At 70.1% G+C, this 56,376-nt stretch carries 60 protein-coding genes (1 of these 60 only partly in view); 18 read left to right on the top strand and 42 right to left on the bottom strand.

Annotation, left to right across the window (positions count from 1 at the left end):
- The 4 genes in view from L6E10_RS10955 to L6E10_RS10940 are tightly spaced (at most 37 nt apart) and all read left to right on the top strand, a layout consistent with a single transcriptional unit that may run on beyond the window.
- Window positions 1-672, top strand: partial view of a ParA family protein gene (locus tag L6E10_RS10955; protein WP_086665779.1) — the 3' portion only. It extends 174 nt beyond the left edge of the window; only the last 672 of its 846 coding nucleotides appear in the window; its start codon lies off the left edge, out of view; the stop codon is at window positions 670-672.
- Entirely contained in the window at window positions 665-1,426 is a 762-nt protein-coding gene (locus tag L6E10_RS10950) for a DNA-formamidopyrimidine glycosylase family protein (RefSeq protein ID WP_236219353.1), read from the top strand. Before L6E10_RS10955 ends, L6E10_RS10950 begins: the two co-directional genes overlap by 8 nt.
- 32 nt (window positions 1,427-1,458) lie before the next feature.
- Entirely contained in the window at window positions 1,459-2,697 is a 1,239-nt protein-coding gene (locus tag L6E10_RS10945; protein ID WP_236219351.1) for a cytochrome P450, read from the top strand.
- 37 nt (window positions 2,698-2,734) lie between these two features.
- Entirely contained in the window at window positions 2,735-3,712 is a 978-nt protein-coding gene (locus tag L6E10_RS10940; RefSeq protein ID WP_236219349.1) for a quinone-dependent dihydroorotate dehydrogenase, read from the top strand.
- A gap of 20 nt (window positions 3,713-3,732) precedes the next feature.
- Here L6E10_RS10940 and L6E10_RS10935 read toward each other — a convergent pair whose 3' ends face one another.
- The 9 genes from L6E10_RS10935 to L6E10_RS10895 form a co-directional block, all read right to left on the bottom strand.
- On the bottom strand, window positions 3,733-4,917 hold the full coding sequence (locus L6E10_RS10935; RefSeq protein WP_308102771.1) for a solute carrier family 23 protein: 1,185 nt from the start codon (window positions 4,915-4,917) through the stop codon (window positions 3,733-3,735).
- Between the two features lie 235 nt (window positions 4,918-5,152).
- Window positions 5,153-5,974 (bottom strand): hypothetical protein, encoded by an 822-nt coding sequence (locus tag L6E10_RS10930; protein WP_236219345.1) that lies wholly within the window; start codon window positions 5,972-5,974, stop codon window positions 5,153-5,155.
- A gap of 31 nt (window positions 5,975-6,005) precedes the next feature.
- Window positions 6,006-6,857, bottom strand: coding sequence for a PspA/IM30 family protein (locus L6E10_RS10925; RefSeq protein ID WP_236219343.1), 852 nt, complete (start codon window positions 6,855-6,857; stop codon window positions 6,006-6,008).
- 357 nt (window positions 6,858-7,214) lie between these two features.
- A complete protein-coding gene (locus L6E10_RS10920; RefSeq protein WP_090095592.1) occupies window positions 7,215-7,637 on the bottom strand; it encodes a helix-turn-helix domain-containing protein in 423 nt (140 codons plus the stop codon).
- Window positions 7,638-7,742: 105 nt separating this feature from the next.
- The gene (locus tag L6E10_RS10915; RefSeq protein WP_236219341.1) at window positions 7,743-8,219 is read right to left on the bottom strand and encodes a CinA family protein; all 477 of its coding nucleotides are present in this window, start codon (window positions 8,217-8,219) and stop codon (window positions 7,743-7,745) included.
- The gene (gene pgsA, locus L6E10_RS10910) at window positions 8,216-8,794 is read right to left on the bottom strand and encodes a CDP-diacylglycerol--glycerol-3-phosphate 3-phosphatidyltransferase (protein ID WP_236219339.1); all 579 of its coding nucleotides are present in this window, start codon (window positions 8,792-8,794) and stop codon (window positions 8,216-8,218) included. Before pgsA ends, L6E10_RS10915 begins: the two co-directional genes overlap by 4 nt.
- The gene (gene rimO / locus L6E10_RS10905; RefSeq protein WP_236219337.1) at window positions 8,791-10,194 is read right to left on the bottom strand and encodes a 30S ribosomal protein S12 methylthiotransferase RimO; all 1,404 of its coding nucleotides are present in this window, start codon (window positions 10,192-10,194) and stop codon (window positions 8,791-8,793) included. The genes pgsA and rimO overlap by 4 nt, the downstream gene beginning before the upstream one ends.
- Window positions 10,195-10,220: 26 nt before the next feature.
- Complete coding sequence (locus tag L6E10_RS10900) at window positions 10,221-10,778, bottom strand: RloB domain-containing protein (RefSeq protein ID WP_236219335.1); 558 nt, start codon at window positions 10,776-10,778, stop codon at window positions 10,221-10,223.
- Window positions 10,765-11,946, bottom strand: a complete 1,182-nt coding sequence (locus L6E10_RS10895; RefSeq protein ID WP_236219333.1) for an ATP/GTP-binding protein — start codon at window positions 11,944-11,946, stop codon at window positions 10,765-10,767. Before L6E10_RS10895 ends, L6E10_RS10900 begins: the two co-directional genes overlap by 14 nt.
- 146 nt (window positions 11,947-12,092) lie before the next feature.
- Here L6E10_RS10895 and L6E10_RS10890 point away from each other — a divergent pair, with 146 nt between their 5' ends.
- The 7 genes from L6E10_RS10890 to L6E10_RS10860 all read left to right on the top strand — a co-directional run bounded on the left by L6E10_RS10890 (window position 12,093) and on the right by L6E10_RS10860 (window position 17,150).
- The gene (locus L6E10_RS10890; RefSeq protein WP_308102770.1) at window positions 12,093-12,593 is read left to right on the top strand and encodes an amino-acid N-acetyltransferase; all 501 of its coding nucleotides are present in this window, start codon (window positions 12,093-12,095) and stop codon (window positions 12,591-12,593) included.
- Between the two features lie 63 nt (window positions 12,594-12,656).
- Window positions 12,657-13,508: a MerR family transcriptional regulator gene (locus L6E10_RS10885; RefSeq protein WP_236219331.1), complete on the top strand. Its 852-nt coding sequence runs from the start codon at window positions 12,657-12,659 to the stop codon at window positions 13,506-13,508.
- Window positions 13,492-14,286 carry a hypothetical protein gene (locus L6E10_RS10880; protein WP_236219330.1) on the top strand — a complete coding sequence of 265 codons (795 nt, stop codon included), beginning with the start codon at window positions 13,492-13,494 and terminating at the stop codon, window positions 14,284-14,286. Before L6E10_RS10885 ends, L6E10_RS10880 begins: the two co-directional genes overlap by 17 nt.
- A gap of 94 nt (window positions 14,287-14,380) precedes the next feature.
- Window positions 14,381-14,791, top strand: a complete 411-nt coding sequence (locus L6E10_RS10875; protein ID WP_236219328.1) for a hypothetical protein — start codon at window positions 14,381-14,383, stop codon at window positions 14,789-14,791.
- Window positions 14,788-15,939, top strand: coding sequence for a YcaO-like family protein (locus L6E10_RS10870; protein WP_236219326.1), 1,152 nt, complete (start codon window positions 14,788-14,790; stop codon window positions 15,937-15,939). The genes L6E10_RS10875 and L6E10_RS10870 overlap by 4 nt, the downstream gene beginning before the upstream one ends.
- Before the next feature lie 4 nt (window positions 15,940-15,943).
- The gene (locus L6E10_RS10865; RefSeq protein ID WP_236219324.1) at window positions 15,944-16,597 is read left to right on the top strand and encodes a nitroreductase family protein; all 654 of its coding nucleotides are present in this window, start codon (window positions 15,944-15,946) and stop codon (window positions 16,595-16,597) included.
- Between the two features lie 82 nt (window positions 16,598-16,679).
- Window positions 16,680-17,150: a phospholipase gene (locus tag L6E10_RS10860; protein ID WP_236219322.1), complete on the top strand. Its 471-nt coding sequence runs from the start codon at window positions 16,680-16,682 to the stop codon at window positions 17,148-17,150.
- 1 nt (window position 17,151) lies between these two features.
- Here L6E10_RS10860 and L6E10_RS10855 read toward each other — a convergent pair whose 3' ends face one another.
- A complete protein-coding gene (locus L6E10_RS10855; protein WP_236219320.1) occupies window positions 17,152-19,542 on the bottom strand; it encodes a DNA translocase FtsK in 2,391 nt (796 codons plus the stop codon).
- A gap of 119 nt (window positions 19,543-19,661) precedes the next feature.
- On the opposite strand from L6E10_RS10855, the gene L6E10_RS10850 reads away from it, so the two are divergent.
- Window positions 19,662-20,435, top strand: coding sequence for a 1-acyl-sn-glycerol-3-phosphate acyltransferase (locus tag L6E10_RS10850; RefSeq protein WP_236219318.1), 774 nt, complete (start codon window positions 19,662-19,664; stop codon window positions 20,433-20,435).
- Here the strand turns inward: L6E10_RS10850 and L6E10_RS10845 are convergent.
- Window positions 20,332-21,012, bottom strand: a complete 681-nt coding sequence (locus tag L6E10_RS10845) for a hypothetical protein (protein WP_236219316.1) — start codon at window positions 21,010-21,012, stop codon at window positions 20,332-20,334. The two genes, L6E10_RS10850 and L6E10_RS10845, sit on opposite strands and share 104 nt — an antisense overlap.
- A 48-nt stretch (window positions 21,013-21,060) precedes the next feature.
- A complete protein-coding gene (locus L6E10_RS10840) occupies window positions 21,061-23,844 on the bottom strand; it encodes a BTAD domain-containing putative transcriptional regulator (protein WP_236219315.1) in 2,784 nt (927 codons plus the stop codon).
- 126 nt (window positions 23,845-23,970) lie between these two features.
- On the opposite strand from L6E10_RS10840, the gene L6E10_RS10835 reads away from it, so the two are divergent.
- Window positions 23,971-24,585, top strand: coding sequence for a class I SAM-dependent methyltransferase (locus tag L6E10_RS10835; protein WP_236219313.1), 615 nt, complete (start codon window positions 23,971-23,973; stop codon window positions 24,583-24,585).
- A gap of 19 nt (window positions 24,586-24,604) precedes the next feature.
- On the opposite strand, the gene atpB is transcribed toward L6E10_RS10835, so the two are convergent.
- The 8 genes from atpB to thyX all read right to left on the bottom strand — a co-directional run bounded on the left by atpB (window position 24,605) and on the right by thyX (window position 31,772).
- Window positions 24,605-25,402 carry a F0F1 ATP synthase subunit A gene (gene atpB, locus L6E10_RS10830; protein ID WP_236219311.1) on the bottom strand — a complete coding sequence of 266 codons (798 nt, stop codon included), beginning with the start codon at window positions 25,400-25,402 and terminating at the stop codon, window positions 24,605-24,607.
- 102 nt (window positions 25,403-25,504) lie between these two features.
- A complete protein-coding gene (locus tag L6E10_RS10825) occupies window positions 25,505-27,184 on the bottom strand; it encodes a ribonuclease J (RefSeq protein ID WP_374236318.1) in 1,680 nt (559 codons plus the stop codon).
- Window positions 27,181-28,077, bottom strand: coding sequence for a 4-hydroxy-tetrahydrodipicolinate synthase (dapA, locus tag L6E10_RS10820; RefSeq protein ID WP_236219310.1), 897 nt, complete (start codon window positions 28,075-28,077; stop codon window positions 27,181-27,183). The genes L6E10_RS10825 and dapA overlap by 4 nt, the downstream gene beginning before the upstream one ends.
- 19 nt (window positions 28,078-28,096) lie before the next feature.
- Entirely contained in the window at window positions 28,097-28,708 is a 612-nt protein-coding gene (locus tag L6E10_RS10815) for a TIGR03085 family metal-binding protein (RefSeq protein ID WP_236219308.1), read from the bottom strand.
- Between the two features lie 25 nt (window positions 28,709-28,733).
- Window positions 28,734-29,147 carry a hypothetical protein gene (locus L6E10_RS10810; RefSeq protein ID WP_236219306.1) on the bottom strand — a complete coding sequence of 138 codons (414 nt, stop codon included), beginning with the start codon at window positions 29,145-29,147 and terminating at the stop codon, window positions 28,734-28,736.
- Window positions 29,148-29,149: 2 nt separating this feature from the next.
- Window positions 29,150-30,589 (bottom strand): serine/threonine-protein kinase, encoded by a 1,440-nt coding sequence (locus L6E10_RS10805; protein WP_236219304.1) that lies wholly within the window; start codon window positions 30,587-30,589, stop codon window positions 29,150-29,152.
- Window positions 30,590-30,660: 71 nt separating this feature from the next.
- Window positions 30,661-31,062: an ACT domain-containing protein gene (locus L6E10_RS10800; RefSeq protein ID WP_236219302.1), complete on the bottom strand. Its 402-nt coding sequence runs from the start codon at window positions 31,060-31,062 to the stop codon at window positions 30,661-30,663.
- A 5-nt stretch (window positions 31,063-31,067) separates the two neighbouring features.
- The gene (gene thyX, locus L6E10_RS10795) at window positions 31,068-31,772 is read right to left on the bottom strand and encodes an FAD-dependent thymidylate synthase (RefSeq protein ID WP_236219300.1); all 705 of its coding nucleotides are present in this window, start codon (window positions 31,770-31,772) and stop codon (window positions 31,068-31,070) included.
- A gap of 67 nt (window positions 31,773-31,839) precedes the next feature.
- Between thyX and L6E10_RS10790 the strand changes: the two genes are divergently transcribed.
- Together L6E10_RS10790 and L6E10_RS10785 are read left to right on the top strand one after the other, a co-directional pair.
- Window positions 31,840-32,352, top strand: a complete 513-nt coding sequence (locus L6E10_RS10790; protein WP_090095564.1) for a toxin-antitoxin system HicB family antitoxin — start codon at window positions 31,840-31,842, stop codon at window positions 32,350-32,352.
- Window positions 32,353-32,357: 5 nt separating this feature from the next.
- Window positions 32,358-33,254 carry a DUF4097 family beta strand repeat-containing protein gene (locus L6E10_RS10785; protein WP_236219298.1) on the top strand — a complete coding sequence of 299 codons (897 nt, stop codon included), beginning with the start codon at window positions 32,358-32,360 and terminating at the stop codon, window positions 33,252-33,254.
- A gap of 32 nt (window positions 33,255-33,286) precedes the next feature.
- Here the strand turns inward: L6E10_RS10785 and L6E10_RS10780 are convergent, their stop codons facing one another.
- Genes L6E10_RS10780 through L6E10_RS10770 form a run of 3 tightly spaced genes read right to left on the bottom strand, consistent with a single transcriptional unit; the run spans window position 33,287 to window position 35,399 of the window.
- Complete coding sequence (locus L6E10_RS10780) at window positions 33,287-33,781, bottom strand: hypothetical protein (protein ID WP_236219296.1); 495 nt, start codon at window positions 33,779-33,781, stop codon at window positions 33,287-33,289.
- 18 nt (window positions 33,782-33,799) lie between these two features.
- The gene (locus tag L6E10_RS10775; RefSeq protein WP_236219294.1) at window positions 33,800-34,408 is read right to left on the bottom strand and encodes a TetR family transcriptional regulator; all 609 of its coding nucleotides are present in this window, start codon (window positions 34,406-34,408) and stop codon (window positions 33,800-33,802) included.
- A 7-nt stretch (window positions 34,409-34,415) separates the two neighbouring features.
- The gene (locus L6E10_RS10770; protein ID WP_236219292.1) at window positions 34,416-35,399 is read right to left on the bottom strand and encodes an aldo/keto reductase; all 984 of its coding nucleotides are present in this window, start codon (window positions 35,397-35,399) and stop codon (window positions 34,416-34,418) included.
- 127 nt (window positions 35,400-35,526) lie between these two features.
- On the opposite strand from L6E10_RS10770, the gene L6E10_RS10765 reads away from it, so the two are divergent.
- Together L6E10_RS10765 and L6E10_RS10760 are read left to right on the top strand one after the other, a co-directional pair.
- Window positions 35,527-36,069 carry a helix-turn-helix domain-containing protein gene (locus L6E10_RS10765; RefSeq protein ID WP_236219290.1) on the top strand — a complete coding sequence of 181 codons (543 nt, stop codon included), beginning with the start codon at window positions 35,527-35,529 and terminating at the stop codon, window positions 36,067-36,069.
- The gene (locus L6E10_RS10760; protein ID WP_236219288.1) at window positions 36,066-36,941 is read left to right on the top strand and encodes an SRPBCC family protein; all 876 of its coding nucleotides are present in this window, start codon (window positions 36,066-36,068) and stop codon (window positions 36,939-36,941) included. Before L6E10_RS10765 ends, L6E10_RS10760 begins: the two co-directional genes overlap by 4 nt.
- A 171-nt stretch (window positions 36,942-37,112) precedes the next feature.
- On the opposite strand, the gene L6E10_RS10755 is transcribed toward L6E10_RS10760, so the two are convergent.
- Together L6E10_RS10755 and L6E10_RS10750 are read right to left on the bottom strand one after the other, a co-directional pair.
- Window positions 37,113-37,610: a hypothetical protein gene (locus tag L6E10_RS10755; protein ID WP_236219402.1), complete on the bottom strand. Its 498-nt coding sequence runs from the start codon at window positions 37,608-37,610 to the stop codon at window positions 37,113-37,115.
- 30 nt (window positions 37,611-37,640) lie between these two features.
- Window positions 37,641-38,183, bottom strand: coding sequence for a GNAT family N-acetyltransferase (locus L6E10_RS10750; RefSeq protein ID WP_236219286.1), 543 nt, complete (start codon window positions 38,181-38,183; stop codon window positions 37,641-37,643).
- 63 nt (window positions 38,184-38,246) lie between these two features.
- Here L6E10_RS10750 and L6E10_RS10745 point away from each other — a divergent pair, with 63 nt between their 5' ends.
- Complete coding sequence (locus L6E10_RS10745; protein WP_236219400.1) at window positions 38,247-39,452, top strand: winged helix-turn-helix domain-containing protein; 1,206 nt, start codon at window positions 38,247-38,249, stop codon at window positions 39,450-39,452.
- 1 nt (window position 39,453) lies between these two features.
- Here the strand turns inward: L6E10_RS10745 and L6E10_RS10740 are convergent, their stop codons facing one another.
- From L6E10_RS10740 to infB, 17 genes are all read right to left on the bottom strand, one after another.
- Entirely contained in the window at window positions 39,454-39,795 is a 342-nt protein-coding gene (locus L6E10_RS10740; RefSeq protein WP_236219284.1) for an HIT domain-containing protein, read from the bottom strand.
- Between the two features lie 255 nt (window positions 39,796-40,050).
- A complete protein-coding gene (locus tag L6E10_RS10735; RefSeq protein WP_236219282.1) occupies window positions 40,051-40,488 on the bottom strand; it encodes a hypothetical protein in 438 nt (145 codons plus the stop codon).
- On the bottom strand, window positions 40,485-41,222 hold the full coding sequence (dapB, locus tag L6E10_RS10730) for a 4-hydroxy-tetrahydrodipicolinate reductase (RefSeq protein WP_236219280.1): 738 nt from the start codon (window positions 41,220-41,222) through the stop codon (window positions 40,485-40,487). The genes L6E10_RS10735 and dapB overlap by 4 nt, the downstream gene beginning before the upstream one ends.
- A complete protein-coding gene (locus L6E10_RS10725; protein ID WP_236219278.1) occupies window positions 41,219-42,601 on the bottom strand; it encodes a pitrilysin family protein in 1,383 nt (460 codons plus the stop codon). Before L6E10_RS10725 ends, dapB begins: the two co-directional genes overlap by 4 nt.
- Before the next feature lie 17 nt (window positions 42,602-42,618).
- Window positions 42,619-44,859: a polyribonucleotide nucleotidyltransferase gene (locus L6E10_RS10720; RefSeq protein ID WP_236219276.1), complete on the bottom strand. Its 2,241-nt coding sequence runs from the start codon at window positions 44,857-44,859 to the stop codon at window positions 42,619-42,621.
- Window positions 44,860-45,091: 232 nt separating this feature from the next.
- The gene (gene rpsO / locus L6E10_RS10715; protein WP_045318466.1) at window positions 45,092-45,361 is read right to left on the bottom strand and encodes a 30S ribosomal protein S15; all 270 of its coding nucleotides are present in this window, start codon (window positions 45,359-45,361) and stop codon (window positions 45,092-45,094) included.
- Window positions 45,362-45,488: 127 nt separating this feature from the next.
- On the bottom strand, window positions 45,489-45,935 hold the full coding sequence (locus tag L6E10_RS10710; RefSeq protein WP_236219274.1) for a 2'-5' RNA ligase family protein: 447 nt from the start codon (window positions 45,933-45,935) through the stop codon (window positions 45,489-45,491).
- Window positions 45,932-46,411 (bottom strand): helix-turn-helix domain-containing protein, encoded by a 480-nt coding sequence (locus L6E10_RS10705; protein WP_090095551.1) that lies wholly within the window; start codon window positions 46,409-46,411, stop codon window positions 45,932-45,934. Before L6E10_RS10705 ends, L6E10_RS10710 begins: the two co-directional genes overlap by 4 nt.
- A gap of 84 nt (window positions 46,412-46,495) precedes the next feature.
- Window positions 46,496-47,428 (bottom strand): bifunctional riboflavin kinase/FAD synthetase, encoded by a 933-nt coding sequence (locus L6E10_RS10700; protein WP_236219272.1) that lies wholly within the window; start codon window positions 47,426-47,428, stop codon window positions 46,496-46,498.
- Between the two features lie 72 nt (window positions 47,429-47,500).
- A complete protein-coding gene (gene truB, locus L6E10_RS10695) occupies window positions 47,501-48,388 on the bottom strand; it encodes a tRNA pseudouridine(55) synthase TruB (protein ID WP_308102769.1) in 888 nt (295 codons plus the stop codon).
- 11 nt (window positions 48,389-48,399) lie between these two features.
- Complete coding sequence (locus L6E10_RS10690) at window positions 48,400-49,725, bottom strand: nitrate/nitrite transporter (RefSeq protein WP_236219271.1); 1,326 nt, start codon at window positions 49,723-49,725, stop codon at window positions 48,400-48,402.
- A 128-nt stretch (window positions 49,726-49,853) separates the two neighbouring features.
- Window positions 49,854-51,161 carry an MATE family efflux transporter gene (locus L6E10_RS10685; RefSeq protein ID WP_236219269.1) on the bottom strand — a complete coding sequence of 436 codons (1,308 nt, stop codon included), beginning with the start codon at window positions 51,159-51,161 and terminating at the stop codon, window positions 49,854-49,856.
- A gap of 50 nt (window positions 51,162-51,211) precedes the next feature.
- Complete coding sequence (locus L6E10_RS10680) at window positions 51,212-52,345, bottom strand: ROK family transcriptional regulator (RefSeq protein ID WP_236219267.1); 1,134 nt, start codon at window positions 52,343-52,345, stop codon at window positions 51,212-51,214.
- Entirely contained in the window at window positions 52,342-53,328 is a 987-nt protein-coding gene (locus L6E10_RS10675) for a bifunctional oligoribonuclease/PAP phosphatase NrnA (RefSeq protein WP_236219265.1), read from the bottom strand. Before L6E10_RS10675 ends, L6E10_RS10680 begins: the two co-directional genes overlap by 4 nt.
- 168 nt (window positions 53,329-53,496) lie before the next feature.
- Window positions 53,497-53,949 carry a 30S ribosome-binding factor RbfA gene (rbfA, locus tag L6E10_RS10670; protein WP_236219263.1) on the bottom strand — a complete coding sequence of 151 codons (453 nt, stop codon included), beginning with the start codon at window positions 53,947-53,949 and terminating at the stop codon, window positions 53,497-53,499.
- 13 nt (window positions 53,950-53,962) lie between these two features.
- Window positions 53,963-54,259 carry a DUF503 domain-containing protein gene (locus L6E10_RS10665; RefSeq protein ID WP_236219261.1) on the bottom strand — a complete coding sequence of 99 codons (297 nt, stop codon included), beginning with the start codon at window positions 54,257-54,259 and terminating at the stop codon, window positions 53,963-53,965.
- A 72-nt stretch (window positions 54,260-54,331) separates the two neighbouring features.
- Window positions 54,332-56,376, bottom strand: a 2,045-nt coding sequence (infB, locus tag L6E10_RS10660) for a translation initiation factor IF-2 (RefSeq protein ID WP_236219259.1), incomplete at its 5' end; no start/stop codon positions are given.

Genomic DNA, 56,376 nt, shown 5'->3' with positions numbered 1-56,376 from the left:
GACGTCCTGCAGGACCCGTCCGAGGAGAACCTGGAACAGGCGATCCGCCCCAGCAGGTGGGGTGACGGCATCGACGTGCTGTCCGGGTCCGAGGACGCCGAGCTGCTCAACCACCCGGATCCGAACGAGTCGCGCCTGCACCGTCTGAAAGACGCGTTGCGCACGTTGCGGGACATGTACGACGAGTTCCCGTACCACCTCGTGCTGCTCGACTGCCCGCCGTCGCTGGGCCAGCTGACCCGCTCGGCGCTCGTGGCGGCCGACCGCGCCCTGCTGGTCACCGAACCGACGATGTTCGCCGTCGCGGGCGTGCAGCGGGCGTTCGAGGCGGTGCAGAACGAACGCGAGAGCAACAACGCCGACCTGCAACCGCTGGGCGTCGTCGTGAACCGCGTGCGGCCGCGTTCGCACGAACACCAGTTCCGCATCGAAGAGCTGCGGGACATCTTCGGCCCGTTGGTCATGCCGGTGGCGTTACCGGACCGTCTGGCCGTGCAACAGGCGCAGGGCGCATGCATGCCGATCCACGAGTGGGGTACTCCGGGTGCCCGTGAGGTCGCGCTGGCGTTCAACCTGCTGCTCGCCCGCATCCAGCGCATCTCGCGGAGCCGGCGCCGCGCCGTGCACCAAGACTTCGACGACGACGAGATCCAGGAAGCGGTGGATGCCTGAAGGGGACACGGTCTTCCTCGCGGGCCACCGCATGCACCAGGCGCTGGCCGGGAAGACGCTGATCCGCGGTGAGCTTCGCCACCCCAGGCTGGCCGCGGTCGACCTGGCCGGACTGGACGTCCTCGGCGTGCGGACGTACGGCAAGCACATGTTCACGCACTTCTCCGACGGCAACAGCCTGCGCAGCCACTTCCGCATGGACGGCTCATGGCACCTCTACCGCCCCGGTGAGCGCTGGCGCCGTCCCGCGCACCAGGCCCGCGCGGTGTTCGAGGTCGACGACCGGCAGGCCATCGGGTTCGCGCTGCACGACATGGAGTTCGTCCCGACCTCCCGCGAGGACGAGTTGATCTCGCACCTCGGCCCTGATCTCCTGGCCGACGACTTCGACGCCGACGAGGCCGTCCGGCGGTTGACCGCGGACCCCTCGCGGCCGGTCGGGCTCGCACTGCTGGACCAGCGCGTGATGGCCGGTGTCGGCAACCTCTACCGCGCGGAAGTGTGTTTCCTGCTGCGCGTCCTGCCGACGGCACCCGTGTCGTCCGTCGACGCCTCACGAGCGGTTGCGTTGTCGCGCAAGCTCTTGCAGGCGAACCAGTGGCGTCCGGAGCAGAGCACCACCGGTGACCTCCGGGTGCAGCACTACGTGTTCGAGCGGACGGGAAAACCCTGTTTGCGTTGCCGCACAAGGGTCCGATCGGACGAGATCGACGGCAGATTCGTGTACTTCTGCCCAAAATGCCAGTCCGGTTGAACCGAGGCGCTCTCCTGGCCGTGTGCCCCAATATGGCGGTAGATCTGGATGCGTTGCGCCCCGGCTTCACCGACGACCCCTACGCGGTGCTGAAGAGCCTGCGCGACGCCGGCCCCGTGCACCGGGTCGAGACGTTCGGCGTGCCGATGTGGCTCGTGACCCGCTACCCCGACGTGCGTGCCGCGTTGGGCAACCCGCTGCTGTCCTCCCACGGCTCGGCGCTCGCCGAACCCCTGCGCCGCCATCCGCACTTCGCGTCGTGGTGGTTCGGCGACCTGTCCGACCACATGATGAACAGCGACGAGCCTGATCACACGCGCCTGCGCCGGGCCGTGTCGAGCCAGCTCACGCCGCGCCGCATCGCCGGCCTGCGCCCCCGGATCGAGCAGGTGGCCGCCCAGCTGGCCGACTCGTTCGCCGATTCCGGGCGCTGCGACCTGATCGCGGACTTCGCCGCCCCGCTGCCCATCACCGTGATCATGGAGCTCCTGGGCGTCCCCGCCGTCGACCAGGAGAACTTCCGCTACTGGGCCGACGTGGTGACCGGCCTGGCCGACGGTGACGCGGCCTCGGCCCGCGAGGAGACCTCCGGCTACCTGCGCGACCTGGTGACCCACAAGCGCACCTCCGGCGACGACGACCTCATCGGCGGCTTGGCCAGGGCGAAGGGCGAGGCCGCGCTCACGGACGGCGAACTGGCCTCGCTCGCGTTCCTGCTGCTGGTGGCCGGCTACACGACCGCCGTGGACCTGGTCGGCAACGGCGCGCTGGCGTTGCTGCGCCATCCCGAGCAGCTCGAACTGCTGCAGCGCTCGTCGTCCCTGCTTCCCGGCGCCATCGAGGAGTTCTTGCGCTTCGACGGCCCGGCCTCGCACGTGCTGCGGTTCGCCACGCGGCCGCTGACGATCGGCGGCGTGCAGATCCCGGCCGGCGACGTCGTGCTGCTGTCCCTCGCTTCCGCCGAGCACGACCCGAACCGCTACCCGCGCGCCGACCAGCTCAACATCGAGCGGGCGGACCGCCAGCACCTGGCGTTCGGCCACGGCATCCACTTCTGCCTGGGCGCGCCGCTGGCCCGCCTGGAGGGCGAGATCGCGTTCCGGACGCTGCTGGAGCGGTGCGCGGGGCTGACCCTCGACACGGCGCGGCCGCTCGGGTGGCGGGTGTCGCTCGGGAGCCGGGGCCTGCGGGAGCTGCCGGTGACGTTCCTCGCGAAGCCCCGGATGCCGCTGGACGAGCAGGCGACGGTCAAGGTACCCAGACCGATGTGACGACGGCTACCCTGAGCTGGCGTTATAGGGTATGCGTGTGGTCTACAAGCAGGTGGTTCGCAGGGCGTTGTTCGGAATGCACGGCGGCGACGCGGAGCGGGTCCACGAGACCACGCTCGGCGTCATGGCCCGGCTGAGCCCGCTGGCGAGGTTCGCCCGCAACCAGGACAACCCGCGCACCGTCTTCGGCGTCCGGTTCCCGAACCCCGTGGGACTCGCGGCGGGCCTCGACAAGGACGGACGCGCGCTGCCGGCGTGGGCCGCGCTGGGGTTCGGGTTCGTCGAGGTCGGCACCGTCACGTGGCACGCGCAGCCCGGCAACCCGAAGCCGCGCCTGTTCCGCCTGCGCGAGGACGAGGCGATCATCAACCGGATGGGCTTCAACAACGCGGGGGCGCAAGCGCTCGCCGCGAAGCTCGACCGGACGCCCCTCAAGGCGCCGCTGGGCATCAGCCTCGGCAAGTCCAAGGTCACGCCGGTCGAAGACGCCGTGCAGGACTACCTCAACTCGCTGAACGCCCTGAAGGACCACGGCGACTACTACGCCGTCAACGTCAGTTCGCCGAACACGCCCGGCCTGCGCAGCCTGCAGGACAAGGGCGCGCTGACCGAACTCGTCCAGGCCCTCACCGCGGCCACCTCGAAGCCGATGCTGGTCAAGATCGCACCCGACCTCACCGAGGACGCCATCGCCGAGGTCATCCAGGTGTGCGTCGACAACGGCATCAAGGGCCTCATCGCCACGAACACCACCCTCAGCCGTGAGGGCCTCAAGAGCGCGCACGCGTCCGAGACCGGCGGTCTCAGCGGCAAGCCCCTCACGCAGCGCGCGAACGACGTGGTCCGGTTCATCACCAAGAACAGCGACCTGCCGGTCATCGGCGTCGGCGGCATCGCGACCCCCGACAACGCCAAGCGCATGGTCGACGCCGGCGCGAGCCTCGTGCAGATCTACACCGGGTTCATCTACGAGGGCCCCGGCCTCGTGTCGAGGATCAACCGGGCACTGAGGTAGAGCGCTCCCAGGGCCGGTCGTCAGGTGCGGCGCGCGGCCCTGAGCCAGCGCATCACCGGGTGCAGGATCACCACGAGCAGCGAACCCCAGACCATGCCGCCCATCTCCAGGTCGCCGATCTCGACGGTCAGGTCGCCGACCCCGGCGACCAGCGCGGCGCCGCCGACCATCGCGTTCACCGGGTTCGCGAGGTCCACGCCGCGGTCCATCCAGATCCGCACGCCGATCAGCACGATCAGGCCGTAGAGCACGAGCGTGCAGCCGCCGAGCACGCCCGGCGGGATCGTGCCGAAGAGGGCGATGGCCTTCGGGGAGAACGCCAGCGCCGCGGCGAACACCCCGGCGAACGCGAACGCCGCCGTCGTCTGGACGCGGGTCACGGCCATCACGCCGATGTTCTCGGAGTACGTCGTCGTGCCCGCACCACCGCCCAGACCGGACAGCGCGGTCGACAGCCCGTTCGCGATGATCGCGTCACCCGCGCTGCCGTCGAGGTTGCGGCCGGTCAGCGCCGCGACCGCCTTCACGTGGCCGACGACCTCCGCCACGAGCACGATCACCACGGGCAGCATCAGCAGCACCACGGACGGCCGCAGCTCGGGCTGGTAGAGCCGCGGCAGGCCCACCCACGCCGCGTCGCGCAGCGCGGCGAGCCGTTCGGACGGGACGGCGCCGAACGCGAGGCCGCCCATCCAGACGGCCACGAAGCCGATGAGGATCGAGAACCGGAACACCAGGCCGCGGCCGAGCACGCCGGCCAGCAGGATCACCGCGGTCGTGAGCGCCGCGAGCAGGGGCTGCTCGCCGAAGTTCGAGGTGGCCTGGTGCGAGAGGTTCAGGCCGATGATGATCACGACGGCGCCGGTGACGACCGGCGGCATGACCGACTCCAGCAGCCGCACGCCGAGCGCCTTGACCGCGATGCCCACCACGATCACGAGCAGACCGGCCGCGACGACACCGCCGAGCTGCGCGGCGATGCCCTGTTCGCGCGCGGCCACGAGCGGTGCCACGAAGGCGAAGGACGAGCCCAGGTAGCTCGGGACGCGGTTCTTGGTGATCACCAGGAACAGCAGCGTGCCCAGGCCCGAGAACAGCAGCGTGGTGGCGACGGGAAGACCGGTGGCGGTGGGGACGATCACCGTGGCGCCGAACATGGCCACGAGGTGCTGCACCCCGAACCCGAGGGTGAGCGGCCAGCTCACCCGTTCCTGGGGTGCGACGGTTTCACTGTCGGTGATCCGACCGTCCCCGTGCACGGTCCACAACGCCAACGCACTGCCTCCCGGCAATTCAGCCGGACTTCCCGCAGACCGGCCCCGGAATCCTGCCACGCCATGTAGCGGCTACGGCTAGATAACAGTCCGATAATCACACGATTGCCCTAAAGATCCCAGGGACACTCGCCGAATAGCCGTACGCAACTACATAGCGTGACAATCAGTACGCTGAATAGCCTGACACGTCGCGCATCGCGGACGCCAAGCCCGCCATGTGGTCCGTCGCGTCGTCCAGGACCTCGCCGGGGTTCTGGAACTGCGTGCTGGCGGCCAGCGCCTTGCCGGCCTCCGCCACCAACGCGCAATAGCGGTCCACGCCGTCCGCCAGCTGGATCCTGAGCACCCGGACGCCCTCGACCAGCGCCGTGCGCTCCAGCGGCGGAGCGGTGTCACGGGCGCGTTCGACGGCCTGCAGCTGCGCCGACACCGCGCGGATGGCCGTGGCGGCCTCCTGGGCGGTCTGGCGGGCGTGCTGGACGGACTCCGTGGGCATCGACGTGAGCGCGGGCGAGTCGAGCTGCACCAGCAGCTGCGTCATCGCGTCCTCGGCGCTGTGCAGCTTCTCCATCGGCACGCGCGCGGCGGAGATGTGCGCGGGCAGCGGCGGACGGGGCGGGGGCGGCGGAGACAGCGCGAGCCGCTGCCGGGCTGCGCCCAGCTCCTTCAGCTTGAACCCGCTGCGGACGGCGAGGAGCCCGGGCAGGGCCGCGCCGATCGTGCCGCCGACGGTGGCCCACGTGCCGAGCACGCCGGTGAACCCGAAGACGGCGAGCGTGCCGAAGATCGTGATCAGCGCCAGCCAGAACGTCAGCACCGCGTTGGTGCGCTTGCGCTTGCGTTCGAGCTTGGCGACGGGGTCGTTCCACTTCTGCAGTCGGTAGCGCGCCTGCTCGGCCAGCGGGTGGCCCTGGAGCGACGCACCCAACTCGCCGACGACCTTGCGGACGATCTCGTTGTTGGGACGGTTTCTCCAGGGCTCCATGATCACCTGCTGACTCCTCCTGCCCCGTGGCTCAGTTCTGAGCCGGCGGAACCTGCTGCTGCGTGGTCTTCTGCTCCTGCTGGACGCGCTGCGCGATCTCGGCCTGGATCTGCGCGGCGGCGCTGTTGCCCGCGGTCACCTGCTGCGGCGTGCTCGCCTGCCCGCCGTGCATGGACGCGCGGATCTGCTCGAGCCGCGACGACCCGGCGAGCTGGGTGGTCGAGGCCTGCACCTCGAGCATCCGGCCCTGCACCGAGTTCTGCGCGAGCTCGGCGGACCCGATCGCGGTCGCGTAGCGCTTCTCGATCTTGTCGCGGACCTCTTCGAGCGACGGCACGTTGCCCGGTGCGGCGAGCTCGCTCATCTGCGTCAGCGAGGCGGAGACCTGCTCCTGCATCTTCGCCTGCTCGAGCTGGCTGAGGAGCTTGGTGCGCTCGGCCAGTCTCTGCTGCAGCATCATCGAGTTGCGCTCGACGGCCTGCTTGGCCTGCGCCGCGGCCTGCAGCGACTGGTCGTGCAACGTCTTGAGGTCCTCGATGCCCTGCTCGGCGGTGACGAGCTGGGTGGCGAAGCCCTGCGCGGCGTTCTCGAACTGCGCGGCCTTCTGCTCGTCGCCCTTGGAGCGCGCCTCGTCGGCGAGGACGAGCGCCTGGCGAGCGGAGGCCTGCAGCTTCTCGACGTCGCCGAGCTGCCTGTTGAGCTTCATCTCCAGCTGCCGCTGGTTGCCGATGACGGCCGCGGCCTGCTGAGAGAGCGCCTGGTGCTGACGCTGCGCCTCCTCGATGGCCTGCTGGATCTGCACCTTCGGGTCAGCGTGCTCGTCGATCTTCGACGAGAACGATGCCATCAGGTACTTCCAGAACTTCACGAACGGACTGGCCATCTCCTACGCCTGCCTTCTCGGTGCCGGTGTTGGATCCATCGTCTCAATTGTGCGTCGGGGTATCCACCGACACGGGGAGATATCCGGGAACACCCTGACCCACCCCGGGACTTAGGAGAACACGCCTGACGACGTGCCAATCCTGCCCGCACCCGCGTCCGGGGACGCGGTGACCCAGCGTGCTGATGCCAAGCCGTTGCCTGTAGTGCAGCACGCTGTCGTCGTTGTCAGTTGAACGCACGAGGACGCGTTCTTGTTGCACACCGTCACGTGGCCCGGGCCACAAACGATGACGTGTCACCTGAATGCAGGCGGCCCCGCCCGCCAGGTGGCGGACGGGGCCGGGAGGACGAGGGGTCAAGCCGCGACGACCGCCTTGGGCGTCTCGCCGATCTTGCTCGTGAGCCGGTGGCTCAGCATGGGCTGCAGGCGCAGGTCGGACAGGTCGTCCGAGAGCGTGGACGGCAGCACGCGGCCACCCTCCAGCTTGCCCCTGTCCGAACGTCCGTCCGGGACGGTGTCCGGCACCGTGTCCGGCGTCTGCTGGACGGCGCCGATGTCGGAGGCGACGTGGTGCAGCAGTTCGGACAGCGGCAGTTCCAATGCTTCGCAGATGGCCGCGAGGAGCTCGCTGGACGCCTCTTTGCGGCCGCGCTCCACCTCGGACAGGTACCCCAGGCTCACGCGGGCGGTCCGAGAGACCTCGCGCAGCGTGCGGCGTTGGTTGGTGCGGGCATGGCGAAGCCGATCACCGATCGCTTCGCGCAGCAGCACGGTCATCGCGCGCCTCCTTCCGGCCGGCCGTGTCCCTACGTTACCGATCGACACCGACAACGGGCACTGACTTCCGAACACGTCCGCCAAGGGCGAACGAACGCGGAGTCATCATTTGTTCCCTTCCACGGCGTCCAGCAGGCAGTCCGACAGCAGGACCAGGGCTTTTTCCACAGCACCGGAACGGACCGCCGCGCGATCACCACGCACAGTGATTGTCCGCACTGTGGACACTCCAGGCCCGCTCAAGCCGATGTGGACCGTCCCCGGAGCGACCCCGTCCTGGGGGTCGGGTCCGGCGACTCCCGTCAGCCCGATCCCCCAGTCCGATCCGCACCTCGTCCGGGCACCTTCGGCCAGCTGAACCGCGACGTCGGGGTGCACCGCACCGTGCTCGTCGAGCAACCGCTGGTCCACGCCCGCGAGCACGTGCTTGAGCTCGGTGGCGTAGACGATCAACCCACCGCGGACCACGGCACTCGCCCCCGGTGTGTCGACGATCGTCGCGCACAACAGTCCGGCGGTCAGCGACTCCGCGGTGGCGACGGTCTGCCCGAGCGCCTTCAGCAGTGCGACGACGTCGGTCACGCCACCGCCCTGCCCGCGCGGGCTTTCAACTTGAACGCTCGGACGACGTAGTCGATTCCCGTCACGACGGTGAGGACGAGGGCGACCACCATGATCACCCAGGCGATCAGCTGCAGCACGTCGTTCTGCGGGAGCACGAACAGCCCGATCGCGATGACCTGGGCCAGCGTCTTGGCCTTGCCGCCGCGGCTCGCCGGGATCACGCCGTAGCGGATCACCCAGAACCGCAGCAGCGTGATGCCGACCTCGCGCACGGCGATGGTGATCGTGATCCACCACGGCAGCACGTCGAGGATGCTCAGGCCGACCAGCGCCGACCCCGTCAGCGCCTTGTCCGCGATCGGGTCGGCGATCTTGCCGAAGTCGGTGATCAGCCCGTGCTTGCGCGCGAGCGTGCCGTCGATGTGGTCGGTGAAGCTCGCGATCGCGAAGATCGCGAACGCGATGAGGCGCCACGTGGTGTCGAAGCCACCCGCCTCGAACAGGGAGAACAGGAAGACCGGAACGAGCGCCAGCCGCGCCATCGTGAGGATGTTCGCGACGTTGAGCAGCGGGACCTTCCGGGCTTCCGTCATGTCGGGATTACCTCGACGATCAGGTCCACGCCCTCGGAGTCGACCACGCGGCAGCGCACGAGGTCACCGCGCCTGAGCCCTTCGGCCTCCAGCACGATGCACTCGCCGTCGACCTCGGGCGCCTGGTGCTCGGCGCGGCCGACGCAGTCGTTCTCGTCGTCCTCCTCGGTCTCGACCAGCACCGTGACCTCGGTGCCGACCCGGTCCTCCGCGCGCTGGCTGGTGAGCTCCTCGACGAGGTTGCCGACGCGCTGGACGCGCTCCGCGATGGTGTCCGCGTCGAGCTTGCCGTCGAGCCCCTCGGCCTCGGTGCCGTCCTCGTCGGAGTAGCCGAAGATGCCGACCGCGTCGAGGCGCGCCTCGGTGAGGAACCGCTCCAGCTCGGCCAGGTCCTCCTCGGTCTCGCCGGGGAAGCCCACGATGAAGTTGCTGCGGATGCCGGCCTCGGGCGCGTGCTCGCGGATCTGCCACACGAGCTTGAGGAAGCTGTCCGTGTCACCGAACCGGCGCATGCGCCGCAGCACGTTCTCGCTGGAGTGCTGGAACGACATGTCGAAGTAGTTCGCGACCTTGTCGGTCTTCGCGATGGCGGCGACGAGGCTCGGCTTGGTCTCGGCCGGCTGCAGGTAGCTCACCCGCACGCGCTCGACGCCGGGGATGCTCGCCAGACGCGGCAGCAGCTGCTCCAGCGCACCCTGCTCGCGCGGCAGGTCCTTGCCGTAGCTCGTGGAATTCTCGCTGACGAGGAACAGCTCCTTGACGCCGTTCTCGGCGAGCCACACGGCCTCGGCCACGACCTCGTCCGGGTGCCGCGACACGAACGCGCCGCGGAAGCTCGGGATGGCGCAGAAGCTGCACCGCCGGTCGCACCCGGACGCGATCTTCAACGGCGCCACGGGGGCGTCGTCGAGGCGCTTGCGGGGCGTCTTGGTGGGCCCCCAGCCGTGGCCGGGCACCTGCACGGCGTCCTTGGCCTCCTGGCGCTTGACCGGCGTGATGGGCAGCAGCGTGCGGCGGTCGACCGGCACGTGCGACTCGACGGGCTTGCCGTGCAGCACGTCCTGCAACCGCTCGGCGAGGTCGTTGTACTGGTCGAAGCCGAGGACCGCGGCCGCCTCGGGGAGGCTGTCCGCGAGCTCCTTGCCGTAGCGCTCCGCCATGCACCCGACCGCGACGACCTTGGCGCCGGTGTCGGACGCGGCGAGCAGCGTGTCGACCGAGTCCTTCTTCGCCTGCTCGACGAAGCCGCACGTGTTGACGACGACGACGTCCGCGCCCTCGTCCACCAGCTCCCAGCCGCCTTCGCCGAGACGTCCGGCGAGCTCTTCGGAGTCGACCTCGTTGCGGGCGCAGCCCAGGGTCAGCAGCGACACGCGTCGCGGAGTGGTGGGAGAAGACACGGCGCTCAGGGTAACCGCCCCAGGTGTCAGGGCTTGAATTCAGGCTTCAGGACGGCCTTGACAAGCCTCCAGACCCCGGTCGCGGGGTTGCCCTCCCCTAGTGCCTCGGCACGCTCGACCGCCGTCTCGACACCTGCGTCGAAGACCGGGTAGTCGAGCTTCTTCGCGTACCCCGGTACGTGCTTCGCCAGCAGCGCGCAGGCGGCCTTGCCGTTGGCGATGTGCGCTCGGTGGTCGGCGAAGTGCAGCAACAGCCACAGCTCGAAGCAGGGTTCGGACACCGCGAGTCCGACTTCCGCACGCGCCGCCGCGACTCGCGCCGTGTCGATGTCGAACTCATCGGCGTCCACCACGCACCACACCCCTTCGTACTCGTCCGGGGTGAAGACCGCGGCCGCGTACCTGACGAGGTTCTCCGGTGAGTCGACCTTGGACTTGACCTTGAGCCGTGCACCACGCGCCCGTGCCAGCCCCTTGAAGTAGTCGGGCTCGGTGCGTTGCCCACCGCACACGACGAGGACGTGACCAGGCCGGAGAGCGCGTTCACGGCCTCGCCGCGACTGCGTGTTTTCACGCCTCGCCACGGCCACTCCGCACCGCCTGGGTGAAGCTGTCCTGGGACAGCTCGGGTACCGCGCCGTAACGGCCTGCCAGGTAGCGCCGTTCCAAGTTGTCCTCGGTGCGCGGCTTGAAGTCGCTGAGCGGGTACAACGAACTCGCGCCGCTCTCCCGGTCCTTCTCGACGAACCAGATCTCGTCGCGCGCCAGCACTTCCTCGCCCAACGGCGGATGGAGCAAGGTCGCGTCGTGGGTGGTGAAGATCAGTTGCGCACCTGCGGTGTTGACCTCCACGTCGTGGAACAGCCCGATGAGACGAGCCGCCAGCAACGGGTGGAGGCTGGCGTCGATCTCGTCGATCACCAGGACGCCTCCGCCGCGCAGCACCGTCAGGACCGTCGGCAACAGGCCCAGCCATGACTGCGTGCCGGCGGACTCGTCGCGCAGCAGGAACAACGTCTTCCCCACGCCGTGCTCCACTCGGACACGGCGGGGCTTGGCGCCCGCGCCGTCCGTCGTGAACAACCTCGTGATCCCCAGGTCGGCAGCCCGCAGCAGATCGACCACCTGGTCACGGTCGGACGAGCCGGCATCGAGGAAGTCGATGATCTCGCCCTCGTCGACCTCACCGCAGTTGAACCGGAAGCGGAGCGCCTCGAGGAACCAGGCGCGGATCGGCAGCACATGGCTGATGTCCGACTGCGCGGCAAGGCTCAGGAACAGCGCATTCCGCCTGAGAAGGTCGCTCAGCAGCTCGAGTTTCGGCCTGTCACCGACAGTGCTGCCGAACCTGACACCCTGCGCGTCACGCTCGAAGACGACGCGCTTGCGGCCCTCCGGGTAGGAGTAGAGCCATTCTTCGAGCACTTGGAACGTGTCGACCTCGAATCCGTAGGTGTAGCGCACGCCCTCGAGCACCAGTTCGACCACGAACACCGACGGCCGTTCGGTGTCGTCCAGCACGAACTCGCGACGGGGCACCCCCAGGGTCGGGTCCCAGACGGCGAACGAGTCGCGAACCGCCTCGGCCATGAACCGCAGGCCGGTGAGGAGGTTGGACTTCCCGGAAGCGTTGGCACCATAGACAGCCGCGACGGGCAGGACCTCGCGGTCCTTCGAATAGGCCGGCATGAGCAGCAACTCCTGCTCGTCCCGGAACGAGCGGTGGTTACCGAGCCGAAAGCTGCGCAACATCGCCTATACATCCCCTACGACTCTCTACAGGCACTTCCATGCAAGTAAACCGCACAGATCGACCTGTAGCTCGCTTCATACCCGATTTCAGCCATAGACCGCTCTGCCCGCGAGGGCCTCACCGGCGCGGCCCATACTTGACGGTTGTGACCAGTGGGGTAGTCGTGCGGCGCGCCCGCACCAGCGACGTGCGCGCCATGAAGACGTTGATCGACGGGTACGCGGGCAAGGTCCTGCTGGCCAAACCCCTGGTCACGCTGTACGAGGCGGTCCAGGAGTTCTGGGTGGCCGAGGAGGACGGCGAGCTGCTCGGCGTCGGCGCCCTGCACGTGATGTGGGAGGACCTGGCCGAGATCCGCAGCGTGGCGGTGTCCCCGCTGGCGCTCGGCCGGGGTGTGGGTCACCGGATCGTGGCGCAGCTCATCGCGACGGCCAAGGAGCTGCAGCTCACGCGCATCTTCGTGCTGACGTTCGAGACCAAGTTCTTCGCCAAGCACGGGTTCGTGGAGATCGAGGGCACGCCGGTGAGCCCCGAGGTCTACGAGGAGATCATGCGGTCGGTGGACGAGGGTGTCGCCGAGTTCCTCGACCTGAGCTACGTGAAGCCGAACACGCTCGGCAACAGCCGGATGCTCCTGGAGTTGTAACTATTCGAGTGATCACTCGAATAGTCTTGACTCACATAACGCTGGCGCGCCAGGATCGGTGACGTGCCCGAATCGCTCACCGTCGACGAGCTCGCCGCCCGGATCGGCCTGCCCAGCAGCACCATTCGCATGTACCAGACGAAGGGTGTGCTGCACGCGCCGAGACGGCAGGGGCGCGTGGCGTACTACGACGCCTCGCACGTCGAGCGGCTGACGTTGGTGCAGCGGTTGCAGCAGCGGGGGTTCTCGCTGCCCGCGATCGCCGAGCTGATCGCGGCACGGGAGAAGGGCGAGTCGGTCGCCGCGGTGCTCGGCATGGGCGAGGCCGAGGGACCCGACGACTGGGTTCGGATCAAGGTGCGCGACATCCGGCACCTCGTTCCGATGGGAGACGTCCAACCGCGACTCCTCCTCCGGGCTATGCGGTTGGGCTTGGTGCGGTGGAAGTACGGCTGGCCGCACGCGCGTCGCTGGGCACTCGAGGCGGGCGGCAGGCTCGCCGGTCTGCGGGTGCCCAGCGATGACGTCATGGACAGCTTCACGCGCCTGCGCACGGCGACCGACGCGGTGGCGGCGGACTTCGTGCGGTTGTTCGAGCGGCAGTTCTGGCCGGAGCTCGCGCGCAAGGCCGGTGACGAGAACCAGCTGGAGAACGTGCGGGCGTTGCTGGTCGAGCTCACCTACACGGCGGAGACCGCGGTGGTGGGGACGCTGCGGGAGTCGATCCGGGACGCCGCCGAGGAGTTCGCGTCGCGGCACGGGCTGCTGCCCAGCGACGACTACCAGCCGGCGTGGGCGGAGCAGCCGCTGCCGCCGATCGCCGAGAACCTCATGGACCCGGCGGGCGACCTGCCGAGCGAGCAGGAGATCGAGAACTTCCTGAGGCGGGGGGACGAGGATGAGCCTGGTCGCTGACCCCGCCTGGCAGGCCCAGGTCCGGGACGAAGGCCTCGTCGTGTACGCGGGTGCGGACCTCGCGTACCTCATCCCGGACCTGCCCGGGGCGGTGGCCGTGGCGCTGGCGGGACTGTTCGAGCCGGTGCCGGGGGGAGTGGCCCGGACGGTCGACGAGAGCCGGTTGGGGGAACCGGCTCGCCCGTACCTGGCCCAGCTGAGGACCCTGGGCGCTCTCCGCCCGGCCGGGTTGCCGGTTGACGGCGTGGACGGGCCGGTGGGGGTCGGCACGCGCGTCGTCGGACGGGCACCCGCCGGGCTGGCGGAGCGGTTGCCGAGCCACGAGAACCCGGACCTCCTGCTCGTCGTGCGGACGACCGGCACGTTGCTCGATCTCGTCGAGGTGGCGCGTGAGACGAAGGTCCCGCACCTCCTGCTGGACCTCGCGTACCACCACACCGCCGCCATCGGACCGTTCGTGGTGCCCGGTGCCGGCGCGTGCCTGGCGTGCCTCGCCGTGCGGGCGGGACGGCGGTGGGGGGATCCGCCCCCTCCCCCGCACCCGGCGGCGCTGCGGCACGAGTTCCCGATTTCGCTTGCGGAGCAGGCGATCCGGAACATCCGCAACGGCTCGTTGGCGCTGCTCGACACGGTCGTCACCGTGAACCTGGACGAGTTCACGACCACGCGTGAGAGCGTGCTGCCCGCGGCCGGCTGCGAGGTCTGCCCGACGGTGGAGCCCGGGCGCGTGACACTTCCTTGGGGGGACCATGAACGCGACGGCAGTCCGGTTACCTGACCAGTTCTCACCCGGTGCGGCCGCCGCGAGCGCCGCGACGCCCACCTGTTGCTGTTGTTGTTGCTGCTGCGCGTTTTCCTCGGTCGGCGCGGCCGTGCACATCCCCGCCGCCCTGCACCGGGACACCCGGGACCTCGAACGCCCTCGCGGCGCCCTCGTCCTCCCCGCCGCGATCTTCCCGTTGCTCGTCATCGTGCTGCCGTTCGCCACGGCGGGCGCGATCTTCGACCTGCACCGGGGCTGGTGGCTCGTCGGTGCCGGGGTGGCGCTCGCGTGGGCGGTCGCGTCGGGGTTCGTCGCCCGGTCGCCGAAGCCGTGGAGGAGCCTGCTCAGGCTGCTCGGCTGGTCGTCGCTCTGGTGCGTCGAGCCGTTCGTGGTGCTGATGGTGCTCGGGCCCGTCGCGCAGGTGGGTGATGCGGGCGCCTGGATCGGCGGCACGCTCTACCTCGGCGGGGCGCTGGCCTTCGGGTACTGGCTCTTCCGGCACTACCGGGTGCAGCGGTGAGGACCGTCGCGGAGGCGCTGGCCGAGCGCGCGGTCGGCTGGCGGCAGGGCGTGGTGGCGCAGCTGCACCCGGTGCCGCACAGCCTGTCCGATGTGGACGTCGGCGGCTGGGCCGCCGTGCCCGAGCCGTTCGCCACCGGTGGCACCTCGGGCGGTGCGGACGAGGTGGCCGCGATCGCCGAGGCACTGGAACGGCACGCCGCCGCCCGTGCACCGCTGGAGATCGCCACCACCGGCGAGTGCTGGCCGTTGGAACACTTCAGCCTGCACACGGTCGAACAGCGCGTGTCCCCGAACTACCGCTATCGCAAGGGATACGTCGACACCCCGTACACGCGCGCCTGGACGTTGCCCGCCAACGAACCGATCCGCGTGCCCGCCGGTCTCGTGGGCCTCGACGCCTCGTACGGCCTGCCCACGACCTCCTCGGGCCTGGCGGCCGGCCCGTCGACGACCAACGCGCTGCTGCGAGCCGTCCAGGAACTGGTCGAGCGCGACGCCTTCACCACCACCTGGCTGCACTCCCTCGCACCGCAACGGTTCGCGGCCGACCTCCCGCACGGCGTCCAGGCCTTCGACCTCACCCCCGCCTACAGCCCGCACCCGGTGGTCGCGGTGGCGGGCTCCCTCCCCGTCGCGGGCAAGCCTCGCCCCACGCTCGGTCTGGCCTGCCGCGCCACGGTCGCGGAAGCGCTCCGCAAGGCTTACGAGGAATGGGTGCAGGGCACCGTGTTCGTCGAGGTGTGGCTGGCGCGCCACGGCGACGAGCCCGTCGAGGCCACCGACTTCGACCGGCACGCCGCCTACTACGCCACCCACCCGGCTGAGTGGGACGCGCTGCCGTGGTTGCGGGGCTTCGAGGCGGACCCGCCACCCGACGCCGAAGCCCGCGGCACCGCGGCGGAACTCGCCGAGCTGGCGCACGCCCTGGACCACGCGGGGATCCGGCTCGCCTACCGCGAGCTGACCACGCCGGAGCTCTCGGCCGTGGGGCTGCACTGCGTCCGCGTCCTGTCCCCCGACCTGGCACCGCTGCACGCCGACCACCGCTGGCCCCACCTGGGCGGCAGGGCCCGCGAGCTGGCCTGGCGCTACCCGCACGCCTCACCGGGCGCGTTCCCCAATCCCGCACCGCATCCGCTGGGGTGAAGCCATGTTCGACGACTTCTGGGCAGCCAGCCGCTACTCGGTCCTGCACCGGCGCCGCCTCGGCGAACGACTGCGCGACTTCCGCCCCCGGCCACCGCTGGTGGACCCGCTGGAGATCCCGAGCGCCCCCGTCGCGCTCCCGCGCCCCGGCGGCCGGCTGCAGAAGCTGTTCCGGGCCCGCCGAAGCACCCGCGAGTTCGCCGGCGAACCGTTGGGCGACAAGCAGCTCGGCGCCGTGCTGGGAGCCTTGTCCGACAACAGCTACCCGTCCGCGGGCGGCCTGAACCCGTTGCGCTGCTACGCCTTCCACAACGGCCGGGCAGTGCGCTACGACCTCCGCCGCCACGCCCTGCAGGACATCGGCGAGGCCCCGCCCGACCTGGCCGAGATCCTGGGAACCCCGTCGGCACCACCGCTGGCGATCGTCCTCGTGCTGGCGGACGGGGAGTCCTTCGAGAAGTACGGCGAACGCGCCGGGCGCTTCGGCCTGGTCGAAGCCGGCGCCGCGGCCCAGAACATCTGCCTCCGCCTGGCCGAACTGGGCCTCGGCGGCCACCTGCTCGGCGGCGTGGCGGACCACGAGGTGCTGCACGCCCTGGGCCTGCCCCGCGAGCTCCGCGTGGCCACCGCGATCGCCTGCGGGCGTCCGATCACCTGACGTTCACCGGATCGTGTCTACCTACGACGGACGATCACCCGCTACAACTGGCGAGACATGCTCACAACCGGAGGAGCTCGCCATGTCGACGAAGACGCTGCGCTCGGCGTTCGTGGGTGCCACCGCATCCCTGGCCCTCATCTTCACGGGCTCCCCGGCGCTGGCCGCGGACATCGTCGCGGTGACCGACGACTACCTCTACGCGAAGTCCCTGAGCCAGTTCACGGCGCTGCGCGCCCAGCAGCCCCACGCGGACCAGCTCGACTGGTCCTCCGACGGCTGCTCGTACTCGCCGGACAACCCCTTCGGCTTCAAGTTCCTGCCGACCTGCCACCGCCACGACTTCGGCTACCGCAACTACAAGCGGCAGGCCCGGTTCAGCGAGGCGAACCGGCTGCGCATCGACGACAACTTCAAGTCCGACATGTACGCCCAGTGCGGCTCGAACTGGGCGTGCAAGCGCACCGCCGACCTGTACTACAAGGCGGTGCGCCAGTTCGGCGGCACCGGCAGCTCGACGGCCGAGAGCATCGAGCAGGCCGGCCTGGGATAGCTCACTCGCCGTCGGCGGGACCGCCTCCGCGCATCAGGTAGATCACGTTCTCGAGCTCGTCCGGCTTGATCAGCACCTCGCGTGCCTTCGAGCCCTCGGACGGCCCGACGACGCCCCTGGTCTCCAGCAGGTCCATGAGGCGCCCCGCCTTGGCGAACCCGACGCGGAGCTTGCGCTGCAGCATCGACGTCGACCCGAACTGCGACGTCACGATCAGCTCGGTCGCCTGCACGAGCAGCCCCAGGTCGTCGCCGATGTCGGCGTCGATCTCCTTCTTCTCCCCGGCCTTGGCCGCGGTGACCCCGTCGGTGTACTCGGGCTGGGCCTGGTTCTTCGTGAAGTCGACGATCTGCGAGATCTCCTCGTCGCCGACGAACGCGCCCTGGATCCGGACGGGCTTCCCGGCGCCCATCGGCAGGTACAGCCCGTCACCCATGCCGATCAGCTTCTCGGCACCGGGCTGGTCGAGGATGACCCGCGAGTCCGTCAGCGACGACGTGGCGAACGCCAGCCGCGACGGCACGTTCGTCTTGATCAGACCGGTGACCACGTCGACGGACGGGCGCTGCGTGGCGAGCACCAGGTGGATGCCGGCGGCACGGGCCTTCTGCGTGATGCGGACGATCGCGTCCTCGACGTCGCGCGGCGCCGTCATCATCAGGTCGGCGAGCTCGTCGACGATCGCCATGATGTACGGGTACGGCCGGTAGACGCGCTCGGAGCCGGGCGGCGCCGCGATCTCACCGGACTTCACCTTGCGGTTGAAGTCGTCGATGTGGCGCACCCGGTTGACCTGCATGTCCTGGTAGCGCTGTTCCATCTCCTCCACGAGCCACGCCAGCGCGGCCGCCGCCTTCTTCGGCTGCGTGATGATCGGCGTGATCAGGTGCGGGATGCCCTCGTACGGCGTCAGCTCGACCATCTTCGGGTCGATGAGGATCATCCGGACCTCGTCGGGCGTGGCGCGCGCGAGGAGCGAGACCAGCATCGAGTTGACGAACGACGACTTGCCCGAGCCCGTGGAGCCCGCGACCAGCAGGTGCGGCATCTTCGTCAGGTTCGCGGTGACCATGTGGCCCTCGATGTCCTTGCCGAGGCCGATCACCATCGGGTGCGTGTCCTTCAACGTCGACGGCGCGCGCAGCACGTCGCCGAGGCGCACCATCTCGCGGTCGCTGTTCGGCACCTCGATGCCGACCGCGGACTTGCCGGGGATCGGCGCGAGCAGCCGGACGTTGTCGGTGGCGACCGCGTACGCGATGTTCTTCGTCAGCGCGGTGATCTTCTCGACCTTCACACCGGGGCCGAGCTCGACCTCGTAGCGCGTGACTGTCGGGCCGCGGGTGAAACCGGTGACCTGGGCGTCGATCGAGAACTGGTCCAGCACGCCGGTGATGGCCTCGATCATCTGGTCGTTGGCCTTGCTGCGGGCCTTCGGCGCGTCGCCGTCCTTGAGAATCGTGGGCGGCGGCAGCTGGTAGTCGCCCTCGACCGCGCGCACGGCCATCTCCGGGGCCGGTGCCGCGGCCGGGGCCTTCTTCGCCGCGGGGGCGGGCTTCGGGGCGGGCTCCGCGGGCTCGTCCAGCGGGAGCTCGGCCTGCGGCTCCTCCACCGGGGTCTCGGCGGCCTGGCGGCGGCGCGACGGGCGGCGCAGGCGAACCGGCTTGGGCTCCTCCTCCGGCTCTTGCTCGAAGTCGAACGGCTCGGCCGTGCGCTCGCGGTGCACCAGGGCGCGAAGTCGTTGCGGCACCTCGCGAACCGGCCAGTGCAGCACGCAGAGCAGGCCGAAGACGAAGATCATGACGAGCAGCGGGCCCGCGACCCACGGGGTGAGGCCCTGGGCGAGGAAGCCGCCGGCGAGGTACCCCAGCGCGCCACCGGCGTCGCGGCGGGCCATCGGGTCCATCGGCAGGCCGCCGATGAGGTGGAACATGCCGAGCACGCCGATGCTGATCAACGAGCCGCCGACGACGAGCCGGAACCGCTCCTCCGGCTTGGCGTCGGTGGACATCAGCACCACGCCGATGCCGAGCAGCACGACCGGGACGAACACCGCGGGGAACCCGACGGAGCTGCGCACGGCGACGTCGACCCACCGGCCGACCGGTCCGCCCGCCTGCCACCAGACCCCCGCGCCCGTGATGAACGCGAGCGCGATCAAGAACAGACCGAGGCCGTCACGCCGGTGTTCCGGTTCGAGTCCCTTGGTGCCGGTGATCCCCCGGACCACGGTGCCGACGCCACGTCCCAAAGCCCCCCACACGGCGCTGAAGGCACCGCCGCCACTCCTGCGCGCCACGGGCTTTTTGGACGCGGTGGATCGTGCCCGCGGCTTGGCTGGTGCTTTGCCGCGTGACGTGGTCTTTCTCGAAGTCCCTGTACGCCCGGCCATGTCTACAAGGTAGTCCCTCGCATCCCACCAGCCCCATTTGCAACCGGGACGCGTGCGAAATCCCCATGGTTCCCCGGATCCGCCACGGTGTCCGCACGACACGCCGTACGCTGCGCGGCGTGTCCACACCGCTCCTCTGGCGCGTGCTCATGGCTGTCGACCGGGGTCTCATCGCGCTGACCGGCAAGCTCGAGGTATCGGGCGACATCCCGCCGGAGCTCGTCGGCAAACCGTTGCTGCTGGCGTCCAACCACATCGGCAACCTCGACCCCATGGTGCTCGTCGCCGCGTGCCGCAAGATGGGCGTCAACCCGCGGTTCATGCTCGCGGGCGGGTTGCTCGACGCGCCGGTCATGGGCCCCGTCCTCAAGGCGTGCGGCCACCTGCGCGTCGACCGCCGGTCCGCGAACGTGGGCGAGGCGATGCACCGGGCCGTCGAGGCGTTGCGGAAGGGCGGTGATCCGATCGCCGTCTACCCCGAGGGCAAGATCACGCTGGATCCCGGCATGTGGCCGGAGCGCGGCAAGACCGGCGTCGCCCGCATGGCGCTCGGCGGCGGCATCCCGGTGGTCCCGATCAGCCAGTGGGGCGCGCACGAGGCGGTCTACTGGGGCAACCTCAGCGTCGGCAGCTGGAGGGACGTCCTGCCGTACGTGACGTCGTGGCTGCGCGCGGTTCGCAGGCGACCGACGTTCAAGGTCCACTTCGGCAAGCCCGTCGAGCTGTCGGACCTCAGTGCCGACACGGTGGGCGACGCCCGCCGCGCCCACGAGCGGATCATGGCCGCGATCACCGAGGGCTTGGTGCCGTTGCGCCTCGACGAGCCGGACCTGCCGAGGTTCCACGACCCGACGCGCCCGACGACCGGCTCCTCCCCCTGGCGGCCCGCGTGATCGCGTAGGCGATCACCGTCACCAGCATGAACAACGGCCTCGGTCCGCCCGTGCGGAGGCTGACCGCGACGTCGGCCAGCGCAGCGGCCAGCGCGACGACGAACACCGCCGTGCTCGCCGTGGGCAGCTTGACCTTCGGGTCCGCCCACGACGTGCGGCCCCACGGTTTCGCCACGCTCAGCCAGGCCTGGAACGCGATCGCGCTGATCATGAGCGAGGTGCCCACCGGCATCCACGCCGTGACGTGGCCGTGTGCGGCCGCCTCCAGGTTGCCGCTGAGGATGAAGATGCCGACGTAGAGCTGCACGACGGTGATGACGAACTTGGCCAGCACCCACCAGTGCCGGAAGTAGCCCCACGGCGTCGTGGCGCTGAGCATCATGCCGGTGAAGGCGCTGATGTTCGCCATGACGGCGAGCACCCGGTGGTCGAGGAAGCGCGCCATCTCGAACGCGCTGACATCACCGGTTTCCATGCCGTACAGCAACAACGCCAGCAACGCGACGGCCTGGCTCATCCAGCCGACGGACGTGACGACGTGCAACCACACCAGCAACGTTCGCGCGCGCTTCTGCATGACATGTAGCTTGCCTACATATCAGGCGACGCGCATCGGGGATCTCCCTTAGGAGAGCTCGTGCAGCCGTGCCCGCACTTCCGGCGTGAGCGGGTGGTCGTAGTCCTCGTAGATCGTCAGCGCCTCCAGCAGGTGGGTGCGCGCCAGCTCAGGCTGCGCGGCGCTCGCCTCGCCCACCCCGTGCAACGCCTCCGCGAGGCTCTTGCGGTCGCCGAGCACGCGCAGGAAGCCCACCGCCTCGCGGAACGAGTCGCGCGCCTCGACCCGCTGCCCCAGCTTCAGAAGCGCCCAGCCGATGCTAACCAGCGCCATCGCCTTGCCGTGCACGGCACCGTGCGAGTCCATCACGTCGAACGCCCTGCTCGCCGACGCCAGCGACTCCTCGTACCGCCCGGCCAGCCGCAGGATGTCGCTCAGGAACAGCCTCGTGCCGCCCTCGCCGAACCACGAGCCAGCCTCAGCGTGCCGGTCCAGCGCCTCGCCGAACCGCTCGACGGCCAGGTCGAACCGGCGCAGGCCGCCGTAGGCCATGCCCAGGCCCGTCAGGCTCCACGCCGCACCGACCCGGTCGCCGATCTCGCGGCGGATCGCCAGCGCGCGGTCGAACAGCTCCAGGGCGTCGGCGAAGCGCTGGCCGCGGAACGCCGCGAGCCCCAGGCCGTGCACCGCCCAGGCGCGCGCTGCCTGGTTGCCGTCACGAGCGGCGGCGCGTTCCGCGACGCGGTACGTGCGGGTCCACTCGTCCAGAGCGCTCGACACGATGAAGTAGTTCCACAGCGCGAGCGGCATCTGCCACGCCGCGGGCGAGTGCTCCTCCTCGGCGAGCCGCGTCACCGCGAGCAGGTTCGCGGACTCCGCGCGGCACCAGCGGAACGCCTCGTCGTGCGTGGTGAAGTCCTGTGTGGACAGCGGCGGCAGCAGGAACGCCGGGTGGTCCGGCGGCGCGATGACGGTGCCCGCGGCGTTCGCGGTGCCGGAGTACCACCGCAGCAGGCGTTCCACGGCCTCGCCGCGGCCGGCCGCCGGCTCCTCGGTGGCGCTGAGCTCCGTGGCGTACAGGCGGAGCAGGTCGTGCAGCCGGAACCGGTCGCGCGCGACCTCCTCGAGCATGTGCCCGCCCGCCAGCACGTCGAGCAACGCCCGCGCCCGCGGCACCGGCACACCCGCCAGCGCGGCGACGGCGTTCAGGCTGACCTCGGCACCGGGGTGCAGGCCGATCAGCCGGAACGCCCTCGCCGCGTCGGGTCTCAGCGCCAGGTACGACCACGAGAAGGCGACGCGCACCGCCGTGTCCTCGTCGTCGCCCGTCGCCAGCACGTTCAACCGGTCGCGCTCGTCGGCGAGGTCGCTCGCCAGGTCCGCCAGCGTGAGGTGCGGCCGCGTGACGACCCGTTCGGCCGCGATCCGCACCGCGAGCGGCAGGTGCCCGCAGAGTTCGACGAGCTTCGCGGCGGCCTCCGGCTCGGCCTCCACTCGGTCCGCGCCCACCGCCGAGGTCAGCAGCGCCAGGCCTTCATCGCGCGTGAGGGTCGACAACGTCACCGAGTGCGCACCGTCGCGCGCGACGAGCCCGCCGAGGTGGTTGCGGCTCGTCACGAGCACCATCGACGTCGACCGTCCCGGCAGCAGCGGGCGGACCTGCTCGGCCAGCCGCGCGTTGTCGAGCAGCACCAGGACCCGTTTGCCCGCCAGGACGCTGCGGTAGAGCGCGGACCTCGCGGGCAGGTCGTCCGGGATGCGTTCGGCCGGCACGCCGAGGCTCTGCAGCAGCTGGTGCAACGCCGCCGAGGGCTGCACCGGCGGTGACGACGCGTCGAACCCGCGCAGGTCGACGTGCAGCTGCCCGTCCGGGAAGCGGGCCGCCACCTGGTGCGCGAACCTGACCGCGAGCGCCGTCTTGCCGACGCCACCGGTGCCGGTGATCGCGACGAGCACCGGCGAGTGGTCGCGCGGAACGACTTCGGCGAGCTTCGCCAGCTCCTTCTCCCGGCCCGTGAAGTCGCGGACCTCGTGCGGCAGCTGCACGGGCACGAGCACGGGCGCCGCCGGTTCGGGCTCCGGGTCGTGACGGCCGACGAGCAACTGCTCGTGGAGCCGGCGCAGCTCCGGACCGGGCTCGATGCCGAGCTCCTCGATCAGCACCCGGCGCAGGTCCGCGTAGGCGGCGAGCGCCTCCGCCTGCCGGCCGCAGCGGTACAGCGCCGACATCAGCAGGCCGTGCAGCCTCTCCCGCAACGGATGCGCGCTCACCAGCGTCGTGAGCTCCGCCGCCACCTCGGTCTCACGCCCGACCGACAGCATCAACGCCGCACGCTGCTCCACGGCCGTGAGCCGCATCTCGGCCAGGCGCGCGCGTTCCACCGCGGCGAACGGCCCCGGCACGCCTTCGAGAGCGATGCCACGCCACAGTCCCAACGCCGCGTCGAACTGCGCGAGAGCCTCTGCGGGCTTCTCACGCAGACGCGCGGCCTCGTCCAGATGGGCGCGGAACACCGCGGCGTCCGAACTGCCGGATGGGAGCCTCAGCAAATATCCAGCGTCCGTGGAGAGCAGCACGGAACTCGGCGCGCGCGAAGCCCTGCCGGGTTCGAACAGCCTGCGCAGTCCCGCGACGTAGGTGTGGATGCCGTTGTCGGCGCTGGCCGGCGGCTCGTCACCCCAGACCGCGTCGATCAGTTCGCTGCGCGACACGACGTGGTTCGCCCGCAACGCGAGCACGGCCAGCACAGCCCTCTGCCGCGGCGGACCGAGCGCGAGCGCCTCGCCGCCCACCGTGGCCGCGAGCGCGCCCAGCAAGCTGACGCGCAACTCGTTCTGCAACTTCCGTCTCACTTCGTCGCTGTCCGCAGTCACCCGGCAACCTACCGTCAGGATCCGTCCAGAAGCCATCCAGAAGCCGTGCAGAGAGGTTCTCCACACTTCACAAGAGGTGGATTGGGCCGAAATGAGGGGCGGGGCATGAACGCGGCCGAGGTCTTCGACACGCTCGGGCTGGAGTACCAACGCGCTTGGTCGCACCAGCCGGCACTGCACGGCACTCTCGCCTGGTTCGCCGCGACGCAGCCCTCGGGCTCGCGGGTGCTCGACATCGGTTGCGGCACAGGCGTTCCCGTGGCGCGCAACCTCGCCAAGGCCGGCATGAGGGTCACCGGCCTCGACGTCTCGCCGGTCATGGTCGACCTCGCGTCCTCCCAGGTCCCCGACGCCACGTTCCACAAGATCGACATCCGCGACTTCGAGTCGCCGCCCGGTTCGTGGGACGTCATCTGCGCGGTCTTCTCGCTGCTGCAGATGACCCAGGCCGAGATCGTCCGGACCCTCGGCCGGGTCTCCGCGTGGCTGCGGCCGGGCGGCCACTTCTTCCTCGCCACGGTGCCGATCGACGTCGAACAGGTCACCCTGCCCTGGATGGGCCAGGAGATCCAGGTGTCGTCGTTCTCCGAGGAGAACTTCGAGAAGCACCTCGGCGAGGTCGGCCTGCGGGTCGTGCGCCGCAGCCGCCCGGTGTTCACGCCGTCGTTCCCCGGCGCCACGCCCGAGGAGTCGCTGCACCTGGTGTGCCAGCGCCCCTGAGCACTCGGGGCGCGGCGGGCTAGTGCTGCTCGGCCAGCGCGCGCCCGATGAAGTGCGCCGACAGCAACGCGAAGATGTACGCCTGCAGCACCTGCACCAGCGCCTCCAGGAAGAACAGCGCGATCGCCAGCGCGAACCCCAGCGCCGACACCGGCTTCAGGTAGATCGGCGCTTGCAGCAGCATGAACTCGCTGCCGAGCGTGAACACCAGGATCAGCAGGTGCCCCGCGAACATCGCCGCGAACACCCGGATCGCGAGGTTGACCGGGTCGAAGAAGAACTTGAGGATCACCTCGGTCGGGATCAGCAGGCCCCACAGCACCGGCTTCGGCACGTCCGGGATGACGAACTGGTTGCGCAGGTAGCCCTTCAGGCCGAACTTGCGGATGCCCACGTAGTGGTAGAGCGGGAAGACCACCAGCAGCGCCACGGCGAACGGGAAGCCGCTGTGCGTGAACGTCGGGAACTGCACGAGCGGGATGAGCCCGTAGAGGTTGTTCACGAGCACGAAGCAGAAGATGCTGACGATCAACGGCACGTACGGCGCGAATTCCTTGGCGCCGATCTGCTCACGCGCGATCGTGTTGCGGCCGAAGTCGTAGACCGATTCGGCGGCGAACTGCCAGCGCGACGGGACGAGCTTCAGGTTCCTGGTGGTGACCAGGAAGAACGTCAGGATGATCACGACCGACAGGACCAGCAGGACCTGCGGTTTGGTCACCGGGACGTCGAACGGCAGACCGAACGGGCCGTGCCAGGTGAAGATCGGTGGAAGGAGAATGTCGTCTTTGCCCGGTGGGCTGAAAACGTCGGCCATTGGGCGAACCCCCTCGTCCATGGTCTGGGATCAAACCTTATCGGACGAGGGGGACGCAGATCACAGCAGGGTCACGGAAAACCCGCTATTCCACTCGAATTGTCAGACCGGAATGACGGTCGGGACGATCATCGGACGGCGGCGGTAGGTCTCCGCGACCCAACGCCCGACAACGCGCCGCACGGCCTGTGCGACCCGGTGCGTGTCCGTGATGCCCTCGGCCTCCGTGCGCGCGAGTTCCATCTCCACGAGCGGCACGACGGCCTCCAGCGCCTTGGGGTCGTCGGAGAAGCCGCGGCCGGAGATCGTCGGTGACGTCACGGCGCGGCCGGAAGCCGTGTCGATGGCGACCGAGATCGAGATGAAGCCGCCCTCGCCCAGGACCAGGCGGTCGGACAGCGTCGACTCGCCGACGTCGCCCACGGACAGGCCGTCGACGTACACGTGGCCGACGACGACTCGGCCGGACACCGCCGCCTTGCCGTCGATGAGGTCCACGACGACACCGTCCTCGGCGATCACGACGTGGTCCTCGGCGACACCGGTGGCCACGGCCAGAGCGGCGTTCGCGCGCAGGTGACGCCATTCGCCGTGCACCGGCATCACGTTCGACGGCCGCACGGCGTTGTAGAGGAACAGCAGCTCGCCGGCCGGGGAGTGGCCGGAGACGTGGACCTTGGCGTTGCCCTGGTGCACGACGGTCGCGCCGAGCTTGGCGAGGCCGTTGACGACGTTGAAGACCGCGTTCTCGTTGCCCGGGATGAGCGACGACGCGAGGATCACCGTGTCGCCCTCGCGGATCGAGATCTGGCGGTGCTCGCCGCGGGCCATGCGCGACAGCGCGGACAGCGGCTCGCCCTGCGATCCGGTCGAGACGAAGAGGACCTCGTCCTCCTGCATCCGCATGGCCTCGTCGAGGTCGACGAACAGGCCGTCCGGCACGTTCAGGAAGCCCAGGTCCGACGCGATGCCCATGTTGCGGACCATCGAACGGCCGACGAAGGCGACCTTGCGCTTGTACTGCACGGCCACGTCGAGCACCTGCTGCACGCGGTGCACGTGAGAGGCGAAGCAGGCCACGATGACCCGCTGGTCCGCCTTGCGGATCACGTTCTCGAGCACCGGGCCGATCTCGCGCTCGGGCACCACGAAGCCGGGCACCTCGGCGTTGGTCGAGTCGACCAGGAAGAGGTCCACGCCCTCGTCGCCCAGGCGGGAGAAGCCCGCGAGGTCGGTCAGGCGGCCGTCGAGCGGCAGCTGGTCCAGCTTGATGTCACCGGTGTGCAGCACCAGGCCGGCGGGCGTGCGGATGGCGACGGCCAGCGCGTCCGGGATCGAGTGGTTGACCGCGAAGAACTCGAGCTCGAACGGGCCGAACGAGCGGCGCTCGCTCTCGCGGACCTCGACGAGCCGCGGGTTCTGGCGGTGTTCGCGGCACTTGGCGGCGAGCAGCGCCAGCGTGAAGCGGGAGCCCACGACCGGCAGGTCGGGGCGCAGCTTCAGCAGGAACGGGACCGCGCCGATGTGGTCCTCGTGGCCGTGCGTCAGGACGATGGCATCGATGTCGTCGAGCCGGTCCTCGATGGCGCGGAAGTCGGGCAGGATCAGGTCGACGCCCGGCTGGTCGTCTTCGGGGAAGAGAACGCCGCAGTCGACCACGAGCAGCCTTCCGGCGTGCTCGAAGACGGTCATGTTGCGGCCGACCTCGCCAATTCCGCCGAGTGCGACGACGCGGAGGCCGCCTTCCGGCAGTGGGGGCGGCAGTTCGGTCGATTGGGTCACGCGTTGACTCCCAGTTCGGCCGCGATGGCCTCGATGTCCTCGGCGGCGGCCGGCACCAGCGGCAGACGTGGTTCGCCCACGTCCAGTCCGCGCAGGCGCAGCGCCGCCTTCGTGTACGTCACGCCGGGTACCCGGCGGAAGGGCCGCAGCAGCGACAGCAGCGACTCGTGGATCTCCTTCGCGCGCACGACGTCACCCGACTCGTAGGCGTCGGCCATGTCGCGGAGGCGGTCCGCCGCGAGGTGGCCGATGACGCTCACGAACCCGACGGCGCCAACGGACAGCCACGGCAGGTTCAGCGGGTCGTCACCCGAGTAGTAGGCGAGGTCGGTGCTCGCGATCACCCTGCTGCCCGCGTGCAGGTCGCCCTTGGCGTCCTTCACGGCCAGGATCCGCGGGTGTTCCGCCAGGCGCAGGAGGGTGTCGACCTCGATCGGCACGACCGCGCGCGGCGGGATGTCGTAGAGCATCACCGGCACCTCGGAGGCGTCGGCGACGGCGGTGAAGTGCGCCAGCAGGCCTTCCTGCGGCGGACGCGAGTAGTACGGCGTCACGACCAGCACACCGTGCGCGCCGGCCTTCGAGGCCTGCTGCGCCAGGTGGACGCTGTGGGCCGTGTCGTAGGTGCCGGCGCCGGCGACCACGGTGGCGCGGTCGCCCACGGCCTCGACGACGGCGGTGAGCAGCGCGGCCTTCTCGCGGTCGGTCGTCGTCGGGCTCTCCCCGGTCGTGCCGTTCACGACCAGGCCGTCGTTGCCCGAGTCCACCAGGTGTTTCGCCAGTTCCTGCGCCTTGGGGAGATCGACCTCGCCGCGGGGGTCGAACGGGGTGACCATGGCGGTGAGAACGCGGCCGAACGGGCGGTCCGGCCCTGCGTAGGGGCTTCCTGGCATGCGCAGAAACTACCCGAGTTCACACGCTTCGGTTCAACGACCGCACACGTTGCACCGAGTCGGGGTCACCGCTGTATTCCACACGGACCTGGTCGCGCCCGAACGCGAGCATCACCAGCTCGGGCACCTCACCCGTGATCACCACGCCGTTCGCGCCCTGCTTGGCGACGACGTGCTCGCCGTCGGGGCGCACCAGGGTGACCCCGACCGGCGACGACTTGTACGTCATGCGCGCGGTGAGCGGCAGCACCTTCCACAGCGTCGCCTCGCGCCGCGCGTCGTACGGCCGTGGCTCCCAGCCGGCCTGAGCGCGCCGCACGTCCTCGTGGTGCACGAAGTACTCGGCGGTGTTCATCAGGTCGTCGATCGGCTTGATCCAGAACGGCGGTGTGCGCACCAGGTCCAGGAGCTCGCTCCACGCCTTGTGCGTGTAGTCCTCCTGGACCTTCCCGGTCCACTTGGCGAAGACCGGCACCACGATGCCGGGTGCGGTGTCGGGGCGCCTCTCGCGGATCGCGAGGTGTGCGGCCAGGTCCAAGGTCCGCCAGGGATCGCACAGCGTGGGCGCGTCCGGGCCGAGCTCGGTCATCAGGTCGACGAGTGCCTTGCGTTCATCGCGGGCGAGACTCACCCGACCATTCCACCACAGCGTTGGATCAGGGCTCGTTCGGCTTGTAACAGCCCTGGAACCCCGCCGGCTTGGCCGAGCTGTCCGCGAGCAGCTTGACGACCTGGTCGCGGTTCAGGTTCTCCGGGTAGCCGGGCCATTCCGGTTCCTGCCCGTTCACGTGCAGCTCGTCGAGCCAGTAGCCGGACTGGCCGGAGATCTTGGCCATCTCCAGGTCGCAGCCCTTCACCCGCACCACCACCTCGATGGTCTTCTCCGAGGACTTGACGGTGCGCTTGCCGATCTTCTTGGACTTCTTCTCCTTCTCCGTGCTGGGCTCGCCGGGGTTGCTGAACCCGGCGGCCTTGAGCTCGGAGACGAACTTGTCCTCGTTGTTCCCGCAGGCCGTCAACGCGGCCACGCAGCCGAGGACGAGCAGGGCGGGAGCGATCCTTCTCTTCACGTTCAGTTGTCCTTCTTCGCGCTGATGCTTCCGTCGAGCTTGCTGCCGTCCTTGTTGCCGGCCACGCACCAGATCTTGCGGTCGGCGCTGCCGCTCTTGTCCTTGGTCCACGCCTTCTCGCCGGGAACCAGGGTGGTGACCTTGAGCTTCGAGCCGTCCTTGATCCACTCCGAGTTCAGCGTCATCTCGCAGCGCGCCACGCCGAGGCTCTTCAGCGCGTCGACGCCCGGATACGCCGCGTCCGGCAGGTTCGTCTGCAGCGGCAGGGTGTCGATCACGTCGAACACCTCGAAGTCGTGCGGCTTGTCGCACTCCTCGCGGGTGTCGGAGTTGAGCAGCTTGGTCGGCGCGACGTCGCCGAGACCGCACGTGTTCTCGTACAGGCCGAACACCGGGACCTCGGCGCCCTCGCCGTAGGTGAGCGCCTGGCTGCCGCTGCTGCCTCCGGGCGCGGTGAACGCCCTGTGCGTGAAGATGCCGCCGGTGAACGCCGCCACGGCGATCACGGCGGCGCCGACCAGCGCGAGGACGCGGTTGCGCTTCTTCTTCGCGGGGTCGGCCGCGGGCTGCTGGTACTGCTGCGTCGCCTGGGGCGGGATCCCGGTGGGCGGCGTCGGCTGGTTGCCGATGCTGGAGAGCATCGCGCGGGCCTGCGGGCCGGACAGGCGGGCGTTCGGGTCGGCGATCAGCAGACCGGTGATCACGGCGCCGAGCACGCCCGTCGCGCGGGTGAGGCGCGGGGTCTCGCTCATGATCGCGTGCAGCGTCGAGGCCGTGGAGGAGCGCTCGAACGGGCTCCAGCCCTCGACGGCGTAGCAGAGGGTCGCGCCCAGCGCCCACAGGTCGGACGCGGGACCGGCCTCGTGGCCGTGGATGCGCTCCGGCGACATGTAGGCGGGCGAGCCGATGAGGCTGCCGCTGGTCGTGAGGCGCGGGTCGTCGACGGCCTGCGCGATGCCGAAGTCGGTCAGCTTGACCTTGCCGTCCGGGCGGACCATCAGGTTGCCCGGCTTCACGTCCCGGTGCACGATCCCGGCCGCGTGCGCGGTCTCCAGCGCGGACAACGCCTGCAGCGCGATCGAGACGACCTGGTTCGGCGGCATCGGGCCGTGGGCGCTGATCAACGTCGACAGCGTCGCCGCCTCGACCAGCTCCATGACGATGTAGGTCGTGCCGTTCTCGTTGATCGCGTCGTAGACCGTCACGATGGACGGGTCGTTGAGCTTGCCGGCGGTGCGCGCCTCACGCAGAGCGCGCTCTTCGAGCACACGGCGTTCTTCGTGCGCGATGCCGTCCGGCAGGTGCAGTTCCTTGATGGCGACGAAGCGCCCGATGTGACGGTCCTGGGCCCTCCACACGATGCCCATGCCACCGCGGCCGAGCTCCGCCACCAGGGCGTACCTGCCCGCGATGACGCGTGGTTCGACTGCCTGTCCGTGCAACGTGCGCTCCTACAACCTCGGAACCGGGGGCGTTGACGGTACTTGAGACCCGCCAACCGGAGGATCGGTTCCTAGACTTCCGGCGCTACAACCAGTTCGTGACCCGCGGCACGCAACGCCTTCACGGCACGGCCGAGGTCGGCCTGCTTCACGAGCAGGTGGTCGGTGTCGTAAGTGGACAGCGCGAACAGCGAGACGCCCGCCGCCGCCAGTTCACCCGCGAGGGCGGCCATGATGCCGGTGAGCGTGAACTCGAGCGGCCCCCGCACGGTGAGCAGCCGCCAGCCCCTCTCCGCCACGTCGCCGCCCGGCGCGGACGACGCGGGCGAGATGATCGACAGCTCGGCCGGGGTCCTGGTCACGGACACCAGCACGTCGGTGAGGTCGAGCAGCCCGGTGGGGACGGGTGCGTCCGGTGCCAGGCGCGTGACCGCGTATTCGCCGGGCCGGACGTCCACGATGAGCCGCTTCATGGACGTCAGCCTTCAACCACGAGTGGGCTGGAGGCAACTTCGGTGCCGTCCGGGAGTGTCGAGACGACGAAGTCCGCGAACGCGTTGGGAGCGGCCTTCACCAGTTCGCGCAGGCAGGCGATGGCGAGCTCACGCAGCTCGACGTTGATGTGCTCGGTCGCGCGCATCGCGATGAAGTGCCGCCACGAGCGGTAGTTGCCCGTCACGACGATCTCGGTGCCGGTGGCGTTGGGCAGCACGGACCGTGCGATCTGCCGCGCGCGCCGGCCGTTGACGGTCTTCTCCAGGCTCTGCACCAGGTCCTCGTACGCCTTCAAGCTCGCCTCGGTGGCGGCGACGAAGCGGGCGTGCAGCTCCGGGTCCTCGGCGATCAGCGAGGGTTCGACGACGTCGGTCGGGTCGGTGCGCTGGGACAGCTGCGAGTACGAGAAGTGCCGGTGCCGGATCAGCTCGTGGGTGAGCGACCGCGGCAGCTCGGTCAGGTAGAGCGAGGCGCTGCCGTGCTCGAACGCGGCGAGGTGGCCGACGTCGAGCAGGTGGTGCAGGAACGTCGCGTTGGTGTTCGTCATGGGGTTCGAGCGGTCCCACGACTGGTAGCAGGCCCGGCCGGCGAACTCGACGAGCGCCGCGCCGCCGTCCGCGTCGGTCGTCCACGGCACGTCGTCCGGCGGGATGAACTCGGTCCTCGCCACCAAGCGCACTCTCGGCATGGGCCGACATTAGTCCTGACACCACGTGTTGGTTGCACGATGTCGCAAGTGACGTCATAGTGGTGTCATGGATCTGTCGCCGTACATCGCGTCACTGCGCGAGGACCTGGCGACGGCCGCATCTGCGGGGGACGAGAACACCCGTCGAACGGCCGCCGCGTTGTCCGCAGCGCTCGAGCCAGCCGCGCGACTGGCAATCATGAACGCACTGTCCGACCTGGCAGCGGAGGTCACCGCCTCCCTGGACGGCCAGGTCGTGGACGTCCGGCTGGCCGGGCGGGACGTGCAGGTGGTCGTCACCGGATCGGCCGAGCCGGAACCGGAGCCCGCCCCGCGCCAGGAGGCACCGGGCTTCGGCGCCGGTGACGCCACGGGTGACATCAGCCGCATCACCCTGCGGATGATCAACGAGCTCAAGTCGAAGGCCGAGGCCGCCGCCGCGGCCCAGGGCGTGTCGCTGAACTCGTTCATCCAGCAGGCCGTCGGGGGTGCCGTGCACGGCAAGCACAAGCACCAGCACAAGGGGTGGAGCGGGAACGCGGGCTCGGGCTCGCGGGTCCGCGGATGGGTGCAGGGGTGAGCGGGATGACCGAACAGGACCAGAACGGCGTGGTGCGCCGGCAGAGCTTCGAGCCCGCGGGCACCGCCGAGATCGACATCTCGCTGCTCAGCGGCCGCGTGCAGGTGCAGCTGGTCGACGCGCCCGGAGTGCACGTCGAGGTACGGCACGACCCCGGCGCCGGCAACACGTGGACCGAGGGGCTGGCCGGCGTGCTGAGCTGGGTCAGCGGCCAGTTCGGCCCCGACAAGACCGCCGCGCCGGCCGGGCCCGAGGACGCCGTGCGCGACGCCCGCGTCGAACTGCTGGGCAACCGCTTGCGCATCGAGTCCTCGAAGGCTCTGCCGTTGCGCGCCGTGCCGCTCTCGGTGGTGGTGACGGCGCCCGTCGGTTCGCACGTGTCTTCACGGACCGGTGCGGCGGACGTGACCGTGACCGGGGGTGCGGGCCGTCTGGACCTGAACACCGGCACCGGCAACGTGTCCGCGGACCGGGCGACCGGCGAGACCAAGGTGAACTCGGGCGCCGGCACCGTGCGCCTCGGCACGATGCTCTCGTCGCTGAAGGCGAAGACGGGCAGCGGTGACGTGGAGGTGTCGTCGGTCGGGGGCACCACCACGCTGGTCACCGGCACCGGCGACGTCTGGCTGGGCGCGGTGCAGGGCGACGTCCAGGTGCGCACCGGCAGCGGCGACCTCACCGTCGCCGACGCCGCCTCGGGCGAGATCCACCTCGGCACCGGGTCGGGCCACATCCGCGTCGGCATCCGCCAGGGGGCGCTCGCGCGCGTCGACCTCGTGTCCACGTCCGGCACCGCCCGCAGCGACCTCGACGTCTCGGCGGAACCGCTGGGCGACGCCGTGCTGTCGGTCACGGGCCGCACGGGCAGCGGCAACGCGCTGGTGACCGCCGCATCGAGCTGACAGGGGGGTCGGGAGGGAACCGGACGGCGTCCCTACGGCTCCTGGAACGGCTTGGAGCCACCGGGAACGTCGTCCGGGAAGAGCGGGCAGCGGATCTCCGCCGTCAGGAACTTCCTGGTGAAACTCGAGAAAGTGCCGTCGTAGGACCACTTCTGCCGCATGTCCGTGATCATCACGGTCCACTCGTCCGGCTCTCCCCCGGTCACCCAGAGGCAGTGGTCGCCGTTCACGGTCATGCCCCAGGGCAGCAGGCCGGGGGACTCCGGGTGTGCCCGCAGACCCGGCTGGCGGCGCAACGCGCGCAACATCTTGGGCGCTGTTGACATCCAGTTCATGAAACCGGCACGCGCCGTTGGGTGGAGGATGCGAACGTAGCCACCGACGATGAGCGGCGGATAGGCCTCGACGAGGTGCACGTAGTCGCGGGGCAGCGCCGTGCCGACCCGCGCCCTGACCGCGTCCCAGTCAACCGGGTCCGGGCGCCTCTCGGGCGCTCCCAGCAGGTCGATCCACTCGTCAGGCGGCACCGCTCACCTCCGTGACCCTCAAGCATCGCCTGTGGCACTTGGGATTCGGTTGTACCGCAGTCCGGCGACGACCAGGGAGACGACCGCGTCGAACGCGTCCTGAATGTGAGGATTCCCCCACTCCTGGGCGTGAGCCGGGTGGTGGAACACCTGCGTCGCGTCCCACACCGCCTGCGCCGTCCTGCCGACGTCGTCCGTCACGAACTCGTGGGTATCCACTCCGGCCTGGATGATGCGCGTGAGCTGCCCCACGAGGTGCCCCAGGTGGTACTCGACGACGGCGCTGCTCTCGCCGACGAGCGTGCGGAACGTGGTGAACAGCTCCAGGTCCTCGGTGTGCGAGCGCCGCTTCTTGTCGAAGAGCTTCTGCAGCCACTCCTCGAGCATCCGCGAGGCGGGGACGTCCCGGTCGAACGCGGGCTCCATCTCCTCGTGGATCGCGTCGAGCCAGCGCCTGGTCACCGCCTCGCGCAGCGCGGCCTTGGTGGCGAAGTGGCGGTAGACGCTGCCGTGGCTGACCCCCAGCGCCTTGGCGACGTCGACCACCGTCGCCTTGGCGGGGCCGTACCTGCGCAGCACCTCTTCGGTCGCCGCGAGGATCGCCTCCGCGGTCAGCGCCTCCGCCACTTCCCACTCACCTCTCGCTGTCCAGCACGGCCATCTGCTCGGCCGCGTAGCGCGTGCCCGCAGCTGCCCCGGCAGGGACAACAGCCTCGATCTCCTGCAATTCCCGTTCGGTGAACGTCACGTCGACGGCACCGATCGCCTCCGTCAGCCTCGCACGCTTCGTCGTGCCGACAAGAGGCACCACGTCCTCACCGCGCGCCGCCACCCACGCGATGGCGAGCTGCGCGACCGTGACGCCCTTGTCCCGCGCGATCTCGCCGAGCTTGTCGACGAGGTCCTGGTTGCGGGTCAGGTTGTCGCCCTGGAACCGCGGCGCGTGGCCGCGCCAGTCATCCGCGCCGAGGGCGAGCGGGGTGGCGGAGATCAGGCCGCGCGACAGCACGCCGTACGCGGTGATGCCGATGCCGAGCTCGCGGGTGACCTGGAGGATCTCCCGCTCGACACCGCGTTCCAGCAGGCCGTACTCGATCTGCAGATCGGCGATCGGGTGCACGGCGTGGGCGCGGCGGATGGTCTCGGGCCCGACCTCGCTCAGGCCGATGTGCCGGACGCGGCCCTTCTCGACCTGCTCGGCGATGGCGCCGATGGTGTCCTCGATCGGCACGGCCGGGTCGAGGCGCGCCGGCCGGTAGACGTCGACGTGGTCGGTGCCGAGGCGCTGCAGCGAGTACGCGAGGAAGTTGGCCACGGCGGCCGGACGGGTGTCGAACCCGATGAACGCGCCGTCGGCGTCGCGCAGGCCGCCGAACTTGACGCTGAGCTGGGCCTCGTCGCGACGGCCCCTGATCGCCTCGGCGATGAGCATCTCGTTGTGGCCCTGGCCGTAGAAGTCACCGGTGTCGAGCAACGTGACACCCGCGTCCAGGGCGGCCCGCACGGTCGCGATGCTCTCGTCGCGGTCGGCCGGGCCGTAGGCGTGGGACATGCCCATGCAGCCCAGACCGAGGGCGGACACGACCGGACCGGTGGCTCCGAGCTGGCGCTTCTGCATTTCGAACCCCTTCGTCGCTTCGATGCCTCCAGCCTGCCGCAACAACTGACAGATTTCAATATCTGTCAGTCAATACTTGTTCGCACGATTGACAAAAGAGTTTTGAACGTTCAAAGTGTTTTTTGCGATGAGAGACGTGATCTACCTGGACCGGATGGAGCAGGCCGAGACCCTGCTCAAGCCGCAGCGCGTGGAGGTGCTGCGGCAGCTCGCCGCGCCGCGCTCGTGCACCGAGGTCGCCGAGGTGCTCGACCAGACGCCGCAACGCGTGCACTACCACGTCAAACAGCTGGTCAAGGCCGGTCTGGCCACCCAGGTCGCCGAGCGGAAGGTGCGCGGCGTCCAGGAGGGGCTCTACCAGGCCGTGGCGCGGTCGTACTGGCTGTCGCCCCGCCTGGTCGGCCGGATCGGAGCCCGCGACGAACTGGCCCTGGGGCACCTCGTGGACCTCGCGGAGCAGATCCAGGTCGACGTGGCGGCGCTCGACAGGTCGAGCGAGCTGCCGTCCGTCGGCGTGTCCGGGGAGATCCGGGTGCGGCCGGAGGAGCGTCAGGAGTTCCTGGCCGAGCTGCAGACGACGTTGCAGGACCTCTTCACCCGATACGGCGGCGCGGAAGGGGATGCGTTCCGCATCGCGCTCGCCTGCTACCCCAAGGGAGACGATCGATGAGCACCGGAGTTGTCCGCGTACGCACCACCGCCGACCCCGCCCGGATCCGCCGGGCGCTGACGACGGCCGACGACATGCGGGTGTGGCTCGCCGAACACGCCGACGTGGACCTCGAGCAGGGCGTCTACGAGTTCTGGGGTCGTTACACGCCGGAGGGCGAGCGCGGCCGGCAGAAGCTGCTGGAGGTCACCCCGACCGGTGTGCGCTTCTCGTGGCTGTTGCAGGGCACCGAGTACACGCTCGAACTCGGCGTGGAGGAGCGCGACGGCCAGACGCTGATCGTCGCGACGCAGTCGCCGTACCCGCAGTGGGGCGCGGGCATCGAGGACGAGGGCGGCGCGGGCGTCGTCCAGACGTTCTGGTCGCTGACGCTCGCGAACCTGGTCGAGCACGTCGAGGGCCGGCCGGTCTTCGCGTTGTGCGACTTCTCGACGCCGGAGCAGCGGATCGAGGTCGACATCGCGGCACCACCCGGTGCCGTCCTGCACGCGCTGACCGACGAGGAGGTGTTCGCGCGGTACTTCGGGGCGCGGTGCTCGATCGAGCCGCACGTCGGCGGCCGCTGGGCGATGGGCAGCTTCGAGGACGAGCCGAACCCGGCGAAGGTCGTCGCCCTCGACGAGGAGCACTTCGCGATCGAGTTCCCGGACGGGATGGTGTCGTCCTGGGAGCTGAAGGGCTCCGAGGGCAAGACGCGGCTGACGTTCGTGCAGAGCGGCTTCGACCCCGCCGACCCGCCCTACGGGTCGTGGCTGGGCTGGCTGTCCGGGTTCGCGGACATGCGCCGCATGCTGGAGGTACCCGGCTGGCGCCCGATGTGGCACTCCTACGAGGTCCCCGGACTGCCCGACGGCGTTCTCGTCCTCGAATAACCGGGCGAAAACCGGGCAGGTGAGAGCCAGATCATCCGGCTCCCACCTGCCCGAGCCTGGCTTTCAGCGGTTCGGAATCGATAACTTCGGAACCGTGCTCGACTCAGCGCGAATCACCGTGGCAGCCGTGTTGATCGCCTTCTCCGTGACGGCGTCGATCTTCTTCAGCTACTAGAACCAGGCCATCACGACGGCCGGGGAGGCCGCGAGGAGGCTGAACCTCGCGAAGCGGCCGACCATGCCGGTGGCGACGAACATCAGCGTCGACATGCCCGAGAGCCCGGCGAGCACGCTCGTCGCCATGAACGGCGGCACCCCCACCAGCGCGCTCACCCCGTGCGTGCCGGCCATCCAGTTCGGGTGTGCCCGGCACTTGGCGTGGATCCACTCGGCCCACCGGTGCGGGCGCGTGCCCGGTCCGAACCAGCGCCTCAGCCTCGACGGCTTGCCGCTGGGCTTGCGGTGCAGCAACTTCGGCAGGTGGATGTCGCCGCGCGCCGCGTAGAAGTACAGCAGCTTGCCCAGCACCTGGCCGACGGCGACCGAGGCGCCGACGATCCAGAACGACGTGTCCGGCCAGCGCGCGCAAAGCCCCAGGACGAACATCTCGATGCTGATCAGGGGAATGACGGCCGAGCCGAGCGCGACCCCGAAGGTGAGGCCAACCAAGGCGAGCACCGTGCCGAGGTTACACAGATGTCAGTCGTCGAGCCGGACGCTCAGCGGACCGGACACCCGGACCTCGCGCAGCGGACGCCCGGCAGCGTCCAGAGTGCGCACCGTGCCGTCCCCCGTCCAGCCCAGTCGCTCGTAGAAGTTCCTCGACGCCTTGTCCGCCTCCGGCACCCACGCGATGCCCCTGGTGGCCCCCGTCTCGCCCAGCCGCCTGCCGGCCTCCGCGACGAGCCGCGTGCCGTGACCCCTGCGGCCCCAGCGGGGTTCCACGAGGACGCTCAGGAGCGCCGTCGTCGCGGCGTCCTCCGGCAACGACCCGTCGGCCTTCGCCACCTCGTCCTCGGGCGCCTTGCTCGCCACGACGAACCCGACCGTCCACTCCCCCTCGGTCGCCTTCAGCACCGCGCCGAGCTGGATGGCGCTCGACCACGCGTCGTCGGTGTCGAGCGTGTCGAGCACCTCGGGCGGCAGCAGATCGGCGTAGGCGAGCCGCCAGGTCTCCCGGTGGATGCGGACGATCTCCGCGAGATCAGCAGCGGTGGCGGTGTGCACGCCGGCGTCGGCCATGGACGCACCTTAGCGACGCCGGAATTGTCAGGGGTGCGTGGCACCATCGCCCTCGTGCAGAGGATGAGTGCGGACGTGGCCCGCCGGATCGCGCTGGGCGCGCAAGGTTTCACCGACCCGAGGCCGTCGGTGGCCACACGCAGGCACCTGCAGCGAGTCCTGTCCCGCGTACAGCTGCTGCAGATCGACTCGGTGAACGTGGCCGTGCGCGCGCACTACATGCCGCTGTTCTCCCGCCTGGGCGCCTACGCGCCTTCGCTGCTCGACGAGGCCGCCTGGACGCACTCGGCCCGCAAGCCGCGCATGCTGGTCGAGACGTGGGCGCACGAGGCCTCCCTGGTGCCGGTCGCGGACTGGCCGTTGTTCCACTCCGGAGCCAAGAAGCGCGGCTGGTGGCAGAACTACCGGACGATCCTCGAACGCTCGCCGCAACTGGTGGACGACGTGCTCGCCGCCGTGAAGGAACTCGGCCCGATCGGCGCCGGCGCCCTGGAGAAGGCCCTGATGGGCGACTCCGGCCGCGCGAAGGGCCCGTGGTGGGACTGGTCCGAGGTCAAGCGCGTCTGCGAGGTCCTCTTCGGGGTCGGCGTCCTGACCACCGGCACCCGCCGCTCGTTCGAGCGCCTGTACGACCTGACCGAGCGCGTGATCCCGGCCGACGTCCTGGAGCGGAGGTACACGCCAGAGGAGGGCGCCCGCGAACTGGTCCGGCGCTCCGCCGTCGCGCTGGGTGTGGCCACCGAACCCGACCTGCGCGACTACTACCGCCTGGACCCCCGCCGCTCGCAGGCCGCCGTGGCGTCCCTGGTCGAGGAGGGCGTCCTCGAACCGGTGGCCGTCGACGGCTGGCGTGCCGCGGGCTACCGGCACCGCGACGCCTCCACGCCCCGCCGGGTCACCGGCCGCGCCCTGCTGTGCCCGTTCGACCCGCTGATCTGGGAGCGGGCCAGGACGGAGCGCATCTGGGGCTTCCGGTACCGCATCGAGATCTACGTGCCGGAGCCCAAGCGCGTGCACGGGTACTACGTGTTCCCGTTCCTTCTCGACGGGGAGCTGGTCGGCCGCGTGGACGTCAAGGCCGACCGGGCGGCGGGGGTGCTGCGGGTGCAGTCGGCCTGGGCCGAGGAGGGCGTGGACCGGCCTCGGGTGGCGGCCGAGCTGGCCGCGGAGCTGCGGCTGATGGCTGGCTGGCTCGGGCTGGAGGACGTGCTGGTCGTGCGGAAGGGCGACCTGGCGGCGGAACTGATCGCCGCGGTGCTCCGGGGGTAGCTCAGCCGCGCCGCACGAACCGGGCGACGCCCTCACCGACCGCGACGTGCCAGTGCAGGTGGCGGTTGTGCTGCTCGTCGCCCAGCGTGGTGAGCACCTGGCAGCCACCGTGCCGGTCGACCGCCTGCCGGGCGACGGCCTTGACGGTGGCGAGCAGTTCGAGGGCGAGGTCGTCGTCGAGTTCCAGCAGCGACGAAACGTGCCCGATGGGGATCACGATGACGTGGTCCACGCCGAAACCCGGCAGGGGTGGGCGGAAGGCGAGGGTGTTCGCGGTGCGGACGAGGACCTCGACGTCGGCTCTACCCGGGATGACCTCGTCGCAGTACCAGTCCGGTCCCATCCCGCCCCCGCAGTCGAGCTGGCGCAGGGGTCCCCTTGATCGGAAACGCCCGCATTTCACCGTACTCCGCGGCACCGGCAAGACCAGGCGTGCGGCTGGACCGCCTCCCACGCTTGGGGTCGCAGCACCCCGGCTGCACGGCGTCGACGAGCCCGCGACCACCGTCCCCGATCTGTTCGAAGCCCGCGGAGGACGCCCGCACCAGCACGGCTCACCACAGCGAAAAGCCCCGGACCGATGGGCCCGGGGCTTCGTTCACGAGTGCAGCTCGATCGCCTTCCGCATCGTCTGCCGCGCCCGGCCGCGGTCCCCCGCGACGTCGTACGCGTAGGCGAGGCGGAACCAGGTCCGCCAGTCGTCCGGCGAGGCCTCGACCTCGGCCCGCCGCTCCTCGAACCACGAGTCCGCGGCGTCCCGGTCGACCCGCCCGGACGGCCGGCGCGGCAGGTGCGAGACGTCCGGCAGCAGCCCGTCCGCGTCGAGCTCGCGGGCCATCTTCTCGGTCTCCCACCCGAAGCGCAGGTTCGAGTACACGAGCCACACGCCGAGCAGCGGCAGGATCAGCACGCCGACGCCGAGCAGGACGCCGACGACCTCGCCGGTCCGCAGCAGGGCCACCGCGCGACCGGCGAGCAGGACGAAGTAGACCGCGAGGGCCGCGATCAGCAGCCCTACCGTCAGCCTGACCTTCACAGGTCGAGGTACTTGTCGAGACCGACGGCCAGGCCCGGCCGCGACACGACCTCCCGCACGCCCAGCACCACGCCGGGCATGAAGGAGGTGCGGTGCAACGAGTCCTGGCGGATGGTCAGCGTCTCGCTCTCGCCGCCGAACACGACCTCCTGGTGCGCGATCATGCCGGAGATCCGCAGCGAGTGGACCCGCACACCGTCGACGACGGCGCCGCGCGCACCCGGCTCCTCCTGCGTGGTCGCGTCGGGCATGGGGTCCATGCCGGAACGCGCCGCCGCGATCAGGCGGGCCGTGTGCGCGGCCGTGCCCGAGGGGGCATCGGCCTTGCGCGGGTGGTGCAGCTCGATGATCTCGGCCGACTCGTAGTAGCGGGCGGCGATCTCCGAGAAGCGCATGAGCAGGACGGCGCCGATGCCGAAGTTCGGCGCCACCAGCACGCCGACGGACGGCTTGTCCGCCAGCAGTGCCGCGACCGCGTCCAGCTTGGCCTGGTCGAACCCGGAGGTGCCGACGACGCAGTGGATCCCGGCGCCGATGCAGAACTCCAGGTTGCCCATCACCACGTCGGGGTGCGTGAAGTCGACGACGACCTGCGCGCCGGAATCCACCAGGGTCCGCAGCGGGTCGTCGGCGTCGATGGCCGCCACGACCTCCATGTCCTTCGCGGCCTCGACCGCGCGGACCACCTCGGAACCCATGCGGCCCCGCGCGCCGAGAACTCCGACGCGAATCATGCAATCACCTCGTGTACCTGGTCCGGCAGATCGTCGGCGTGATCGTAAGGGCCGACCACGGCCGCGGCGACGGGACGGCGCAGCAGATCACGTGCGAGCAGCGCCACCTCGTCGGCCGACACCGCGTCGATGCACGCCAAAGTCGCCTCCACGCTCAGGTGGTCGCCGTAGTTCAGCTCGGACTTGCCGATGCGCGACATCCGGGAGCTGGTGTCCTCCAGCCCCAGCACCAGAGCACCGCGCAGCTGGCCCTTGCCGCGCGCCACCTCGGCGTCCGACAGGCCACCGCGCGCCACGTCCACGAGCACCTCGCGGATGACGCCGGCGGTCTCACCCAGGCGGTCCGGCTGGCAGCCCGCGTAGACGGCGAACGTGCCGGTGTCCGCGTAGAGCCCGACCGACGAGTACACCTGGTAGGCCAGGCCCCGCCGCTCGCGCACCTCCTGGAACAGCCGGGAGCTCATGCCACCGCCGACGGCCGCGTTCAGCACGTTCAACGCGAACCGGCGCTCGTCGTGGCGGTCGAGCCCCTTCATGCCGAGCATCATGTGCGCCTGCTCGGTGTCGTCGGTGTGCAGCACCAGCTTGCGGGCGTCGGCGATGCGCGCGCGGCCCGCCCGGGGCGCCACCGCGCTGCCCTGCTTCGCCAACCGGTCGCCGATCGCCTTGCGCACCAGGCGCATCACGTGCGCGTGCTCGATGTTGCCCGCGACCGAGAACACCATGCGCGGCAACGTGTAGTTCTTCTTGTAGAACGAGAAGAGGTTGTCCCGCTGCATGTCCTGGATGGACTTCTCGGTGCCGAGGACGGGACGGCCCAGCGCGTGCCCGCCGAACAACGCCTCGATGAAGGCGTCGTGCAGCAGGTCCTCGGGGTCGTCGTCGCGCATCGCGATCTCTTCGAGCACGACACCGCGTTCGGTCTCGAAGTCGCGCGGACCGCACACGGCCTCGAACACCACGTCCGCGACGAGGTCCACCGCGAGCGGCAGGTCTTCGTCCAGGACGTGCGCGTAGTAGCAGGTGTGCTCCTTCGCGGTGAACGCGTTCAGCTCGCCGCCGACCGCGTCGATCTCCTCCGCGATGGCCGCCGCCGTGCGCCGCGACGTCCCCTTGAACAGCAGGTGTTCGAGGTAGTGCGCGGCACCCGCTACCTCGGGCCGTTCGTCACGGGACCCGACCTGCACCCACAGCCCGACCGAGGCGGACCGCACGCCGGGGATGCGCTCGGTGATGACCCGCAGGCCCGAGGGCAGCGTGCTGCGCCGCACCTCGGAGCCCGCGGACGTCTCGAGCACCCGCGTGCTGCCGGGCTTCTGGAGGTGGCCCAGCACGGGAGTACGCGGACGGCCGCGGGTGGATGCACCCGCGGCCGTCACGTTGTTGCTCGTCGCACTCACTGCGCGGGAGCCGCCTCGGCAGCAGCGTCCTCGGCGGCAGCGGGGGTCTCAGCCGGCTTCGCGGCGTCCTCGGACACCACGATCAGGCTGATCTTGCCGCGCTGGTCGATGTCGGCGATCTCGACGCGGAGCTTGTCGCCGATCTTGACGACGTCCTCCACCTTCGCGATGCGCTTGCCGTTGCCCAGCTTCGAGATGTGGACGAGGCCGTCCTTGCCGGGCAGCAGCGAGACGAACGCGCCGAACGCGGCCGTCTTCACCACGGTGCCCAGGAAGCGCTCGCCGACCTTCGGCAGCTGCGGGTTCGCGATCGCGTTGATCATGCCGATCGCGGCCTCGGCCGAGGGGCCGTCCGCCGCACCGACGTAGATCGTGCCGTCGTCCTCGATGGAGATGTCGGCACCGGTCTGCTCGGTGATCGAGTTGATCATCTTGCCCTTCGGGCCGATGACCTCGCCGATCTTGTCGGTCGGGATCTTGACCGACGTGACGCGCGGGGCGAAGGCGCTCATCTCGTCCGGGTCGGAGATGGCCTCGGCCATGACCTCGAGGATCGTGTAGCGCGCGTCGCGGGCCTGGCCCAGCGCCGCCGCCAGCACCTCGGACGGGATGCCGTCGAGCTTCGTGTCGAGCTGGAGCGCCGTCACGAACTCCTTGGTGCCCGCGACCTTGAAGTCCATGTCGCCGAACGCGTCCTCGGCACCGAGGATGTCGGTCAGCGCCACGTACTCGGTCTTGCCGTCGACCTCGTCGGAGACGAGACCCATCGCGATGCCGGAGACCGGCGCCTTCAGCGGGACACCCGCGTTCAGCAGCGACAGCGTCGAGGCGCAGACCGAGCCCATGGACGTCGAGCCGTTGGAGCCGAGGGCCTCGGACACCTGGCGGATCGCGTACGGGAACTCGTCGCGCTTCGGGAGCACCGGCATGAGCGCGCGCTCGGCCAGTGCGCCGTGGCCGATCTCGCGGCGCTTCGGCGACCCCACGCGGCCGGTCTCACCGGTCGAGTAGGGCGGGAAGTTGTAGTGGTGCAGGTAGCGCTTGTGCGTCTCGGGGGACAGCGAGTCGATCTGCTGCTCCATGCGCAGCATGTTCAGCGTGGTGACACCCAGGATCTGGGTCTCGCCGCGCTCGAACAGCGCCGAGCCGTGCGTCCTCGGGATCACGGCCACCTCGGCACCGAGGTCGCGGATGTCGGTGAGACCGCGGCCGTCGATGCGGACCTTGTCGCGCAGGATCCGCTGGCGCACGAGCTTCTTGGTCAGCGAGCGGAACGCGGCGCCGACCTCCTTCTCGCGACCCTCGAACTGCTCGGCCAGCTTCTCGAGCGTGGCGGCCTTGATCTCGTCGAGCGTGTTCTCGCGCTCCTGCTTGCCCGCGATGGTCAGCGCCTGGGCGAGCTCGCCGGAAGCGGCGGCCTCGACGGCCTCGAACGCGTCCGGCTGGTAGGCCGGGTACGTCGGGAACTCACCGGTCGCCTTCGCGGCGACCTGGGCGAGCTGCGCCTGGGCCTCGCAGAGGACCTTGATGAACGGCTTGGAGGCCTCGAGACCCGCGGCCACGACCTCCTCGGTGGGGGCGGTGGCGCCCTCGCCGATCAGGTCGATCACGTTCTCGGTGGCCTCGGCCTCGACCATCATGATCGCGACGTCGCCGGAGGGGACCACGCGGCCCGCGACGACCATGTCGAACACGGCCTTCTCGAGCTGCTCGTGGGTCGGGAACGCCACCCACTGGCCCTCGATCAGCGCGACGCGGACGCCACCGATCGGGCCGGAGAACGGCAGGCCCGCGAGCTGCGTGGACGCGGACGCGGCGTTGATCGCCACGACGTCGTACAGGTCGGCCGGGTTGAGGCTCATGACCGTGATGACGACCTGGATCTCGTTGCGCAGACCGTCCACGAAGGACGGGCGCAGCGGACGGTCGATCAGGCGGCAGGTGAGGATGGCGTCCGTGCTCGGACGGCCCTCACGCCGGAAGAACGAGCCGGGGATGCGGCCCGCGGCGTACATGCGCTCCTCGACGTCCACCGTGAGGGGGAAGAAGTCGAAGTGCTCCTTGGGGTGCTTCGACGCCGTCGTGGCGCTCAGAAGCATCGTGTCGTCGTCCAGGTACGCCACCACGCTGCCGGCGGCCTGACGCGCGAGGCGCCCGGTCTCGAAGCGGATGGAGCGCGAGCCGAACTTGCCGTTGTCGATAACGGCAGTCGCCTCGTGAACTTCAATGTCCGTCATATACTTGTTGCTCCTCGTCTTTTGGACTCCGCACGCGCGATTTTGACGAGGCCGGTCTTCGATCGAAGTCCTCTGGGGCGTTCCACCAGAGGGCCACTACCGAGGACCGGCGCGGAAACTGCTTCACGCGACGCGGGTCCTGTTTTTCTTCCTCTTTGCAACCAGGGATCTGTATACACCCGGTTGTGCGCGGAGGGGGAGTGACCGGCCGGTCACTCCCCCTCCGCGTGAATCACCTGCGCAGACCGAGGCGCTGGATCAGCGCGCGGTAGCGGTTGATGTCCACCTTGGTCAGGTAGTTCAGCAGACGGCGGCGACGGCCGACCATCAGCAGGAGACCACGGCGGGAGTGGTGGTCGTGCTTGTGCTGCTTGAGGTGCTCGGTGAGGTCGGCGATGCGCTTGCTCAGCAGAGCGACCTGCGCCTCGGTCGAGCCCGTGTCCGAGTCGTGCAGACCGTACTCACCGAGGATGGACTTCTTCTGATCCGTGGACAGTGCCACTAGGTACTTCTCCTACTTGTTCAGGTCCGTGCGGCCCCACGCCCGCCGAATTGCTGGCCGGGGTAGCCGGTACTGGCCGCCACGGACCGCAGCCAGACCCAACTGCGAAGGCTATCAGGCAGAGCGCTCATCGGCGCGTTGACGTGCGCAACCCCACCCGCTCCACGGGTGTGTGGACGCCGTCCGCGCTGCTCACGAGCACTGCTTCCGACGGCTGCCACGGGCTGCTCAGGAACTCCGGCATCGCCTGGCCCTGGTAGCCGTACGCGACCGTCAGGTGCGCGAACCAAGTGTCGTCCGCGCCCGCTGCTCTTGCCAACTCATTTAGGTCGCCGTCGATTCCCGCCCACAGGACTCTCCCGCGGAAATCGCCGAAGTTCCTGAGCCGCAGCCGTGGCACCTCGTGCCCCTCGAGCGCCCGGAAGCGCTCCCCATCTGCGGTTTCACCGTGGAAGCACAACGTGATGTGCCACTTCTTCGGCTTCGTCCACGCCAGGCCCAGATCGCGGTCCAGCACGGCGTCGAGCTCGGAGACCACGTTCGGCGGCGGGTAGAGGGCGGTGAAGAACTTCACCTGCCGGCGGCCCGGATGACGCGGCGGAAGAGGTCGGCGATGGCGGGGAAGTCGTCGGAGAGCAGGTCGGCGGCCTGCTGGAGCTCGGTGCGGTCGGCGACGCGGCGCAACACGGGGTACGCGACGCTCTCGTCACCGTTGACCGGCAACGAGTCACGGGACACCGTCGGCTTGGACTCGCGCACGTCGTCGAGCGCGCGCTGCAACGCCTCCGGCGCCCCGGTGGCCACGTCCGGTGTGAGGACCTTGCGCTCCAGCATGATCATCCGGGCGAGCACGGCCGGGTTGCCGATCTTGGCGCGGCGACCGCTCATCACCTGGCTGAGCATGGGCGCGCTGATGCCGAGGACGTCCGCGAGCTGGGCCTGGGAGACGTTGAAGGCCACGACCAACCGGCGCACTCGGTCGCCCAGGGGCTCCCCGTACCACTCCCGCTGCAGGGCGAGGTTGCGCTGAACGATCTTGTGGTCCTCCACGTTGGCCTCTCCCGTAGCCCGCACTCCTGAGCGCATCCTGCCAGCACAACCGCTCTCAGATGCCCACTTCGCCTGATCTGACGGTCACGACTCCGCCAGCAGTTCCCTCGTCCGGTCCACGTCCCGGTGCATCTGTTCGAGCAGTGCCTCGACGGAGTCGTACTTCTCCATCTCGCGCAGCCGTTCGACGAAATCCACGGCCACGCGCTGGCCGTAGTAGTCCTCGTCCACGTCGAGCACGAACGCCTCGACCCGCCGCTCCCGCCCGGAGAACGTGGGGTTGGTGCCGACGCTCACCGCGGCCTTGAGCGTCTTGCCCTTGGCGTCGGTGAACCAGCACGCGTAGATGCCGTCCGCGGGCACGGCGGCGAACTTCGGCGTCGACAGGTTCGCGGTCGGGAACCCGAGGTCCTTGCCCCGCCCGTCGCCCTTGACGACGATCCCCTCCAGCCGGTGCGGCTTGCCCAGCGCCTCGGCCGCCGCTTTCACGTCCCCCGCGTCGATGCACGCGCGGATGTAGGTCGACGAGTAGGTGAGGTCGTCAGCGGACACCAGGTCAGCCCCCTCTGTCACGAATCCGAACCGCTGTCCGAGCTGGCGCAGCAAGGCGACGTCACCGGCGGCCTTGTGCCCGAAGGTGAAGTTCTCCCCCACCACGACCGCCGCCGCGTGCAACTTCTCGACCAGCACCTCGTGCACGAACTGGTCCGCGGGCATCCGGCTGGTCTCGAGGGTGAACGGCACCACGACGAAGTGGTCGATCCCGAGCGCCTCGACCAGCTCGGCCCGCCGCCGCAGCGTGGTGAGCTGCGCGGGGTGGCTGCCGGGACGCACCACCTCGGAGGGGTGCGGGTCGAACGTCATCAGCACACCGGGCAGACCACGCTGCCGCGCGAGGTCGACTGCCCTGCCGATGAGGGCTTGGTGGCCTTTGTGGACACCGTCGAACACGCCGATGGTCACCACGCAGCGGCCCCAGCCGCCGGGGAGGTGGTCTAGTCCGCGCCAGCGTTGCACGCCGATCAGCCTACGACGCCCGCCGGGCCCGGCGACCGACCGCCTCACGACCGGGCCGGACTCGGGCGCGGCTCAGCCGGCGGGGCTCAGCACCACCACGGGTTTGCAGGCCGTGCCCTCGTCCTTCGCCAACGCGATGACATGCCCATCAGGCCCGAACACCCCATAGGTCCCATCGATCCCACCGGCGCGCAACCGCTGGCCGTGCGACAGGGCCGAAGCCTCACCTGGATCGATCTCCCGGCGCGGGAACGCCGTGGCCACGGCGGCGTCGAGGTCCAGCGACAGGCCGGGTGTCTCCTCCAGCTGCTGCAACGTCCGGGCCACGCGCAGATCGAACGGCCCCACCCTCGTGCGCCGCAACGCCCCCAGGTGCCCGCCGACGCCCAAGGCGGCACCGAGGTCGCGGGCCAACGCGCGCACGTAGGTGCCGGAGGAGCACTCGACCATCACGTCGAGTAGCACCTGTTTGTCCTCACGGCGCGAAAACAGCACGTCGAACCGATGCACGGTCACGGGGCGTGCGGGGATCTCGACCTGTTCGCCGGCGCGGACGCGGGCGTAGGCGCGCTTGCCGTCGATCTTCACCGCGGACACGGCGGACGGCACCTGCTGGATCGGGCCGGTCAGCTTCGCCACCTCGGCGGCGACCGCGTCGTCGGCCACCCCCGAAGCGTCCACTGTGGACAGCACCTCGCCCTCGGCGTCGTCCGTGGTGGTGGACGCGCCGAGCACGATGGTCGCGAGGTAGGCCTTGCTGTCGAGCGCGAGGTGCCCGAGGAGCTTCGTCGCGCGCTCGATGCCGAGCACGAGCACGCCGGTCGCCATCGGGTCGAGGGTTCCCGCGTGGCCGACCTTGCGGGTGCCGAGGATCCTGCGCACACGCGCCACCACGTCGTGCGAGGTCATGCCGTCCGGCTTGTCGACGACGACCAGGCCCGGTGCAACAGAGGGTTTCACGGCGGGAAATCCTAAGCGACGCGCAGAGCGTCCCAACGGCGACGCCGGATCTGCACCGGCACGGTCTCCCCGCGCTCCTCCGCCTCGAACACGGCGGCCCGCGCGCGACGCCACCAGACGAGCATCCGCCAGCCGCCGAGCACGAGCACCAGCACGAGGAAGCTCAAGGCGACGCGGAACGCCGTGACGGGCGCCAGCACGCCCTCGAGGAGGTCGAGCAGCACACCGATGCCCAGCGCCGAGACCGTCACCGCGAGGAAGCCCCCGACGTTGACCAGACCGCTGGCCGTGGACTGCCGGTGTGACGGGTTGTAGTCGCGGGCCAGGGCGAACGCCACGCCCGAGATCGGCCCGCCCACCGTCAGCACGAGGAACACCGCGGCGATGACCGGCGCCGGCACGTGCCCGCCCGGCCACAGCAGCAGCACGGCCCAGCCGGTCAGGGCGAAGCCCAGGAAGCCGACCGAGATCGGCATCCGCCACTCGGGGTTGCGCGAGAACAGCCCGCCGATGACCGGTCCCGTCACGATCGCGCCGATCACGAGCAGTCCCAGCGTCGACGACGCGGCGTTGGGCGACATGCCCTGCGCCTGCACGAGGTACGGGTAGCCCCACAGCAGGCCGATGACGGCCGGCGTCGACATGGTGCTGAAGTGCGCCCAGAACCCGAGCCGGGTGCCGGGCACGCTCCACGCCTGCCGCACCTTCGGCCAGATCTTGCGCAACGGCACGGGTTCCGGCATCGGCGCGACGAACCCGGCGGGCACGTCGCGCACCCGCAGGAACGCCACGGCGGAGTAGAGCGCGGTGGCGCCACCCGCGATGAGGAACGCCCACGTCCAGCCGATCGAGCCGAGCATCAGCGTCAGCGGCACGGTGGCGACGAGGTTGCCGACGCCGCCGATCGCGGCCGTGACCGCGACGACGAGCGAGTACTGGCGCGGCGGGAAGTGCGTGGCGACGAGGCGGATCACGCTGATGAACGTCATCGCGTCACCCATGCCGAGCACGGCCCGCGCGACGAGACCCAGCGGGTAGGAGCCCGCGATGGCGAAGAGCACCTGACCGGTGCCCATGAGCAGGGCGGCGGCGGTGAGCACGCGGCGCGGCCCGTAACGGTCCACCAGCAGGCCGGTGGGGATCTGCATGAGGGCGTAGACACCGATCTGCAGCACGGTGAACACACCGAGCTGGGCGGGTCCGAGCCCGAAGCGTTCGCTCGCCTCCAGTCCGGCCACGCCGAGCGTGGTCCTGTGGAACAGGGCGGCGAAGTAGACGAGTACGGCGGTGGTCCAGATCAGCCACGAGGCCCGGGTGGCGCGATCGACCGGCGGCAAGAGAGCACTCTCCCCAGGTAGGAGTCAGGCGGATATTAGTTACATCGCCTAAACAACCTTTTTGGTGACGATTCCATGCCGTGAGGTCGGCCACAGGGCCCGTTCGGGAGTGCGGTGGCGGGCCCTGCTCACCCCTGCCGGACGGCGCCCTCCACGGCCCACTCCCCCGACCGCGTGCGCCACAGCACGGCCAGCAGCCGCAGCACCATGAACGCCGACAGCCCGGACCAGATGCCCGCGAGGCCCCACCCGAACGCGTGCGACGCCCACACCAGTGGCAGGAAGCCGGCCACCGCCGAGCCGAGCGTCGCGGTCCGCATGAACTTCACGTCACCGGCGCCGAGCAGCACCCCGTCCAACGCGAACACCACGCCCGCGATCGGTTGCAGCGCAACGAAGAACCACCACGCGTGCGGGATCTCCGCCAGCACGCCCGCGTCGGAGGTGAACGCCCGCGGCAGCACGGTGAACAGCGCCGCGAACACCACCCCGAGGCCGATGCCGAACACCAGCCCGTACCGGGTGACCTGCCACGCCAGCTCCTCCGCCTGCCGGCGCTTCGACGCCCCCAGTGCCGCCCCGACGAGGGACTGCGCCGCGATGGCCAGCGAGTCGAGGACGAGCGCGAGGAACGTCCACAGCTGCAACACGACCTGATGCGCGCCCAACGCCCCGACGGACGTACGCGCCGCCACGGAAGCCGCGCTGATGAAGCACGCCTGGAACGCCAAGCTCCGCAACACCAGGTCGCGCCCCATGCCGAGCTGCGCGCGCATGGCGGGCCACTGCGGCTTCAACGGCACGTGCTCCGCGAACAACGCGCGGAAGAAGAGCCCGGCCGACAGCAGCTGCGCCACGACGTTCGCGACCGCGGAGCCCTCCAGCCCCCAGCCCGCGCCGTAGACGAGCGCGGGACACAGCACCGCGCTGATGCCGTTGCCGATCAGGATGTACTTCAACGGCCGTTTGGTGTCCTGAACACCACGCATCCACCCGTTGCCGGCCATCGTGACGAGGATGAACGGCGCACCGAACAACGCGATGCGCACCCATTCGACGGCCGCGTCCGCGACAGCGCCGTCACCCGCGAGCAGCTCCGCCAGCGGACGCGCGAACACCTGCCCGAGCAGCACCACGAGCACACCGGCGGCGAGCGCGAGCCACGTCGCCTGAACGCCCTCCTCGACGGCCTCCCGGCGCCGCCCGGCACCGTGCAACCGGGCCGTGCGTGCCGTTGTGCCGTACGACAGGAACGTCAGCTGCGTCGACACCTGCGTGAGCAGCACACCGCCGAGCGCGAGCCCGGCCAGCGGCAACGCCCCCAGGTGACCGACCACCGCCGTGTCGACGAGCACGTACAACGGCTCCGCCGCCAAGACCCCCAGGGCAGGCACCGCCAGCCCGATCACCCGCCGAGCGGGAACCCGATCCTCCACCTCACGAACCTAAGCGCTGACGAGTGCGCCCGTGCGGTGACGGCGGCCACTCACGACCGCTGGGGCAGCCCGAACACCCGCTCCCGCGCCACGGCGAGAGCCGAGTGCAACGCCCCCGACCGCACCGGCTTCGCGGTGATCTGCGCCAGGTGCACCGGCGTCCTCGGCACGACGAGCTTCACCAGCTCGGCCGCCACGAGGTCGCACAACGTCTCGCCTCCCGCGTGCGCCACCGCACCGGACAGCAGCACCAGCTCCGGGTCGAGCACGCACACGACGTTCGCCAGCCCGAGCGCGATCCGGTGCGCCAGGGCGGCGAGGAACGCCTTGCCCTCGGTGCCCGCGTTCAGCGCGTGCGCGACGGCCTCGAGCCCGGTCGGCCGCACGATGCCGTACTCCGCCGCGAGTTCGACGATCGCGTCGCTGTCGACCTGGTCGCCGTAGCGCCCGCCGGGCACCTGCATCGAGTCGATCTCACCAGCACCGCCGGTGACGCCGCGCAGCAGCACGCCGTTGACGACGACCGCGGAGCCGATCTCGTCCGCGGGCCAGAACAGCACGAAGTTCCGCACGCCGACGGCCTTGCCGGAGCTCATCTCCTCCAGCGCGGCGAGGTTGATGTCGTTCTCGATCGACACCGACGTCCCGAGCAGCTCGCGCAACGTCGACGGCAGGTCCACGTCGACGAGCCCCGGCAGGTGCGGCGCGAACCCGAGGTGCCCGGTGGAGGGGTCGACCGCGCCCGGTGTGCCGACCACGACGTGCGCCAACGCGTCGAGCGACAGCCCGGCCAGCGCCGCGGCCTTCTGCACCGTCTCCCGCACCACCCGCAGGGTGTTCTCCCCGGGCATCGGCGCGCTGTGCTCGGCCAGCAACGACCCGGTGATGTCCGCGACCGCCACGTCGATCAGCTCGGCCGACAACGCCACGGCCGCGACGTATCCCACGCCCCCGTTGACGGCCCACATCTGCGCTCGCGGCCCGCGCCCGCCACCGCGCAACCCGGTGCGGACGACCATGCCGTCCTCCTCGAGCCGCGCCAGCAGCTGGGCGGTCGCGGGCTTCGAGAGCCCGATCACCTCTTCCAGCTCGGCGCGCGTCATCGCGCCCGTGCGCAACAACGTCTCGATCGCGGCCCGGTCGTTGATCTCCCGCAGCAGCCGCGGACTCCCCGTCCGTGTCATGACCCCACCTGCTCCAACGCGCCCTTCACGGCGGCGACGACCTGCTCCGCGGCCCCGTCGAACGTGAACCCGGCCGCCAGCCGGTGCCCGCCACCCCCGAGGACCTGCGCCACCTCGCGGACGTCGACCCGGCTGACCGCGCGCAGCGACACCGACCAGAAGCCGGGCCTGAGTTCCTTCAGCACCGCCGCGACCTCGGCCTCGGAGGTGGAGCGCACGACGTCGATCACGCTCTCGACCTCTTCACTGCGAACACCGCGGGCGTCGTCCAGACCCACGACCGCATGCACGAGCCCCAGTCCGTGCGCCGCCTTCGGGTCGAATTCGGCTTTGGCCAGAACCTTCGACAACATGCCGAGATACGCGAACGGGTGCGAGTCCATCAACGGCCGCGTGACGGCGTACGCGTCCACTCCGGTCTCCAGCAACCGGGCGGCCGTCCGGTGCGCCTCGGGCCCCGCCTTGCGGAAACCCCCGGTGTCCGTCACGAGGCCCGCGTAGATGCAGCGCGCGATCGGCTCGTCGATCTCGACGTCCATCTCGTCGAGCAGCTTGAGTGCGATGAGCGCCGTGGCTTCGGCGTGCTCGTCGATGCAGTGCACCGTCCCGTAGCGCGTGTTCGACACGTGGTGGTCGACGACGATCACGGGCCCACGGGCGTTCGCGACGCGATCCCCCAACGGCCCCAGCCGCTGCACGCTGCCCGTGTCCAGGACGACCAGGAGCTCGGGCGCCTCGGGCACCTCGTCGCGGTGGACGAGCAACCCTGCCGTGTCCAACGCCTTCAGGCTCTCGGGCACGGCCTCCGGCTCACCGAACGCCACCCGCACCGCCACCCCGCGCCGGTGCAGCGCGAGCCCCACCGCCAGAGCGCTCCCGAGCGTGTCGGCGTCGGGGTTGATGTGACTGAGAAGGGTCACATCACGGGCGCCGGCCAGCAACCGCGCGGCCTCGGCAATGGTGGTGCTCAGGTCGTCTGCCACAGGGAGACGTTAGCCGCTAACTGTCCAAAAGTGCTGTGCGGGACCCTCGGACAAGACAGTTTCCATCCGATTGCAGCGCGAGCGTGCCAAGTGGACTGTTCACGACAACGGCAGGGCGGACGCGGTGAACCGCGTCCGCCCTGGTCACGAGCAGAGATCCGGACGAGGTCAGTCCTCGTCCTCGTCGTCCTCACGAGGAGCCTTGTACGGGTCGGCCTCTCCGGCGGGAGAAGCTCCCACCGCGCGCCGGGCCACCTCGGCGTCGGCCGCCTGGGCCTTCGCCAGCAGCTCGTCCATCTTCCGGGCCGCGTCCGGCACGGTGTCCGTCATGAACGTCAGCGTCGGCGTGAACCGGACGCCGGTCTGAGCGCCCACCAGGGAGCGCAGGACACCCTTGGCCTTCTCGAGGGCCGCGGCGGCACCGGCGTAGTCGGGTTCGACGTCCAGGCGCTCGCCCAGAACGGTGTAGTACACGGTCGCGTCGTGCAGGTCCCCGGTCACCTTGGTGTCGGTGATCGTGACCCTGGCCAGGCGCGGATCCTTGACCTCGTGCTCCAGAGCCGAAGCGACGATCTGCGAGATCCGCTTGGCGAGCTTGCGGGCACGTGCCGTGTCGGCCACGAGCCTCCCCTTCCTAATCGTCCTCCGGCCCGACGAGACGCGTCCGGGCGGAGAGCAGTTCGAGTTCGGGCCGTCCCGCGACCAGCCTTTCACAGCCGGCCAGGACGTCCCTGACATGCGCCGCGTCGGCCGAGACCACGGCGACACCGATCAACGCGCGCCGGTGCAGGTCCTGGTGACCTGCTTCGGACGCGGCGACCTCGAAGCGCTTGCGCAGTTCGGCCACCACGGGCCGGACCACCGAGCGCTTCTCCTTCAACGAGTGGACGTCACCCAAGAGCAAGTCCAGTTCCAGAGCACCCACGTACATGAGCGAGATCCTCCAGAAGAAAGGGGTGCGAAGCCACTGGTTAAAGCGGCTTCGCACCCCCTCACCCACCGACTAGGCGCGCGGCTTCTCGCGCATCTCGAAGGTCTCGATGATGTCTTCCAGCTTGAGGTCGCTGTAGTTGCCGAGCGTGAGACCACACTCGAAACCTTCGCGAACCTCGGTGGCGTCGTCCTTGAACCGCTTGAGCGAGCTGATCGGGAGGTTCTCCGCGATCACCTTGCCGTCACGGAGCAGGCGAGCACGCGCGTTGCGGCGGATCTCGCCCGACAGGACCATGCAACCCGCGATCGTGCCGACCTTGGAGGACTTGAAGACGTCGCGGATCTCGGCGCGGCCGAGCTGGACCTCTTCGTACTCCGGCTTGAGGAGACCCTTGAGGGCCGCCTCGATCTCGTCGATCGCCTGGTAGATGACCGTGTAGTACCGGACGTCCACACCTTCGCGGTTCGCGAGTTCGGTCGCCTTGCCCTCGGCCCGGACGTTGAAGCCCAGGACGATGGCGGAACCGGCCACGGCGAGGTTGATGTCGCCTTCGGTGATGCCACCGACGCCGCGGTGGATCACGCGCAGCTCGACGTCGTCGCCGACCTCGATCTTCATGAGCGCGTCCTCGAGGGCCTCGACGGTACCCGAGTTGTCACCCTTGATGATCAAGGTGAGAGCGCTGGTTTCCTTGAGCGCGGCGTCCAGGTCTTCCAGGCTGACGCGCTTGCGCTTCGCCGCGTTGGCGGCGTTGCGGGTGCGGGCCTGACGACGCTCGGCGATCTGGCGGGCCACCCGGTCCTCGTCGACGACGAGGAACGAGTCGCCGGCGCGCGGCACCGAGGTCAGACCGATGACCTGCACCGGACGCGACGGGGTCGCGACGGTGACGTCATCGCCGTGCTCGTCGACCATGCGGCGGACGCGACCGTACGCGTCACCCGCGACGATCGAGGAGCCGACGCGGAGCGAACCGCGCTGCACGAGCACCGTGGCGACCGGACCGCGACCGCGGTCGAGGTGCGCCTCGATCGCGACACCCTGGGCCTCCATGTCCGGGTTGGCCCGGAGGTCCAGCGAAGCATCGGCGGTCAACAGGATGGCCTCGAGGAGGTTGTCGATGTTGATGCCCTGCTTGGCCGAGATGTCGACGAACATCGTGTCGCCGCCGTACTCCTCGGCGACGAGGCCGTACTCCGTCAGCTGCTGACGGATCTTGGAGGGGTTCGCACCCTCCTTGTCGATCTTGTTGACCGCGACCACGATCGGCGCCTGAGCGGCCTGCGCGTGGTTGATCGCTTCCACGGTCTGCGGCATGACGCCGTCGTCGGCGGCGACGACGATGACCGCGATGTCGGTCGCGTTCGCACCACGGGCACGCATGGCGGTGAACGCCTCGTGACCCGGGGTGTCGATGAAGGTGATGAGCCGCGGGTTGCCCTCGAGCTCGGTCTCCACCTGGTACGCGCCGATGTGCTGGGTGATGCCACCGGCCTCGCCCTCGTGCACCTTCGCCTTGCGGATGGTGTCGAGCAGGCGGGTCTTGCCGTGGTCGACGTGACCCATGACGGTCACGACCGGCGGGCGGACCTGCAGGTCGTCCTCGTCACCGGCGTCCTCGCCGTAGGTGATGTCGAACGTCTCGAGCAGCTCGCGGTCCTCCTCCTCGGGGGACACGACCTGCACGACGTAGTTCATCTCGGTGCCGAGCAGCTCCAAGATCTCGTCGGACACCGACTGGGTCGCCGTGACCATCTCGCCCAGGTGGAAGAGCACCTGCACGAGCGACGCCGGGTTGGCGTTGATCTTGTCGGCGAAGTCGGTCAGCGAGGCACCGCGCGGCAGGCGGATCGTCTCGCCGCTGCCCTTGGGCAGGCGGACGCCACCGACCGAAGGCGCCTGCATGTTGTCCATGTACTCCTGGCGCTTCTGCCGCTTGGACTTGCGTCCACGGCGCGCCGGACCACCCGGACGACCGAAGGCACCAGCGGTGCCGCCGCGACCAGCGCCGCCACCACCGGGGCGACCGCGGAAACCGCCGCCACCAGCGGGCGCGCCGCCACCACCACCGGCACCACCGGGACGGAAGCCACCGCCACCGCCACCGCCGCCAC

Origin of the sequence: Lentzea sp. CC55 (assembly GCF_021056325.1) — a bacterium.
GTDB lineage: Bacteria > Actinomycetota > Actinomycetes > Mycobacteriales > Pseudonocardiaceae > Lentzea > Lentzea jiangxiensis.
This window is presented reverse-complemented; position numbering and strand designations above follow the sequence as displayed.

Bases quoted from the DNA above. Each gene is read 5' to 3' on its own strand.
- L6E10_RS10950 (WP_236219353.1), top strand. From the start codon at position 665: ATGCCTGAAGGGGACACGGTCTTCCTCGCGGGCCACCGCATGCACCAG.
- L6E10_RS10945 (WP_236219351.1), top strand. From the start codon at position 1,459: ATGGCGGTAGATCTGGATGCGTTGCGCCCCGGCTTCACCGACGACCCC.
- L6E10_RS10930 (WP_236219345.1), bottom strand. From the start codon at position 5,974: ATGGAGCCCTGGAGAAACCGTCCCAACAACGAGATCGTCCGCAAGGTC.
- L6E10_RS10925 (WP_236219343.1), bottom strand. From the start codon at position 6,857: ATGGCCAGTCCGTTCGTGAAGTTCTGGAAGTACCTGATGGCATCGTTC.
- L6E10_RS10920 (WP_090095592.1), bottom strand. From the start codon at position 7,637: ATGACCGTGCTGCTGCGCGAAGCGATCGGTGATCGGCTTCGCCATGCC.
- pgsA (WP_236219339.1), bottom strand. From the start codon at position 8,794: ATGACGGAAGCCCGGAAGGTCCCGCTGCTCAACGTCGCGAACATCCTC.
- L6E10_RS10895 (WP_236219333.1), bottom strand. From the start codon at position 11,946: ATGTTGCGCAGCTTTCGGCTCGGTAACCACCGCTCGTTCCGGGACGAG.
- L6E10_RS10880 (WP_236219330.1), top strand. From the start codon at position 13,492: ATGAGCCTGGTCGCTGACCCCGCCTGGCAGGCCCAGGTCCGGGACGAA.
- L6E10_RS10865 (WP_236219324.1), top strand. From the start codon at position 15,944: ATGTTCGACGACTTCTGGGCAGCCAGCCGCTACTCGGTCCTGCACCGG.
- L6E10_RS10860 (WP_236219322.1), top strand. From the start codon at position 16,680: ATGTCGACGAAGACGCTGCGCTCGGCGTTCGTGGGTGCCACCGCATCC.
- L6E10_RS10855 (WP_236219320.1), bottom strand. From the start codon at position 19,542: ATGGCCGGGCGTACAGGGACTTCGAGAAAGACCACGTCACGCGGCAAA.
- L6E10_RS10845 (WP_236219316.1), bottom strand. From the start codon at position 21,012: ATGCAGAAGCGCGCGCGAACGTTGCTGGTGTGGTTGCACGTCGTCACG.
- L6E10_RS10835 (WP_236219313.1), top strand. From the start codon at position 23,971: ATGAACGCGGCCGAGGTCTTCGACACGCTCGGGCTGGAGTACCAACGC.
- atpB (WP_236219311.1), bottom strand. From the start codon at position 25,402: ATGGCCGACGTTTTCAGCCCACCGGGCAAAGACGACATTCTCCTTCCA.
- dapA (WP_236219310.1), bottom strand. From the start codon at position 28,077: ATGCCAGGAAGCCCCTACGCAGGGCCGGACCGCCCGTTCGGCCGCGTT.
- L6E10_RS10800 (WP_236219302.1), bottom strand. From the start codon at position 31,062: ATGAAGCGGCTCATCGTGGACGTCCGGCCCGGCGAATACGCGGTCACG.
- thyX (WP_236219300.1), bottom strand. From the start codon at position 31,772: ATGCCGAGAGTGCGCTTGGTGGCGAGGACCGAGTTCATCCCGCCGGAC.
- L6E10_RS10790 (WP_090095564.1), top strand. From the start codon at position 31,840: ATGGATCTGTCGCCGTACATCGCGTCACTGCGCGAGGACCTGGCGACG.
- L6E10_RS10785 (WP_236219298.1), top strand. From the start codon at position 32,358: ATGACCGAACAGGACCAGAACGGCGTGGTGCGCCGGCAGAGCTTCGAG.
- L6E10_RS10770 (WP_236219292.1), bottom strand. From the start codon at position 35,399: ATGCAGAAGCGCCAGCTCGGAGCCACCGGTCCGGTCGTGTCCGCCCTC.
- L6E10_RS10765 (WP_236219290.1), top strand. From the start codon at position 35,527: ATGAGAGACGTGATCTACCTGGACCGGATGGAGCAGGCCGAGACCCTG.
- L6E10_RS10760 (WP_236219288.1), top strand. From the start codon at position 36,066: ATGAGCACCGGAGTTGTCCGCGTACGCACCACCGCCGACCCCGCCCGG.
- L6E10_RS10750 (WP_236219286.1), bottom strand. From the start codon at position 38,183: ATGGCCGACGCCGGCGTGCACACCGCCACCGCTGCTGATCTCGCGGAG.
- L6E10_RS10745 (WP_236219400.1), top strand. From the start codon at position 38,247: ATGAGTGCGGACGTGGCCCGCCGGATCGCGCTGGGCGCGCAAGGTTTC.
- L6E10_RS10740 (WP_236219284.1), bottom strand. From the start codon at position 39,795: ATGGGACCGGACTGGTACTGCGACGAGGTCATCCCGGGTAGAGCCGAC.
- dapB (WP_236219280.1), bottom strand. From the start codon at position 41,222: ATGATTCGCGTCGGAGTTCTCGGCGCGCGGGGCCGCATGGGTTCCGAG.
- L6E10_RS10720 (WP_236219276.1), bottom strand. From the start codon at position 44,859: ATGACGGACATTGAAGTTCACGAGGCGACTGCCGTTATCGACAACGGC.
- L6E10_RS10680 (WP_236219267.1), bottom strand. From the start codon at position 52,345: ATGACACGGACGGGGAGTCCGCGGCTGCTGCGGGAGATCAACGACCGG.
- L6E10_RS10665 (WP_236219261.1), bottom strand. From the start codon at position 54,259: ATGTACGTGGGTGCTCTGGAACTGGACTTGCTCTTGGGTGACGTCCAC.